The following is a 53,605-nucleotide window of genomic DNA, read 5'->3' as shown; positions in this document are numbered from 1 at the left end:
CCGCCGGCCAGGCCGGGTCCTTCCACCACTCATAGAGCCCGGCAAAAACCAGGCCGCCGCCCTCCCCCGGATGCACGTAATAGGGCTGCTTCCCTTTCCCGGGACCCTGCTTCCATTCGTAGTAGCCATCTGCGGGCACAGCGCACCGGCGTGACTGGACGGCCTTCCGGAACGCGGGCTTTTCCAGCACTGATTCGCTCCGGGCGTTGATCATCCGGGAACCGATACCCGGGTCCTTGGCCCAGGAAGGGACCAGTCCCCACCGCGCCACGTGCAGCTGGCGCACCTGCTTGCGCTCCGGGCCGTCATCGATCAGCCGCTCCAGGACGATGGGAACGTCATCAGTCGGTGCAACATTCCACGACGGCGGGATCGCCACCTCCTCCTCTAGCTCGGCGTCGAACTCAGCCAGGAGGTCCCCCACGGCACGTGCCATCACATAGCGTCCACACATGGCTCCAGCATGCCATCGGCGGCAGGAGCTGTCATCCGGGGGCGGCCACGGAGCGCAGTTGCTGGGAATAGCGGGCTGCACGCTACCGTTGTCAGGAATGAACCCGTCAGCGACACGTAGGAGAAATCCGTGGACTTCACCCCCGAGACCGGCACCATCACCATGTTTTCCACCACCTGGTGCGGCTACTGCAACCGGCTGAAGAAGCAGCTGGACGCGCAGGGCATCGGCTACACCGAGATCAACATCGAGGAAGTGGACGGCACCGCAGAACTGGTGGAGCAGCTCAACGGCGGCAACCGCACCGTGCCCACGGTCCTGTTCCCGGACGGCACCGCGGCTACCAACCCTTCAGCTGCCGAGGTCAAGACCCGCCTCGCAGCGTAGCCAGCAAGCCAGGCCGGGCCCCGCCCAAGCGCCCGCCCTCTGCGGCTTATGTCAGTCACAACGGGACCAGCACTCCGGTGCTGGTCCCGTTTCCGTATGTGCCCCTAGACCACCGGACGGTCAAGCCCCCAGGCTGCTGAAGGCAGCGCTCGTGAGTCTGGCGTGGCCCGCATACGTGGCCAGCAGCGCATCCTCCACGGCCGCCACGTCCACGCCCGGCACAAGATCGTCAACGGCTCCCGCCGTCGCTGGGTCCCACTCCAGGCCCAGGGCTGCGTAACTGTCCGTGAGGACCTTGCGGATGGGGGCGGAGTTTTCCACCACGATGACGGAGCTGAAAAGCCAGCCTCCGGCAACCACACGCTGGGCGGTGCCCACCAGCTTGATACGGGAACCGGCCGCCGGATCCGTGCCGTGCACGCTGTATTCCCCCGGGCAGTACTCACCCGGGATCTCCCCCACGGCAGCCTGCACTCCTACGCTGTGCAGCGTTTCGGCGAACAGCTCACCAAAGTATCCGAACCGGCTTTTCGATCCTGCAATGGCATCTGCGTCCGGTTCAATGTGGTCCACCACGAGGGTTCCCTGGTGGTAGGCCGCGGCGCGCCCTCCCGCCCTGCGGACCAGCGGCTCAAAACCGTTGTCGCGGCAGGCTTGTGCCGCTGCTTCGAAACCCGGCAGCCGGGTGTCCCGCTGGCCGAACGCCACCGTGGGGGCGGGGCGGTACAGCCGAAGCGTGGGGCCGATATCCCCCGCCCTTGCCTTGGCCAGGAGCTCCAGGCCAAACTCCAGGTCCCGGGCTGCGCCGAGCGATGCCTCCTGCCGCACTACCGTAAGCGTGCGGGGTCCCGGTCCGGCCTGGTGCATGTTGCTAAGCTCCCCTATGGTCATCTTGCAATTCCTTGTTGTTGCCGCCGCGTTCGCAGTCATTGACGCCGTTTGGCTCAAGCTGATGAACCCGTTCTACCGGAGCCACATCGGTGATCTGCTGGCGGACAAGCCACACCTAGGGTACGCGGTTGCCTTCTACGTCATTTACATCGCCGGAATTGTCTTCTTTGCCCTCCGGCCCGCGCTCGACGGCGGCAGCTGGCTCACGGCGCTGGGCTACGGCGCGGCACTGGGCGCCTTCGCGTACGCTACCTATGACCTGACCAATGCGGCCACGCTTAAGATGTGGCCGTTGCAGCTGATTGTGGTGGACATGCTCTGGGGCGCCGCGCTGACGGGGTTGTCCACCCTCGCCGGATGGCTTGTCTTCCAAGGCCGGAGCTGACCCGGCCCGGGCCGGAATAACGTCCCCCTGGAGTCACGCCGGTGCCGCCTTATGTCCTGCGCACGGTCAGGATCTGCTCCGCCCGGCCGAAGGGGCCCTTGAGGTCGTGCAGCACCGTTGAGGTGAGGCCGATGCCGTCCAGGCCGAACGAGACGGCGTTGTCCAGCCCCAGCCATTCCCCTTCGGGGCGGCGGTACATATGGATCTGCAGATCCAGGTTGGGGAATGCGTAGCTGTCCTTGCCAGGGGGTACCCGGGCAGCGATGCCGTTGGCGGTGTCCACCAGCCCCATCAGCCGCGCGAGGTCGCCGCTGTCTTCGCGGTCTGTGAGGGGATGGTCAGTGCGCAGCCATACCTTGCCGGCTCCCGGCCGGTGCCCTTCCGCGACGCGCATTTCAAGGGAGCGGATATAGCCGCCCGGCCATACTGACGCTCCGTCGTAGGGCTTGCATTCGTCGGGCCCGGGAATGGCGGCGTCTTCCACCGCGGCCACCTCGGAAGTATCACTGGTGACCAGCCGCCAGGCGGTGGCACGGATCGCTGTGCGCCCGGCTGCAACCAGTTCGGCCTGGAGCAGTTCGATGGTCCTGCCCGGCCGCAGCATGGTGGTCTCAATGTGGAATTCGCCGCCGGGGATCAGGCCCAGGATCTCGAAGCTGAGCCGGGCCATCCGCATGTCCGGCCGCGGCTGGTGCCGTTCGAGGCTGTCGGCCATCAGCCCGGAGGCCGGCGCCATGTGCTGCTCGTGCACGTTCCAGGCGCCCTGGGCGTGGATGGTGGAGCGGAAACGGCCATCACCCAGAGACCGGTAATAGAAGTTTCCCTCAGCCAGTTCAGGCAGATCAACAGTCAACGGGTGCCCTTCGAAGGAGAAGTCAGTGAATTGCCAATAACTCTATCGTTTTGCTCCTGGACCGCCGCCAGGAGCCGCCATCCGACGCGGAGAAATGTTGAAGCCTGGGGGCTGTCCTCTGGGTAGACTCAGGAACTGGTCCTGTCAGCAACCCTCGGAAGAGGTGTTCCATGCGCGTCATCAGTTACAACCTCCGCAAGCACAAGGCAAGCGGCGAACTCCTTGCCCTGGCCCGGAACCACGATATTGATGCGCTCTGCCTCCAGGAGGTAGATTCCAGCGACCTCCCGGAGACCCTTGGCCCGCTGCACCTCGCGGACGTCACCAAGGGAAACCGGCTCGGGCTCGCCATCTACTACCGCACCAGCCGGTTCACCGCCCTGGACACCCAGTCCTTCGCGTTGAAGAAGTCGATGCATGACCGCGTGCTGGCACCGGCTCACGAACGGCTCATCGGGACCCGCGTGATGGACAACGAGACCCAGCACGAACTGGTGATCGGTTCCTTCCACGCCGCCCCCCTGACGGCCTCCAACTCACTGCGGCGGAAGCAGATCCACGCCGCCCACGCGGAGCTCCTGAGCATGGGCAAGGGACTGATGACGCTGATGGTGGGAGATTTCAACTACCCGTTTTTCACCAAGAACCTGCACGTCCACATGAAGAACTCGGGCTATGCGCTCTCGCTGAGCAACCGGCGCACGTATACCCGCTACAAGGTCTTCAAGGGCCACTTCGATTTCGCCACGTCACTGGGGCTGGACATCACCAGCGTGGAGACCCTCCCGCGCGGCAACTCGGACCACCTGCCCATCCTGGTCCACGCCGAATACGGCCCCGACTACTGACGGGCGTCCCGGCTAAGTGCCGGAAACGAGCCGCTCCCGCAGGTCCGGCCACGCGGACGCGAACCCGGGGTGCAGCTCCTTGCTTTCCACGTCCGCCAGCGGAATCCACAGCAGTTCAATGCTCTCCGGATCGCTGATCACCGGATCAAACGGCTCCTTCACCAGCACCACCACCGTGGTGTAGGACCAGTAGTCCAGGTCCAGTACCGAGGTGAACAGCACGGCAACGCTCTCCGGGGGCACCGCGGCCTCCTCGTAGGCCTCACGCAGCGCGCCAACAACGGCATCCTCGCCTTTGTGGAGCGCCCCGCCGGGCAGTCCCCAGGTTCCGCCGTTATGGCTCCAGATGGCACGGTGCTGCAGGAGCACACCCTTGCCGGGGTCGTAGGCGAGCACCCCGGCCGCGCCGAACCTGCCCCAGTACCGTCCATGTTCCCCATCAACCCAGGCGTCACCGGGATCGCGCGGGCCGGTACGGACAGGCGGGGTGGAAGACGGTGTGGAAGTCAGTGAGTGATCCATCGCTCCAGTTTGACAGGTGGACCGGAAACGGTGCATCACTGGCTGCGGCGCTAGTGCGCGTTGCCGCGTTCGACGGCGAAATCACCGCCGGGGTACATGATGGTTTCGTGGCCGTCGTCAAAGCGGACCAGGTACGGTGGCGTTCCGCCCTGGCCGCGGACTTCGAGAATCACCCCGTGCCGGTCCGTGGACCCGACGGTCCTTCCGTGAACGATGATCCTGTCACCCTGTGCAGCCTCCATGGCTATCACCTCCAGCCCCAGATTACGACTGCCCGCCATGAGGAACAATGCCAAAGGAAAGGACCTTCGTGGCCGGGCGGCATGGCAGGATTTTCCCATGCCGCTGAACCTTCTCCTGCTCGCTGATACCCATGTGCCCAAGCGCGCCAAGGCACTTCCGGCGCAACTGTGGGCCGCCGTCGAAAGCGCCGATGTGGTGTTCCATGCCGGCGACTGGGTGACGGCGGAACTGCTGGACCAGCTAGAGCGCCGCAGCCGCCGCCTGATTGGTGTCTACGGCAACAACGACGGCCCCGACCTGCGCGGTCGGCTGCCCGAAACGGCCACCGCCACACTTGAGGGTGTCCGCTTCGCCATGGTGCACGAAACCGGCCAGGCGAAAGGCCGGGAAGCCCGGTGCGAGGCACGTTATCCGGACGCCGATGTGCTGGTCTTCGGGCACAGCCACATTCCGTGGGATACCACGTCGCCAGGGGGGCTGCGGCTGCTCAACCCCGGCTCCCCCACCGACCGGCGGCGCCAGCCTGCCTGCACGTACATCACGGCGGTGGTGGACTCGGGAAGCCTGCGGGATGTCAGGCTGGTGGAGGTCCGCCGGGACTCGGAACTTGGCTGAAGCAGTAGTGCACTGCGGGTTGGCAGGGACGGGCCGGAGTGCCTAGGCTTGGAACGGTAAGCATGCTTAGTTTTGCCGTGTTCCACCCCTACCCAACAGGAGGACCACCATGACGGACCAGTACACTTTCCGCGATCCCGTAACCGCCTACGGAAAAATCTCTCCACCGGAGCAGCACCAGCCAGAGCCGGGGCTGGACGCTGAGCTCGAGCCCAAAGCGGACCTCGGCGAGAACACGTACCGCGGGACCGGCCGGCTGGACGGCAGGAAGGCTATCGTGACCGGCGCCGACTCCGGAATCGGGGCGGCCACTGCCATCGCCTTCGCCCGCGAGGGGGCCGACGTCGTCCTGTCCTACCTGCCGGAGGAGGAAGAGGACGCAGCCCGCATCGCGGGACTTGTCGAGGCCGCCGGCCGCAAGGCTGTCAAGGTCCCCGGGGACCTGAAGGACCCGAACGTCTGCCGCGAAGTGGTTGACACCGCAGTGGCCGTGCTCGGCGGGGTGGACATCCTGGTCAACAATGCCGGCAAGCAGGTGGCGCAGGAGGAACTGACCGCGATCACGGACGAGCAGTTCGACCACACCCTGAAGACCAACGTGTACGCGATGTTCTGGCTGACCAAGGCTGCCCTCCCGCACATGCCGGCAGGGTCAACTATCATCAACACCACGTCCATCCAGGCCTACAACCCGTCCCCCACGCTGCTGGACTACGCCACCACCAAGGGAAGCATCAACAACTTCACCAAGGGACTCGCCCAGCAGCTCGCGCCGAAGGGCATCCGCGTCAACGCCGTAGCTCCGGGGCCCATCTGGACGCCGCTGCAGGTCAGCAGCGGCCAGCCCAAGGAGGAACTGCCGGAGTTCGGCCAATCCACCCCCCTGGGCCGGGCCGGCCAGCCGGCAGAGCTCGCCCCGGCGTATGTCTTCCTGGCATCACCTGAGTCCAGCTACGTCATCGGGGAAACGCTGAACGTCAACGGCGGCAGCCCCTCACCGTAGCAGGCAACAAACGGGCCCCGACGGCGGCGCCTTGCGCAATTGCGCAGGGCGCCGCCGTCCGTGCTTGAGTTGGCCTACTGTTCGTCCTTGCCGGCCAGCAGCTCATCGGTAGCGGCATCGGGCTGACCATCGAAGAACCGGGCCAGCACGGTTTTGAAGACGGTTTCCCCGGGAGCTGCGCGGAGGAAAAGGGTCATGGACGAATGCAGCTTCCGGGCGTCGATACTGCCGAGAATGTCCTCCGCAGGGCGGCCTGCATGGTTGGTGACGGCTAGGGCGCAGTCGAGCAGCCGCGGGCCCAGCACCGGATGGTCCAGGTACTCCCGGGCCTCGGCAACGGAGCTGATGGCATACCGGCGGGACATCTCGCTGTGGCCCAGGCCCGCGATCTGCGGAAAGATGAACCACATCCAGTGGCCGGATTTGCTGCCCAGCTGCAGTTCCGCCAGGGCCTGATCGTATGCTCCGCCGCTGTCCTGCCCGGCGACAAACCGGTCCAGGTTATAGGGATCGTTCATGCGTGTCTCCTTGTGGTGGGGGTTCGGGGGTGGATTGCTGCCCGATGAAGGCGGCGGCACTGCGCAGCCCGCCGTCGGGGTCCGTCCGCCAGCGGGCGAGGACAACATGTGCGCGCTGCCGGTCACGCCCGCCGAGCCGTGCCAGGAACGGCACCACAACGTCAGCCAGCAGGGGCTCCGTCAGTTCGCCCGTACCGGCAGACCGCAGGAAGCCTTCGATCCGGGTCAGGTCCGAATGGCGCAGGAGCGGCACCTTGGACTGGAGGAGCACCACGGCGGCGAGCCGGCGCTCAAAGACCGGCCTGGAGCCGGGCCGGGGCTGGCCCCACAGGGCGGATGCCAGCTGTACCACGGCGTCGTGGTCAAAGTTCTTGTACTTCCGCAGGGCGTCGCGGACGGTTCCGCGCACAGCACCCACGGAGGAGCCGTAGGAGGCAAGCTGCCCGCCCAGCCGGCTCTCGACGTCGTCCGCCCGATACCAGGACCCCTCGTTCTGCAGCGTCCGGTCAATGAATCCTGCAGCAGCCGCTATCTGCTCCACGCCGTTGCTCACCGGCTGCGGCCTGCCGATGCGTGCCGGATGCAGAACGGGGTCCATGGCCGTGCCTCGAGCCTGCCTTCGGCGATGGCTTCCCCGCAGACGGCGCAGGTCCCGTAGGTGCCGTCGGCGATTCGAGCCAAAGCGGCGTCCACCTGGTCAAGCCCTGCGCTGCTTTGCTTCAGCAGGGCGGACGCCTGGGACAGCTCGAAGGCGATGGTGGAGCCCTCCGGGTCATGTTCGTCGTCCACGTTCGAGTCCTGGCGCGCTGAATTTGCGGCGGCGATGTCTGCACGGAGGGCCGGCAGGAGCGCCACTTTCCGCTCCCGCTCCTCCTCGAGCAGGATCCGGAACCGTTCAAAGTCGGGCATGGCAAAAGCCTACGCGGCGTCAGGACCAGTTCCTCGCCACCGGGCGGTTTGGGGCGGCGCACGGCGAGCCGTCAATGAAAACCGGCGTTTCTCGTTATGGAGCGGAGAAACATCCGCCTTCCGCACGCCAGCCGCGCATGCCGCTCCTAGAGGTGGCGGCCGAACCACGCCAGGGTGTCGTTCCATGCCGCCGGAGCCTGGGTTTCGTTATAGCGGTCGCCGGTATCGGTGTGGAAGGCGTGTCGGCCCGGGTAGACCGTGAGCTGATGGACTACGTCAGTGGCTGCCAGCGCGTCCTTCAGGGCAGGCATCGCGCCAGTGATGCGTTGATCGCGTTCAGCGTAGACCCCGAAAACGGCGGCCTTGATGTCCGGCACTTTGCCCGTGTCAGGGGCGGGCCCATAGAACGCCGCGGTGGCTTTCAACCCGTCCAACTCGGTGGCCGCATACCAGGTGACGCCGCCAACAGGCCGTTTTCAGGGCGCCTTTATGACTTTGTGACAAAGAACACCGCAGTCTGCGCGGCGCGCCTATTTCGCGTGGTCAGGCGGGCATGGGAGATGAATCTAGTCGATGGCTAAATACGATAGGCGCACCTCGTATGTTACCCAAACGTGACAATGTGTCCGGAATCAGGCTATGGTCTTCAGGTGTCCCTCTCAGACGGGACATTCCCGTCAGTATGCCGAGCCCTGCCACTGAACCGGGATTCAATCGTTTCCAGCTGGCAGGGACGGGGGAACCAAGTTTCCGCGGCCTCATACGAGGCCTTGGGGTTAAGTCGATAGTGCTTCCGTTTTTTCGGAGTTACTTCCGGCCGGGTATCTCCAACCCGAACCCGACAGCTCACCCCGCAGGCATGGGAGAGGCGATCAACCGTGTCAAAAAATTCCACCACCGCCCGTCACCGCGCGACTCCGGCCCGCTCCATCGCGCTCCAGGGCCTGGCTGTCTCAGCCAAGTCGCTTGGCCGCCCGGCGCTCGCCGTAGCCGCAGCTTCCGGCATTGCCTTCGGTGTTGGCGCCCCTGCCCACGCAGGCGTCACCGGTCCGGACACCACTGAGACCACCAACACGCAGGCTTATGCAGCACCGGCTGCTGCAGTGGCTGCCCCCGCAGCAGCTGCAGCCAACGTGCACACCGTAGTCTCCGGCGACACCCTGGGCGCCATCTCGGCCGCCAACGGTGTAGCCCTGAATGATGTTCTGTCCGCCAACGGGCTGTCGATCGACACCATCATCTACCCCGGCGACCAGATCCAGATCCCCGGCGCTGGCTTCGTGGCAGCCGCTCCGGCCGCTGCTCCGGCTCCCGCCAAGGCTGCTGCTGCTCCTGCAAACACCGGCATGAACCTGTCCTACGCCTCCACGGCGGCGCCTGCTCCGGCAGCACCTGCTCCGGCAGCTCCCGCAGTCACCGGCACCGGCACCGGCGCAGCCATCCTGGCGAACGCTTACGGCCAGCTGGGCGTCCAGCAGGACTGCACCGCCATGGTGGAGAAGGCTCTCCGCGCCGTGGGCAAGAGCGTTGGCGACCTCGCCCCGGGCCAGTTCTACCAGTACGGCACCACCGTGGGCACCCCTGCTCCCGGTGACCTGGTGATCACCGCGGGCCACGTCGGCGTCTTCGCCGGCAACGGCCAGGTTGTCAGCGGTGGCGTGGACGGTTTCAAGACCGAAGTCCACTCCATTAGCTGGCTCAGCGGCGCTTCCTTCGTCCGCGTAGCGTAGTCACACCACCCGAACAGGGGCGGCAGACGGGATTTCCCGACTGCCGCCCCTGTTTTGTTGTTGCCGTCTTGGCGCCCGGTTCTCCTGGCTGTAGGCCAGCAGATGCCGGGCGTGCTCAGGTGCCGCAGAAGGTCTGGTAGCTGCCAAAGTCCTCCGGTGCTCCCTCGGCGTAACGTTCGCGCCCCGGCTGCTCGTGGAAGGGGTCGCGGACCACGTCGAGGAGTTGGTTGAAGGGCTCGAGGTCTCCCTCCGTTGCTGCGGCGAGCGCTTCCTCCACCAGGTGGTTCCGGGGTATGTAGGCGGGGTTGACGCGGTCCATCAAGGCCGCGTCGGGCTGCTGGGCACGCCACCGCTCCGCCCATGAATCGAAGGCAGCAAGGTCAAGGACCATGCCGCGGGCCGGGCGTTCATTTCCCCTTGCCGCATGAGCCAGGTTCCGGAAAAACGACGTGTAATCCACCGGCCCATCCTTCAGGAGTGCCACCAGCCCGTCCACCACCTCCGAGGCTTCTTCAGCCTCAGGGGTTCCCGCTGGGGCCTCTGCCAATCCAAGCTTGGTTTTCATGCCGGCGAACCAGGCATCGCTGTACTGGCGGCGGAACTTCCCCAGTGCCTCCACGGCAGGGGCCACGGCCTGTTCCTGGTCCTCGTTGAAGAGGGGCAGCATTGCCTCGGCCAGGCGGGCGAGGTTCCATTCGGCGATGACGGGCTGGTTGGCGTACGCATAGCGCCCGCCGACGTCGATGGAGCTGTAGACCGCGGCCGGATTGAAGGCGTCCATAAAGGCGCAGGGCCCGTAGTCGATGGTTTCTCCGGAAATGGTCATATTGTCCGTGTTCATGACGCCGTGGACGAAGCCCACCAGCATCCACTGCGCCACCAGCGACGCCTGGGCGGCCACCACCCGTTCGAAGAGTTCGAGGTAGGGGTTTTCCGCCTTGACGGCATCCGGGTAGTGGCGGCGGATCGCATGGTCCCCCAATCGGCGCAGGAGGTCCATGTTTTCGGTGGCCCTTGCGTACTGGAAGCTGCCCACACGGAGATGGCTGCTGGCGACCCTTGTGAGCACTGCCCCGGGAAGCATGGTGTCGCGGCGGACGGGGCGGCCGGTGCCAACGACGGCAAGGGATCGCGTTGAGGGGATGCCCAGGGCGTGCATCGCCTCGCTGATGACGTACTCCCGGAGCATGGGTCCGACGACGGCGCGGCCGTCCCCGGCGCGGGCGAACGGCGTGCGGCCGGAACCTTTCAGGTGCACGTCCCGTAGCCTGCCCTCCTTGTCGGTCACCTCGCCGAGAAGAAGGGCACGCCCGTCGCCCAGCAGTGGCGAGTAGCCGCCGAACTGGTGGCCGGCGTACGCCTGGGCTACCGGCGTCGATCCCTCCGGAACGTGGTTCCCCAGGAGGAGCCGTACGCCTTCCGGGGACCGGAGGTATTCCGGATCGAGCCCCAACTCCCTTGCCAGTGCGTCGTTGAGGATGAGCAGCTTCGGCTCGGGGGCTTCCTCTGCCTGCCAAGGAACAGCGAGCTCGGACAGTTCCCTGGCAAAGCGTCCGTCAAAGGTGACAGTTGATTCTGCGGCAGCTGTCATTGGTTAGGCCTTTCCTGTTGGTTGGTTTTCCGGTTGATCAGCCATGTGACGAACCAGAGCACCACGCCGATGGCCATGAGCCCACCGGCAATCTGGTACTGAATGACGTTCCGGCCAACCCACGGACCGGCAAGGAAGGCGCACAACAGGGCGGCCACCAGCGGCAGTTGCCCCGGCGAGGTGAAGAACACCTTCCGGTTGGGGTCCCGTTTGCGGCGCAGCACCACGCACGCCACGTTCACTACCGTGAAGACACACAGCAGCAGGAAGGCGGTGGTGCCGGAGAGGTTGGCCACGATGTTGCTTTCCGGATCGCTGGTCACGTACAGGATGAGCCCCAGTGCCAGGACGGTTGAGAAGAGGATGCCTGCCCACGGCGTGCGGCGGACCAGCAGGACTTTCCCGAGGGCACGTGGCAGGACGCGCTGGCGTGCCATGCCGTAAATGAGGCGGCTTGCCATCAGCATGTTGATCAGCGCCGTATTGGCCACGGCAAAGACCGCCAGGAACGGGAAGATCCTGTCGATCGGGAAATCGGGTGAGCCTTTATGCACCACTTCCAGCAGGGCAGCGCCCTCGGCTTCCCTGATACCTTCAAGTTCCGTCGGCGACAGGACGCTCACCACTGAGACCGCCACTAGCATGTACAGCAGCACCGCAATACCCAGGCCCGTAAGCATGGTTCGGGGAAAGATCTTCTCAGGGTTTTGCGTCTCCTCCACCATGTTGACCGAGTCCTCGAAGCCCACCATGGCGAAGAATGCGATGGAGGTGGCTGCGGTAACGGCCAGGAACATTCCCTTGTCCTGGTAGTCGTTGAAGACGAAGATCTCGCCCGGGTTCCCCGTCCCTTGGGACATCACAAAGAAGCCGACGCCGATCACGATGCACAGCGCGACCATCTCCACCAGCGTGAGCACCACATTGAACTTGACGCTCTCCCCTACACCGCGGAGGTTGATGGCGGCGAGGAGCAGCATAAAGCCCATCGCAACTGCGGTGATGACACCCTGCCCGGGAACCCCCATCCATCCGTTGATCTCGAACCCGCCGAACAGGTTTTGGGCCAGGACGTTGGCCGAAGTGGAGGCGCTGGTGATGCCGGAACACACCACGGCGAAGGCAACCAGGAAAGTGACGAAGTGGATGCCGAATGCCTTGTGTGTATAAAGGGCGGCACCGGCGGCCTGCGGATACTGAGTGACCAGCTCCAGGTAGGAAAAGGCTGTCAGGGTGGCCACCACGAAGGCCAGGAGGAACGGCAGCCACACGATGCCGCCCACCGTTCCTGCCATGGTTCCTGTGACTGCGTATACGCCTGCGCCGAGGATGTCGCCAACAATGAAGAGCAGGAGGAGCTTGGGGCCAAGGACCCGTTTAAGTTCGGGTTCCTTTCCTTCAGGAGTAGCGTCGAAGACTTCTTCGGAAGTTTTGCTCATTGTCGACCTCCACAACACGTGGGCGGGTGCGCCCGGGGTGCATACCGGATAATTCACTCTCTACCTGATGGTTGGGTTTGGCAATAATCAGCTCCGGCCCTCTCCACCCGTCAGGATGGGGTGTTGCTGCCAACGCCGCCGCTTGGGAAAGGCAATCCGTTGCAGGTCGTGCGGGGTGATGACCTTTGCCCGGGCGGCACGGGCGCCGGCCTGGACACCCAACCCGCTGACGTCGTCGTACCTTGCCGAAAAGTGCGTCAGGACCAAAGTCCCGACATTGCCGCCGCCGGCCAGCGCTCCAGCCTGCCCTGCGGTGAGGTGGCGGTACTGGTCGGCGAGCGCGGCGTCCTCGTCGCTGAAGGTGGACTCCGCAACGAGGAGGTCGACGCCGTCCGCCAGGTCCTCCGCGCCCGTACAGGGGGCAGTGTCCATAATGAAGGCGAAGCGCTGGCCCGGCCGGGGAACGCTCACATCGTCAACGTGGACGCCGGCCAGGGTGGTTTCACGCTGGAGGCGTCCGACGTCGGTCCCTGTGATCCCTGCTGCGGCAAGGCGCTCGGGCAGCAGGGTGCGGCCATCCGGTTCCACCAGCCTGTAGCCGTAGGTCTCGATGCGGTGCTTTAGCGGCCGGACCTCCAGGCCTTCTGCAACAGTCCCGCTCGTGCCGTGCGGGTGTAGCCGCAGGTCTATCCCGGGCGAGCTGATGGACACCAGGGAACGGACCACGTCCTCGCCGGAGGCCGGGTAGTGCAGGTGCACGGGGTGGGCCACACCGTCCAGCGCCATGCGGGACAGCACGCCGGGAAGGCCGAAACAGTGGTCACCATGGACGTGGGTGAGGCAGATGCGCGTGATCTGGGTTGCAGAGACGCCTGCATGGATCATCTGGCGCTGCGTTCCCTCGCCAGGGTCGAAGAGCAACCCCTGGCCATCCCAGCGAAGCAGGTAGCCGTTATGGTTGCGGGTCCGGGTGGGGACCTGGGAGGCGGTGCCCAGGACGACAAGTTCTCGCATAATTCCAGGGACCAAAAAGCAGGTTCCGGAATCATCCGGGACCTGCTTCGTGGTTCAGAGTGAAGGGTCAGCGCCGCTTCAGCATGCCCATGATTTTGCTGGCCATGCCTCCCGTGCCCGCTCGGCCGCCCATGGCGCCTGTGGTGTTGGGCGTCCGCCCTGCGGCATTCATTCCGGTGCCGCGGACTGTTCCGCCGGTGCCGGACCTGCCTGCGAAGCGTCCAGCGGCATTCCTGATCATGCTTCCCAAGTTCATGTGAAACTCCTTCAGTCTTGATCCTGCCAACCGATATTCATCAGCCTGCTTATTATTTTAGCGTAGTTTCGATTTCCGGCTAGGGCTGGAGCCGAATCATGTTGCAGGCTTGGCGTTGGTGCTAGCGCTCCATGTCGTCGGGGTCGAACTCGCTGAGGGGTGACCCGCCGAAGTTTTCCTGGTCGTCGCTGGCATCGGCCTCCACCCCGGTGGGGTCCTCGCCGAAGTCCACATCGGCAACCGCCTCACCCAGCGTCGGCGTGCTTGCCGGCAGTTCATCACCGGCCCCGTCGCGGGTCGCCTTCATGTCATCGCGCAGGGTCTGGTCGCTGAGGAAATCCTCCTCCTCGCCGGAAACTTCGTCCTGGAGCAGCGGATCCTCCTGCCAGCGGTCGGGGTTGTTCTCGGCAGCGCCGGGGTAGCTGTCAGGCTGTCCGCTTGTTACGGGGTCCAGTTCAAGGGATGAAGCCGCGCCGGGGGTCTCATCCAGGAGCACGTCATTCTCTTCGACAATCTCAAGTTCGTCGTCAGGCAGGTTCTGTTCCGTCATGATGATGCCTTTCTCTTCAGCGGCTTTACCGATAATAGTAAGCATACTGACGAACCGCTTGTGGTGTGAACCTCCAGACGGCGCTTAAGGCAAAAGCCACGATCCGTCCTGCGGCGGCTCGGGCTTCCGGCGCAGTTTGCGGATCAATATAAGAAAAGGCCATGCCAGAAGTTGCAGCAGGCCGGCAGTGAGCAGCAACCCCACCGCAAGGACAAGCACAGGCGAGTACAGCAGGAAAACAGCTACTCCGGTTGCAATGTAGCCGGCAATGAGCGCCAAAACGGCCCCAGGGTCCATGGGGATTCCTTTTTTGTTTTTGGTCATGCATTGATGCCGCGATGAGACCTGCGCGGCTGGGTGGTGGGGATGGGCAGGAAGTCTTGCCCCTTACGGGTGGCGGGCGCTCCAGTGAGGGGCGGCCTGCGCAAAAATATGGAGAGTCCGAGAAGTTCAAGCAGCCGCTAAGCATCACTCCGGAACGCTGGGGAGATCCACACCCAGTCTGCAATGGTGGCCGCATGCTTCCTAACGGTGGTCCAAGACTACTCTCCCATCGGCAGGCGAGGTAGAGGCGGCATCGCCGGGGCCGCATCGCGGCTCAACGCAACGAATTTCCGCGCGGTTTCGGCGCAAATTAGGTATCGACAAGCCGTGCCATCCGGCGCACACTATCCATACGCTGGGCGGGCCACCCACGAACTCCCAGCAGTTCGCGGGCATCACAGTAAACAGGCGCCGCTATGGCTGGACATCCCGCAAGGAGGCGGACCCGGCAGTTTCCAGCGGCCGGCAACAGGGGCACCCCGATGAAAAAACTACTGACTTTGCTGGCCTCCATGCTTTTGGTCCTGACCCTCGGCGGTTTTGCCAGAGTTGACGGATTTGATCGCGGACTGATCAGCGTTACCTTCGACGACGGCTGGACGAGCCAACATGAAAACGCACTGCCGATCCTGGACAAGTACGGGATTCCGGCCACCATGTACATCATCGCGGGAGCCATCAACGATCAGCCCGCCTATATGACGCAGGAGCAGATTCAGGACTTCGCTGACCGGGGCCATGAAATCGCGTCACACACGGTCACGCACCCGCACCTCCGCGAGCTTTCCCCCGGCCAGCTCGCTTCCGAGCTCACGGAAAGCCAGGCCACGCTGCGGCAGATGTTCGGCCCGTCGGCCGCCACCAGTTTTGCTTCCCCCTACGCCGAATACAACAGTGCCACCCTGGCGGCGATCCGGCAGGTGTACTCCAACCACCGCGCCTACGACGACGACGGAACTGACAGCTCCGGTTTCAACACGCGGACCAGCTACAACGCCTACAACCTGAAGGTGAAATTCGTGGAATCCACCACCAGCACGGCCACCGTCCAGGGCTGGATCGATACGGCCAAAGCCACGAACACCTGGCTGATCCTGTCCTACCACGAGGTAGGCGCGAACATCGGCGGCGGCGCCTACACCACGGACACAGCCGTACTCGATGCCGACATGAAAGCTGTCAGGGACAGTGGCCTTGGGGTGGTCACGGTAGCCCAAGGTGCAGCCGAAGTGCTGTCACAAACAGCAGGGCGCTAGCAGGGACTTCGGACCGCATACGCCCGAGACACAGGCGGCATAGCATCATGAAAAAAACAGCTTCAGTAATAATGCTCATCCTGGGGATCCTCATCTCGCTCCTTGGCTTGACGGTACTGGCCGGAGGAGCCGCGGCGTCCCTGGTGGGGTCCGCCCAGGGGGACGGATACCTGACGTCAGGGACTGCCCGCCTTTCCGTAGGGTCACACGCACTGACCACGCCCCGGCTGGATGCCGTCGGCGAGGGCGTTCCGCCAAGGCTGCCCTTCGACGTCGGTACGCTCAGGCTGCGTGCCTCCTCGGCGGAGGCCGGCAAGGACATCTTCATCGGCATCGGTGCGCAGGCCGACGTCGAGCGGTACCTGGCAGGGGTCCATCACTCCGAGCTGCTTGAAGTGGACAGCCGGCCGTTCCGCGCGGAATACCGCGATATTCCGGGCACCACTGTGCCGTCCCCGCCGGAAGAACAAACCTTCTGGACCGCCTCCGCCTCGGGTTCCGGAGAACAGGAGCTCACCTGGGATCTTGCCGCGGGCAGCTGGGCTATCGTGATCATGAACGCCGATGCGAGCCTCGGCGTAGACTCCCAGGTGCAGGCCGGGTTCCGATCCGACCTGATTCTGCCGGCAGCCACGGGCCTGCTCATAGGAGGCGCTGTTGCACTGGTGATCGGCATTCCCTTGCTCATTCTGGGAGCCGTCGGACTAGGCCGGCATGCGGGACCGCCGTCCCGGGGACCAGGCGGGGCCTTGCCCGACACCGCAGCAGGAGCGCCGGTTGCACCGGGATCAGTGCAGCTTGCCCAGCCCCACCCCGCCGAACCCGTCGATCTTGCTCCCTACCCGGCGCGGCTCGCCGGCGAACTCGACCCGGCCCTGTCGCGATGGATGTGGCTGGTGAAATGGTTTTTGGCCATTCCACATGTCATCGTGCTCGTCTTCCTCTGGTTCGCGTTCCTCGTGACCACGATCGTTGCAGGGTTCGCCATCCTGTTTACCGGCCGCTACCCGCGGCGACTGTTCAACTTCAATGTCGGAGTCCTGCGGTGGAACTGGAGGGTCGCCTTCTACGCCTACGCCGCCGCCGGCACCGACGCCTACCCGCCCTTCACCCTCGCGCGCACAAACTATCCTGCCGACTTCGAAGTGGATTACCCCGAACGGCTCTCCCGCGGGCTGGTCCTGGTCAAATGGTGGCTCCTGGCAATCCCGCATCTGCTCATCGTTGCCGCGCTCGCGGGCACCACGTGGACCTGGCAGGCGGAGGTTGATGACCTGGGGACCACCTATGAACGTGGAACAGGGATCTCCCTGCTGGGGTTGCTTGTCCTGATTGCCGTGGTGGCCTTGCTCTTCACCGGCCGGTACCTGCGCCCGCTGTTCGACCTGGTCATCGGGATCAACCGCTGGATCTACCGGGTCCTCGCCTACACCTCGCTGATGCGTGATGAGTACCCGCCGTTCCGGCTGGATCAGGGGCCCGGCGAAGTTCCCCGGCCCGTCCCGTCCCCGCCACCTGACGCGGCGCCGCTTCCCGGCGACGACTTCCCGGGCACGGCGGGGCAATAAGCCCGCTTCCAGTTCCAGGCTGTAGCGTGGGTCACATCGTGCAACCGGGGGCATTGCCGCAACGTCGCGGCGACTGAGAGGAAGTCAACATGGCAAAATTCACCGGCAAAGTCGCCCTTGTCACCGGAGGCGGCTCCGGCATTGGCGAAGCAATCAGCAAGGAGTTAGCCGCGAAAGGGGCCAGCGTCGTCGTCAGTGATATCAACCTAGAGGCGGCGCAGCGTGTTGGCCAGGAAATATCCGACGCCGGCGGACTTGCCTCGGCGGTAAGGCAGGACACTGCCAGCAAGGAGGACGCCGAAATGGTCGTCCGCCACGCCTTGGATACATATGGCGCATTGCACTTGGCGGTGAACAACGCCGGCATTGGCGGCAAGCAGGCACCGGCGGGTGAAACGGACCTCGACGAATGGGACAAGGTTATCGGCATCAATCTCAATGGCGTCCTCTACGGGATGCGTTACCAGATCCCCCAGATGCTTGAGGCCGGCGCAGCGGGATGTTCGATTGTGAACATGGCCTCCATCCACGGCACCGTGGCTGCCCTCGGCAACGGCGCCTACACCGCTGCCAAACACGGCGTCGTGGGGATCACCAAGAATGCTGCGGCCGAGTACGGCCCCCAGGGACTGCGGATCAATTCCGTTGGCCCCGGCTACATCCGGACGCCGCTCGTCGAAAGCAGTCTCAGCCCGGAGGTCCTGCAGGTCCTGGAGGGCAAACACGCCCTCAATCGCTTAGGTACCGCAGAGGAAGTCTCCCACCTCGTTTGCTTCCTGCTGTCAGAAGAAGCCTCCTTCATGACAGGCGGCTACTACCTGGTCGACGGAGGTTACACCGCCGTCTGACGGATCCTGTCTGCTCCCGGCAGCACGCAGCGCGGCCTCGGCACGGAAGTCCTGTTCGTGGACCCAGGTGGCAACATGGGCGAGAATGGAACGACCAATGAGGGCAAGGCTAAGTGCCAGGTTGCACGTCACGCTTGATCAGGACGGGTGAGTGGTGGCTGCAGTAATTCTGGGATGGAACCCCAACCGATGGAACGGCTGGGACTACCGTGCCGTCGTCGAGCAGGTTGCTGAGGCAGGCCGGTTCCTGGAGCGGTGGAGCGTGGGCCACAACCGCGACATCATGACGGGGACCGAGGTTTGGCTCCTGCTACAGGGACGCAATGACGCATGCGCCGGCCTGATCGGCCATGGGGTGGTGGCGTCCGAACCGTCTGAGACCGCAGGCTCCGGGGGTGTTGACGCCGCTGAATGGTACGCCAGCGTCGCTTTCGACGCACTTCTCCCCCTTGGTGAACAGATACGGCCCGACGCCCTCAGCGCAGCCGTTCCTGCAGTCCCCTGGCGCGACGAAAAAAGTTGCACAGGCCTGGCTGTTCCACCTGGGGCGGAACCGGATCTTCGCCGGCTGTGGCGGGACCACGGACCGGCGGAGACGGGGCCCCTGCACCTGGTTGCGGGAGCCTATCCCCCGCACGCCGTCAGCACTATTGATGTGAACCGCTACGAGCGGAACCCTGACGCACGCCGGTTGTGCCTGGCCTTCCACGGGACCTCTTGCGCTGCCTGCGGCTTCTCCTTCGAGGCCTCCTACGGCGGGATCGGCACGGGGTTCATCGACGTGCACCACGTAGTGCCCCCAGTATTGCTCGGCGACGGGTACCAACTTGACCCTATTGCTGACCTCGTTCCGCTGTGCCCCAACTGCCACGCCATGGCACACCTCGGTGTCACCTCGCCGCGCACAGTTTCGGAGCTCCGGAGCATCCTTTCCGGCTCCGGATCCATGAGGGGTGAAGTGGTCAGCGAACTTGCCCTGGAAGCCCAGGAGGACGCGCGGCGGATCCTTGAAGGGCGTCAGGACTGAAAATGCCGGCAGGAGCGAAAAGCCGGCAACGCTAATTACTGTCCAGCCGGTGTTGTCCCGAACATCAGGGTTCGTCGCCGTACGTCGTAATAGACAGTCGCCGAACGGTTCAAGAGGTTCTGGAGGACCTCCGCATCCTCGGCGTCCAGGGTCAGCACTTCTTCCCAGGCGCCTTGGTCAAGGACCAGCTGGAGGGTCCAGGTGCCGGGCTGGCCGGCGTCGCCCGCCACCCAGCTGAATTGATAATGGTTGACTTGGCGGACTTGGATGCTGTCATCCGTTATGGGTTGTTTCGGGTTGGGGCTCATGGTCCCCTCCTGGTGTAGTGGTGCGTGGGCCTGCTGCATAAGCCAAGAACCAATGTAGACCTGGCGCCCATCATGATCCAGACCCTGTGCGGGCTGGAAGCAGGGTCTCCCGTGGCTTCCGCAGGCACCCGAACCGGGACTACGATTTTCAGCACGGTGACCGGCACGGGTGGGCGCTGAAGCAGAGTGAGGAATGCTGTGACCGAAGGCACGAGGTATAGCGGACCGCACTGGCGGCGGGTGGTGGCTACCCTGGCCAACAGCGATGCCCGGACTGCCTACGCAGAAATTGTGCTGGGCGCCAAACTCCCCGACGTCCTTGCCGGTGTGAAGGACCAGCGGCGAAACCGGGCCATCGCCGCCCTGCTCGAGTCGGGGCTCATCGAACAGAATGCCGCCGACGAACTAGTGGCTCCGGAATCAATTTTCCGTGACCTCCTCACCCAGCTGCCCCGGCGACAGCCGCAGAGCGGAGTGGACCGCTTTCTGCGGCTGGGCAGAATCGAGAGGTATCCAGCCAACATGGCGGAACGGCGCGAGCTGCTTGCCTGGATCGTGAACCAAACCATAGAGCCCGGCGAAATCCTGACGGAGAAGCAGGTCAACGAACGGCTCCTGAATTTCACGGATGATGTGGTGCTGCTGCGCCGCTACGTAGTGGACTTTGGACTCTTGGAACGGACCGCCTCCGGTTCGTCCTACTCCCGTAAACTGCGCTAGCCGGCCTCAGCGGACGTATGTCTCCGCGGCTGCCGCTATGGCATCCAATGCGGAGTATTGGCTCATCTCCGTGCTCAAACTGCGTGCTGCAGAGCCAAGGCTATTGCATCCAATCACAGGATGGCAGGAAAACGGCCACAACATCGCCTCATTGAGGTTGGACAGGGCTACTTCGTCGAGCCCTGGCATCCAAGGTAGGGCTTCCGGAACAGGTTTGCCACTATGCGCGGTCCCACAAGATTGAATCAAAAGTGCATCGGGACACTCACATCGCACCCGGCGGGGTTATCCTCAAAATGCGTATCCGGTTGTGGGGGCATCCGGGCGGGGGGCTAGGCGCACCCGCGGTGTGACTGCCGCGGGCCAGTTTCATTATTGCGTTCACACCGGAGAAACCCGGGCGGATCAAAGGAAACGAGCATGGGCCGTCGACGCGCAGCAACTGACCCCAGGTATCCACGCTGGGTCTGGGTCGCCGCGGCGGCCACCGTGGCACTTCTCATTGTTGGCGGCGCATTCATGCTGCGGACGTTGATCTTCCCTGCAGGGGAAGGACAGGGCGGGCCGTCAGCAGGCAATAGCAGTACGCCTCCAGCAGGCGACCCCTTGGCGCAGGACAGTCCTGCCGCCGTCGCCGGGACCGCTCCGTGTATTTCTCTGAACATCCTTACTTCGCTGGAAAACGCCGAGGCGGTCCGGGCGCTGGCCGCCGAGTACACTGCGAAACCCCGGAGTGTGGACGGCAGATGCGTAACCCCGGCTGTGTCCCAGGAAAAATCGGGAGTCGCCGCCGGCAAGGTCGCCGCCCGGTTCCCCGGCGTCGCTGCCGGTGACAGGCCCTCTCTCTGGGTGCCGGACTCCTCCGCCTGGTTGCGAATCGCAGGAAAAGGTGCCGACGGCAGCCCTGTGCCGCAAGAGGGAACCAGCCTCGCCCGGAGCGCCATCGTCGTGGCCATGCCGGAGACCATGGTGAGCGCCCTCGGCTGGGACAGTACACCGCCGTCGTGGTCTGAGATCTTTAAAATGGCTGGGGAGCAGGACGTCTGGGAGCGTCTGGGCCACGGCGAGTGGGGCAAGTTCAAGTTCGGTAAGGCCAGTCCCCTCGTCTCAACGTCGGGCCTGATGGCCCTTGCTGCTTCCTACGGTGCCGCCGGCGGCAGTGTAGGCGGTTTAGACGGCATGGACCTGGACGCACCATCCCTGGTGGAGAAGGTGCGAGGGGTGGAGCTGGGTACAAGCCACTACATGGCCACTCCCGAGCATTTCCTGTGGCATGCCAGGGAGGCTGACGACGCCGGGAACGTCTCGGAATTCCTCTCCGCCGTGATCGTGGATGAAAAGTCCGTCTGGGACTACAACCGGGGAGTGGTCAGTGAGGACGGAAAAACAAAGCAGCCCGGTCCCGCCCCCAAGGAACCCCTTAGGGCCATTTATCCGAACGACGGCGTGCACGTGGCAGACAACCCGGCGGTAATCCTCGACGGAGATTGGGTGGGAAGCCAGCAGCGCCTGGCAGCCCAGGATTTCCTCGCGTTCGCAGTCACGGAACAGGGCCAAAACGTTGTGAAAACGTCCGGGTACCGGAGCATCCAGGGCAAGCTGGATTCTGGCGTTGCGGGAACCGGCCGGTACGCCGAAACGCTTCAGCCGCTGCCGCTGGCCAAAGCGGAGGCGCTGGTTGCCATGCAGGACAGTTTCCCTGACGTCCGCAAGCGGGCCAGGGCCTTGTTCCTGCTGGATATCTCGGAGTCCATGGTGCAGGAGCCCGGTGTAACCAAGCTGCAACGGGCCAAGGACGCCGTCCGCAAGGCGCTGGACCACTTCACAGGTGACGATGAGATTGGGCTGGCCGCCTTCTCCCAGGTAGGCGACGGCCCCCTGCTGCCGGGCATCGTGAGCCAGGTGGCCCCGTTCAAGACCAATAAGGAAGACCTCATCGCCAAGCTCAACGACCTCAAGGCCGTCGACGCTACGCCCCTTTTCGAGGCGGTCAGCCGCTTCGCCGGCGAACAGGCCAAGGACTACAAAGACACTTTCATCAACACCATCGTGCTTTTGAGTGACGGCAAAAACGACACCACCCACCCTGGAGACCTGGGCGGGCTCTCCCAACAGTTGGGCCATCAGAACCACTCGACGCCGGTGCTCGTCTTCACACTCGCGTACGGGCCCGATGCCGACGTCCCCACGCTGCTGGAAATCGCCAGGGCCAGCGGTGCCCACTACTATGACGCCACCGATCCGAACAGGCTGGAAGAGGTGCTCGGAGAACTGGTGACCAGTTTCTAGGCTCTCCCTCCGGCCGGCCTAGGAGTCCTCGACAGCCAAAGTACGGTTATACCCCGCGCAGGAAAGCCAGCCCCCTGGCAGCCAGCTCATCCTGGCTGGGCGCCAGCGGCCGCCAAATGGAGGCCGCGACGGCAATCGCCGCATTGTCCGCAGTGAAACTTTCAATGTTCAACGGTCCGCGGTAGCCCACCTCATCCAGGGCCTGCAGGAAGCCTTCCCAGTCTGTCTGGTCCCCGCCGGGTGCGCCGCGGTCGTTCCCGGACACCTGAACGTGGACCACGTGTTCGCCGGCCGCCCGGACCGCGGCGGCCAGCGACCGCTCCTCGATGTGAAGGTGGTAGCTGTCCAGGGCAAGGCCCACGCCGTTGCCCAGCAACGGCTCCAGCGCCTCAAGCGCCTGGTCTACCGTGTTGATCAGCGACGTTTCATACCGGTTTAGCGGTTCGATGCCCAGCACTACGCCCGCTTCCATGGCCCGGGCCGCCACCGGCTGCAGGTTCCGGCGCAGCTCGGCGTAGGCCTCCCGCCGCTGCCCAGGCGACATCCGCCAGACCCGGCCTGTCTGTGCATAGAAGGGACCGCACACAGTGGGCGAACCGATGCTGGCGGCCATGCTGACGCAGTCCATGAGGTAGGCCTGCGTCCTCTCCACGGACGCCGGGGCCGCGGACACGAGGTCCCGCCCCGGCGCCATGGCACCGACAATAAACGGTCTCAGCCCTGTGGACTCCAGGGATTCGCGCGCCGTAGCGGCGGTGAAGTCGCCAGGGTTTTCCAGCGGGAGTTCGACGGCGTCAAACCCCATGGCCGCGATCCTCGCCAACAGTCCGCTCAGGTTGGCATCGGTCAGGGGAGACTCCCAGACCCAGGTGCTGATCCCGATGGAACGCGTCACGCCGCTTCCTCCAACGGCACTATCTTCCACGCTGCGCGAAGATCAGGGTCAGGGTATCTGCCGCTGCTGCCAGACCTGCGGGTAGCCGGGGAGGTCTTCTCCGCCGAACTTGGCGTAGTGGCCGCCCGGCATCCCCTGGTTGCGCTCCAGCCAGGAATCCAGCTCGTCCGCAAGGATGGGCTTCTGCGGGAGGATCCATTCGGCCGGGACTTGCTCACCCTTGAAGATCTTTTCCACAGCCAGCAGCGGGGTCCGCCACTGGAAGTTGGAGTAGACAGGGGCCATGGCATCGATGCCGGTTTCCTTCCACTTTGTCAGGAAGCTCATCTCGTCCTCACCCGTCATCACCGGAAGGTCCTTGCCGGCATCCTCGAAAGCCTCGAGGGCAGCCACCGCACCGTCTCCGGCGTCCATCCACACACCCCGGACGTCGCCGGTGGCCAGTTCATCGGAAATGATTTTCTTGATCTCGGTGGGGTCCGCTCCGGTGAAGTAGTCTTTGGCCTGGATTCCCTTCTCCTCAAAAATCTTCTTCGCCGCCGCCCAGCGGTGTTCCAGTACGTCCACGCCGGGAAGGATCCGGAGGGCCACCACCTTGTCACCGGACTGCAGCTTGTCAGTCAGGAACGTGGCCGTGTCAATGCCCCAGGCAAAGCCGCCGATCGGGTGAATAAACGTGGTGGCGCATTCGGTTTCCACGCCGCGGTCAAAGACCACTACCGGCTTGCCCGTCTCGCAGGCACGTTCCACGGCCTGGGTCAGGGCCGCTGTGGAGTTCGGCGAGATGACGAACGCATCGCAGTTGCCCTCGGCGATGAAGTAGTCGATGTCCGCGATCTGCGTGTTGTCGTTGTCCTTGGCGTCCCGGGTTTCCATCTCAGAAATGGCCCCCGAGTCCTGCAGGACCTTGAGCTGCTGGTTCATGGTGATCCAGCCGGTCTGGCGCCACGGGTTCGAGATGGACGCATTGGCGAAGCAGACCTTCTTCGCCCCCGTTGAGGCGAACTTCGCAGTGTCCGTCATGTCACCGGCAATGTACTGCAGGTACGGCTGCTCCGTGTTCCCTTCGAAGGTTGCTGAGCGTTGCTCAAACTGGTCATCGTACAGCTTCTGGTCAAACCAGTCCTGGCTCGCAGGAGTAGTTGCTGCAGGTGAGCCGGTACCGGGTGCCGTCGTTTCGGTAACCGACGGATCCGTGGTGGTACAGGCAGTCAGCACCACCAGTGGCAACGCTGCCCCAAGCGCGACAGCGCGGATAGAGTGTTTGCGCATCAGACTCGATCTCCTCCTTGTTCGGTGCCCTCGCGGGGCATGGGTGCTGCGCTTAGCTGGTGCCGTTCGTCATGGGCAGCGGAAGTGGCTCCCTTGCGTTTCCGCTGCCATGACTTGGACGCTGCTGCCACAGCGATAATGATGATGACCCCCTGGACCGTGTCCCGCCACGTGGCCTGGACGCCCATGAAGTTCAGGAGGGTGAACAGCGCCTCGAGGGCGAACGCGCCGGCCGCCGCGGACAGCACCCAGCCGCGTCCGCCTCCCAGCACCACGCCACCGAGCACGACGGCGGTAATCGCCGTGAACTCGTATCCCCGCCCCACGGACGGATGGACTCCGGCATAACCCACCAGCAGGATGCCGGCCACGGTTGCCGACAGTGACGAGATGATGAACGCCCGCGTCCGCACCCACCAGACGCGGGAACCGGACAGTTCAGCAGTCCTCGGGTTGTCACCGACGGCGATGAGCATGCGGCCAAAGGGGCGGCGCATCAGGACAACCGCCAGGATGGCCACCGCCGTCAGGATGATGACCGGGTACGGAATGACGTCCAGGACCGGGACGTCCTGGATCCCGCCACGCCCGATCTGGCGGAAGCTGTCCGCCGGGTTTCCCTGGGCCGCGCCGCCGGTCCAGTAGAGGACCAGTCCGAGCAAGGCCAGCATCATGCCCAGCGTCACAATGAAGCTGGGCACCTTCAGCAGCGTTGTGATCAGTCCGTTCACCAGTCCGATGAAGGCACCGAGCACAAACATGAGGATCAGGACTGGAATCACCTTGGAATCGTCCTGCCGGATCAGGTTGCCGGCAACGATGACCTGTATGGTCACCACCGATCCCATGGACAAGTCGAATTCGCCGCCGACAATAACGAAGTACTGGCCAACGGCGGCGATGGCGATAGGCGCTGTCCTGCCGATGAACCGGATGAAGGAGCCCGGCTCCCCGAAGGAGGGGTTCATCGCGATGATGGCGGCCAGGAGGCCGATCAAAAGGATGAAAACGGCGCCGCCGGGGGTGCGCAAAGCCCGCAGTAGCCGCTGGGAGCGGCTGGCACGGTTCTGCCGGAGGACTGCGCTGCGCGCGGAGGGCAACGCCGTGCTCATGGTCCCTCCGCCGATGCAGCCAGTGCGGCAGGCGTGGCAGGCGCTTCCGCCGAGCCCTTCGAATTGAACCGCTCCGGTCTGTTGACGATCCTGCGGCGGGCGTACACGGCGACGGCGACGACGATCACCACGCCCCTGACCACGTCCTTGAGGAAGGGGTTGATCTGCATGACGGACATGATGTTGTCCAGCATGGCGAAGATGAGGACGCCGCCAAGGGTGCCGGTGATGGTCCCTTTGCCGCCGGCCAGCAGGGTGCCGCCGAGGACCACCGCGGCGATGGAGAGCAGGTCGTAACCGCCCTGGGAGCCCACCGTCGGGCTGCCCACGCCCAGCCGGCTGGCGAGGAGCAGTCCCGCCATTCCTGCCAGGAGCGAACAGATCACATGAGCCGTGATGACCGGCAAGTCGATGCGGATTCCCGAGGTACGGGCCACGGAAATGTCGCCGCCGACCGCGTAGAGGTGGTGGCCCATCCGGGTGCGGTGGAGCAGCAGCATGGCCAGGCCAGCGCAGGCCAGCATAATGATGGTCGAGATGGGAACAGGCCCCAGGCCGGTGGCCCCGATCAGCCGGAACGAGAGCGGGGTCTGTCCGAAGCTGCCCTTGAAATTGGTCGCGAGGTAGCCGCTGATGATCAGGCCCATGCCCAGCGTGGCGATGAACCCGTGCACATTGAGGCGGGCCACGATCAGCCCGTTGGCCAGGCCGATGATGGCCGCGGCACCCAACGTGAGCAGGACGCCAGGCAGGACGTTGCCCGGGTCGTTGGCCATCACCCCTGCGGCAATAAGGCTGGCAAGGCTGGCGACATAGGGAACCGAGAGGTCCAGGCTTCCGGCCAGGATGACCAGCGTCTGTCCGATCGCGATGAAACCCAGGACACTGGTTCCGGTCAGGATGCTGGAGATATTGCCCTGGCTAAAGAAATTCCGCCCGATCGTGCCCACGAGAACGGCACCGACAATCAGGGTCAGCAACGCCACCAGGTAGACGATTTGTGTGGAGGACAGGCGGTCGATGAAGCTGCCCCGTTGTTTCATGTTCCTCCTCCAGCTGCGGTCCTGGCGCCCGTTCCCAGCTGCAGGACGGCTTCCTCGGACGTTCCGGCCGGAAGCTCGCCGGTGAGGCGCCCGTCGCGCATGACCAGGATCCGGTCCGACATGCCGATGACCTCAGGCAATTCGCTGGAGACCATCAGGATGGCTTTGCCTTCGGCTGCCAGCTTGCGCATGAGCCGGTACACCGCCACTTTGGCTCCCACGTCGATGCCGCGGGTGGGTTCATCCAGCAGGACCAGGCGGGGCCGAATGGCCAGCCACTTTGCAAGGACCACTTTCTGCTGGTTCCCGCCGGAGAGGTACTGCACCTCCTGGTCCAGGTCCCGGGCCACAACCTCCAGGGAGGAAAACACGCCGGGGATCTCGGTTCGGGCCGCCCCGGTGCGGCGCGGAAAAACCGATCTGATGACGGTCAGCGCGTTGTTCAGGATGGACTGGTTCAGGCTCAGGCCTTCAGCCTTGCGGTCTTCAGTGATGAGGGCCATCCGCGCCCGGACGCCCTCCCGAGGCGACTTTGGCAGGACTTCCCGGCCCTCAACCTTCATGGTTCCGCGGGTGAAGGGGGCGGCGCCGAAAATGGCATGCAGCAGTTCCGTCCGTCCGGAGCCTTGGAGACCGGCCAGCCCCACAATCTCACCCGGCTGGACGGTGAAGCTGATCCCGTCCAACTGGCCGTTTCCGGCATCGTGCAGTTCGAGGATCGGCTTTTCAGGGACGTCGGTGTCGCTGTCCGTCCGGGCCAGCTTGTCCGGGAAGAAGGCTGAAATGGGCCGGCCCACCATCAGCCGGACCAGCTTTGTATCGTCGAGTTCCGAGGCGGGGCCCGTGCTGACCACGCGGCCGTCCTTCAGGACGGTGATGACGTCGCACAGATCAAAGAGCTCCCGAAGCCGGTGGGAAAGAGGATGGCCGTTCCACGTTCCCGGAGGCGGGTCACGATCTGGTAGAGGAGCTCAACTTCGGCCCCGGCCAGGGCGGCGGTGGGCTCGTCCATGGAAACGATCCGGGCGTCATAGCTGACCGCCTTCGCAATCTCCACTACCTGCTGCTCAGCTACGGTGAGAGTCCGCACCTGCGCGGTGGGCCGGATGGCGGTGATCCCGAGCGACTCAAGCAGTTCCGCCGTTTTCGCGTTCATCAGCGCCTTGTTGACCAGGATTCCGCGGCGGGGCTCCCGGCCCAGGTAGATGTTCTCGGCCACCGTCCTGTCGGGCAGCAAATTGAACTCCTGAAATACGGACGAGAGCCCGGCTTCGTGTGCCTTCGTAGGGTGGCCGAAACTGACTTCCCGGCCGTCCAGAAGCACCGTCCCTGCGTCCGGCTGGTAGACCCCCGCGAGCACTTTCATCAGGGTGGATTTCCCAGCGCCGTTTTCGCCCACCAGCCCGTGAACCTGGCTCCGGTGAAGGGTAAGGTGCGCGTCTTCCAGCACGGGAATCCCGAAGAAACTCTTGGTCAGTCCACGGACTTCCAAAAGTGGCGGCGTGGCCGCGGATTCTTGAGCGAGCCCACCGGGGATTGACGCCTCGCCCGTCCGTCCGTGGTTCTCCATCGATCCGCCCACGACTAACTGTTACAGGGGCCGTTCCGTTCCGTCAAGGAAAAACGATTGCTTACTACTACAGGACGGGATCCATCAGTTGTAATGAACAGCAGGGTTGGCCACCATTGAAGGGTGGGAATCAAGGACAGGCGGCACCTGCTTGCTCCTGCCCTGTGCCTGCTGGTCGCACTTGGCGCCATGGCGGGATGCGCCTATGCCTACCCCGAGCCGGAACCTGTGATCACCACAACCGCTGCCCCTGCCCCTGCCCCTGCCCCTGCAACAATGTCCCTTCGGCCGTACAGCAATGCGCAGATCCTGGAGCAGGAAGCCGACAACTACGCTGAGCTGGAGAGGCTCCTTTGGACTTCACGGGGTCCCGTCGTCCTTGCCGATGCCGGACCCCTGGATGGCCCCCTGAGGGGCTTTGGCAGATTCGAGAAGGTGCCGATGGCCGGCCAGTACACCGTCACCGCAGCCTGTGTTGGAGCAACAGGCGCGAAGATCTTCGTTGGGCAGGAGTATCCCGGTGCCAGCTTTCAGCCGGTGGAGCTCACGTTCGATTGCGCCGGGACCACGTCACAGGTCATCGCACTTCAGCAAGGGTACGTTTTCGCGCATCTGTTCCTGTCCGGCCCGGGCGATACCCCGTGGACCGGGGCGGTTGGCGGTGTGCGGATCACCGGCACCGGTTGAGGCGCCCCACGCCTAGGGACCGCCAATGAAAGTAACCTGCGGGAAGGGGTAAGACGGTAGTGGGTGGTGCTTTTGTCAGGCCCGGGTGCGACCGATGGACCTGCGGATACCTACGATCCTGACGGCGACTCCGGTCAGGACAAGGCCGATTCCCAGCGCCATGAGGACCCAGACAGGGACCGATGCGGAATCGATGTCCCGGTAACACTCCGCCGCCAGTCCGGTAGTCCGCAGCTGCACATCCGCCATTTCGGCTGCACGGCTTTGCGGGAGCAGCGGGCTGCCGCACAGCGGCCCCACTGTCTTCAGCCCGATAACGATACTGAGGATCTGGACGGCGAATCCCACTGCGATCGTCAAGATCCAGCCACGGCGCTGGCCAAGGTCCTGATCGATGGCCTTGGTCGTATTTCCTGGAGAATCTTGAACCGCCATGCTTAGAGCTTAGTTGGACTTCGCAGTTCCCCGCGCAGGAGCATTGCCGGGCGCAGCAGGTCTTCGCCCGCCAGGTGTTGGGTGTTCCGTGCCGGACCAGTTCGGAGGATCCATGCCATTGTGGGTAGGTCGCTTAGGTCATTTCGGCCCGCGCGCTACCGGCGACCGCGGTAGTGCGAGGGCCCAGCCGCCCGCCACTCCAATGGCAAGCAGTACGGCTACGAAGCCGATCGCCGGTGTGCTCGGCCAGGTCAGGGCGTCGCCATACCGCAACAGGGCGAGGGCCTGCAGAATGACGAAGGCAACGGAGGTCAGGGCCACGGGGCGGACGGTGCGAAGGTCGCCGCTCATCTGGCCCTGCGCGGCCGCCCACCCAAGACCAACCAGCCACGCTCCGATCGCCCTCGCTGTGAGCTCGGTCAGTGGCCACGGCCACCACGCCGCGGCAGGTATTGGTAGTGCCAGCAGTGCCACGCCGTCTAACAGCAGAACCGCAGCTATTCCCGTCAGGAGCAGCCGCAGAGCAGGGGGCAGCACCGATCCCCCAGCTATGACGGAATTTGGGGCCGGACGCCGGGAGCGGATCTGCATCCAGCTGATGACGAGCATTGCCACGGGCACGATGGCATAGATTGCCAGCCATGCCCAGGTGGCTACTTGGGCAAGGATGGCAGCGTCCGGAGACAGGTGGAAACGATCGAGATGAAGCAGGGTGACTCCGAGTGTCAATGTCGTGAAGACGAACACGGGCCAGACAGCCAGCCTCGCCGAATCCCAACTGGCTGAGCGGGCGCCGGTCACCTCCAGGCCGGCGGCGGACCAGTAGGCCGCCCCAAGGAAGACGGCGGTCATGGGCGGATTGACTGTCCACGCGAACCATTCCGCAGTCCGGAGCGGAAACACAAACAGCACCAGCCCGGCAAGAAACACGAGGGCTGCAGCCACGTAGAGCAGCCACCGCATCGGCCGAATCAACCGGGTGGCCTCAGTTGAAACTGACATCGCCGGGCAGCTCCTCGGGTGCGGCTGCCTCACCAGAGTCAGACGGCGCCAGAGGCAAGGGGTTCTCGGCCAGATAGGTGTGAAGCATGGAGACCACGGTGGCGCCGTCCCCCACCGCAGTAGCTACTCGTTTGATCGAACCGGCCCGCACGTCCCCGATCGCGAAAATGCCGGGCATGCTGGTTTCCAGCGCCAACGGCGATCTGTCCGTCCTGACAGGCCCGGCGTCACTGACTTCCCGGCTTTCGCCCGTGCGCAGGAAACCGGCTGGGTCACGCTTTACGCTATTGGGCAGCCAAGAGGTGCGCGGCACCGAGCCGATCAGCACAAACAAGCCTCCTGCCTCGATCTCCTCGCTCGGGGTTGCGCCGGCGGGGCCCGATGCTGCCACCGTGATGGCGGCAAGGAATCCGTCCTGGTCGCGGGCCCCCACGATCGTGGTGCTATAGCGGACCGCAATATTCCGGGTGGCATCAAGTTGGGAGATGAGGTACTCCGACATACTGACTGACAGAGTGGGCCCCCGCACCAGCAGCGTCACCTTTTTCGCGTACTTCGCAAGGTGAAGAACCGCCTGTCCGGCCGAGTTGCCGCCACCCACGACAATGACGTGCTTTCCGGCCATCGACGGCGCCTCGGAGACTGTGGCACCGTAGAAGACACCTCTGCCCACCAGATCCTCCAGCTGAGGAATGCCGAGGCGGCGGTATTCCACGCCGGTGGCCACCACGACAGAACGGCACCGTACAACAGTGCCATCTGAAATCGACACAGCGTACGCTGTTCCGTCCACGCCGAGCCCCTCCACCTTCCGCAGGAACAGGAAGTCGGTGCCCAAAGTCCAGGCCTGGTGAAAGGAGCGGTAGGCCAGATGGGCGCCACTCACGCCGCGGGAGAAGCCCGGGTAGTTGCGGATCAACGAGCTGGTGCCCGCTTGGCCTCCCACAGCTTCTCCCTCCACCACCATGGTGGACAGGCCCTCGGAGGAGGCATAGACGGCGGTCGCGAGACCTGAAGGACCGGCCCCCACAACTACCACATCGAAGATCTTGTCCGCCGGTGGCGGTCGAGTCACCCCCATCGCTTCGGCAATTTCCAAATCGGTGGGGTTCTCGAGGACAACGGGTGGAGCCGTGAACTCAAGTATCAAGACCGGCAGCACGGGGTCGCGCAGGCTCAAGCTCTCCAGCGTCCGTTCCGCCATGTCGGAGCCGGCAGGGTGGAAACCTACCGGGATGTGGTTGCGGCTCAAGGAGTCCCGCAACGTATGAGTTCTTTCGGCGCCTACCTCCCCGATCAGCCGCACCGCCTCGAAACCAAGCCCTTGGGCCAGGTGCCAGTCGTCGAGGGCGTCAGTAATCGCACCATGAAATTCTTCGTCGCGCGACCGTTCGGGACGTATGATCACCAATTCGGCGTAGCCCTGCCCGATCGCCCGAAATACAGTGGGGGCGCTGGCGAAGTCACCCCATGTCACCACAACACCGCGCTTGGCGGCCGGGTGAAAGGAATAGGCACGCCGCAGGAAATCGAGCCCACCGCGGTCAGCCGGTCCGTAGCAGCCGAGGATGAGAGCGACCGGGCGATTCCAGCGCCGGAGCCCCTCAAGTACTGCCCGGCCGTGGGCATGGTCGGCGCAGGCCACCACCTCGTAGTCGACACCGTAGCGACGACGTAACTCGTCTTCAAGAATGCGCCGAGAGGCTGAGTCTCTGGTAGCAATCAGCATGATCGGAACCGAGTGATCCATGGCCGCCGCCGTCTCTCCGGTTCATTGGTTCGGTGGCGCTCACGATACTCGCGCCGGGACAGTGTGGACAAGTGCATTCCTAGGGCGCGGAGATTCTGCCAGAATAGCTTCCGACGGTGGGCCGGGGATGACCTGAACCGCACCGGAGCGATGCAAATGGAGGAGACCGTGGAGGATCGCCCTGCCCCGGGAATAAGTCTCGCTGCCATACCCAGTGGGACAGGGTGTCTGGAGTGCCTCAGCGGTGATGGACCAGGGTGGTGGCTGCATCTACGCCGCTGCGCGCAATGCGGCCACATCGGCTGCTGCGACTCATCACCTTCCCAGCATGCCAGTGCCCACGCACGCACCGTCGGTCACCCCGTTATCAGGTCCTTTGAACCTGGGGAAGACTGGTTCTACGAACACCGCACAAACAAGTTTTTCCGCGGCCCGCGGCTGCCCGATCCTCAGTCCAGACCACCGGAGCAGCCGGCACCTGCGCCGGCAGACAAGGTACCGGCGGACTGGGAAGCGCGCCTGCACCGGTAGCCGCAGAGCCAGACCCAACCGCCGCGTCGACGGGGAGTCGGTGAAGGATGCTGGTTAGGCTGTATGGATGGCGACAGTTATTCTCGTGCGGCACGGCCGCACCACAGCCAATGCCACCGGACTGCTGGCTGGCCGGGCCGCCGGTGTCAGCCTCGACCAGATCGGGCGCGAGCAGGCAGCGTTGACCGGAGAGCGGCTAGCGGCAGTGCCCGTGGTTGGGGTGGTATCGAGCCCTCTCAAGCGTTGTCAGCAGACCGCCCAGCTCATCCTCGATCGCCAGTCTGGCACTCCGTACGCGCCGTTGGAACCCGATCTTACCGAGTGCGATTACGGCCAGTGGCAGGGGCGCATGCTCAGTGATCTCGCAACCGAAGATCTCTGGTCGGCTGTGCAATCGCAACCTTCCGCCGTTATCTTTCCCGGCGGTGAATCCATGGCCGCGATGCAGGCTCGGGCGGTAGCAGCCATCCGACGACACGATGCAGCCTTCGAAGCCGAGTATGGCCCAGGAGCCGTTTGGGTGGCGGTTAGTCACGGTGACATCATCAAATCGATCCTCGCTGACGCGTTAGGGATGCACCTCGACCTGTTCCAGCGCATTAACGTGAGCCCTGCCTCCGTGTCAATAGTGCGGTACAGTGCCAGCCGGCCCAGCGTCTACGCGACCAACACCGACGCCGGGGATCTCTCGTGGCTATCGAACGGCATCAGCTCGGGCGATGCGCCGGTGGGCGGCGGTGCAGGGCAACAGGCACCTTGAAGCGCCTGTGCCTAAAATGCTCTTATGCCTACACGTGTTCATGAGTTTGACTGGCCTGATCGGGTTGTCGTTGGAACCATCGGTGTTCCGGGGTCGCGTACGTTCTACCTGCAGGTGCAGGCAGGGACTCAGATCGTGAGCATCGCCATGGAGAAGCAGCAGTCGGCGCTGCTCGCAGAGAAAATCGACGAGATTCTCGACCAGCTTCTCAACCTCGAGGGGAACCCGCACAGTGTTCCCACCAGTACTCCGATTGAACTTGTCGACAATGACCAGCTCGAGACAGTTCAGGAGCAGTTTCGGACCGGCGCCATGAGCCTGGGTTGGGACCCGACGACGGCGCAGGTGGTGATCGAGGCATACCCGCTCGCCGATGTTGACGCTGAAGACGACGGGTCACCTGAGGAGGACGGCGCTGAAGTGCCCGAAATGCTGCTGGTGCGGATGCCGGTTGGTACCGCCCGTGCCTTCGCCAAGCGCACGCGTGAGGTGGTGGGTGCCGGGCGTCCGGCGTGCCCGCTCTGCGGTTACCCCGTGGACCCAGACGGACACGTCTGCACTCTTCCTGAGGCCTGATGCCTGCGTACGATCTGCTGACTGCCGAGCTGACGCTCACGGGCCGCATCACGACGGCGTCGAACGCCACCTTCCTGGGCAGCATCGGCGACACCGCGGTCGTATATAAGCCGATAGCCGGGGAGAAACCGCTGTGGGACTTTCCCGACGGCTTTCTTGCCCACCGGGAGGTTGCCGCCTACCTGGTCTCGGAGGTCCTTGGCTGGAACGTGGTGCCACACACTTGGCTCCGCGACGGTCCGTTCGGCATAGGAATGGTGCAGCTCTGGCAGGAGACGGACCCCGACCAGAACGCGGTGGACCTCGTCGCAGCGGACGACCTCCCGGAGAGCGGCTGGAAACACGTCCTCGAGGGTCAGGATGAGGAAGGACGGATGGTCGCCCTCGTCCACGAGGACACGCCGGCACTGAGACGCATGGCGGTGTTCGACGTCGTCGTGAACAACGCCGACCGCAAAGGCGGGCACATCCTTGCCATGACGGACGGGCACCGGCACGGTGTGGACCATGGGCTCACCTTTCACCGTGACCACAAGCTGCGCACGGTGCTGTGGGGGTGGCTGGGAGACGCCCTGACCGTCGAGGAACTTGAGGGCATCGACCGTGTCAGCGAAGGGCTGGATGGTGCGCTGGGCCGAAACCTGGCGGACCTGCTCAGCGCCGAAGAGATCGCCGTGCTCGCCCGGCGCTGCTCCCGGTTGCGCTTGGCAGGTCGGTTTCCTGCTCCCAGCGGCGAGATGTCGGCGGTGCCCTGGCCGCTGTTCTGAGCAGTCACGGCCGCGGGGCTTTGCAGGCGGCGGCAGTGTGCGAGCCAAACACCTATGCCGGAACGCAAAAGAGGCGGTCAACTTAGTTGATCGTGTGAGATGACAACCTGCATGGCGAAAGACAAGATAGTTGTCCCGCTTGGACTAGCGGTTCTCTACATGACCACCCAAGATACTTTTGCCAGCCTAGTTGGCATCTTTTCCCGAAATCGGAGTGGTGAAGTAGTCGCTGGGTCTCCTCCCTAGCTCCCAGCCGATGATGTCCATGGCCCGTAGCGAACTGATTTGAGGTCCGGGAGCCAACTTCGCGAAGTCCTTCCAGGTCTCTTCTCCCTTTACCAGGTCCTCTTGAACAACCTTTACCCAAGCTTTGATGAATTCGCGGGACTCGCTCGATTTGAACTGGGCCAGCGGCGGAGGATCGCCCCTGTAGACGTAGCATCGCCTGATGTTCTGATCGAAGAGAGGCAACAGGTGAGGTCTCTTGCGGTGGAGGACCTTTGTGAGGGTGGTGAGCTTGACGTAAGGTACCCGGCACTCATTCACGATGTTGTAAAGATCGACTACCGCCTCGATAGTCTCCCCACCCGCGTTCGGCAGTCCCCCTTGAGCGCCGGGTGGGCTAAACGCTCATTGATTTTTGGAACCAGTTTCTTGAGACCGTAGTACGAAGGAACTGGCTGACGTCCTGAATTGAGGAGAACGATGGCTAGCAGATCTGCATCGCTGACTTCAGGAGTCGTGCCGCCCCGGTAGTCGTCGTAGGCGGGGTAGGAGCAAGTCCCTTCTTTCGGATTATCGCTCAAATGGTCGTTAAGGTAGCAATACGCGTGATCTCGGGCTTCTCCGTAGCCGCAGCTGGACCCGCCAATGTGAACGTCATCTGGCATGGAACAGACAATACTGCCAGAGGGGCCCAGTCTTACTAGGCGCAGTCTTTGCGCGGTTTTTCGATCCTGCCCAACGCGACTTCACTAAGTCACGCGATCCTGGTTAAACAAACGTCAGACGTGAAGGACTTCGGCGCGGGTAATCAAACCCATGGGTGCCTCTCGTCTTTGGGCTCTGATACCAGCGGGAGATCCGCTCACGAGCATCCCCTTAGTAGGCCTCGTTGAACCAGTTGCTGGAACCCACCAAAAGGAACTGGCACCACCACCCGCAAGGGGGTACAGACGTCGGGCAACTAGCCTAAATTGGCGTCGGTTCAACACACGCCCTTAGGGGTCGACTGCGGATTTTTCAGTTTTCGATATTGAGGGCGCGTCGGCTTGGAGAGCACTTTGCGCAGCCCCCGGCCTGGATCCTGTTCGGCACGGTCCCGAATTTTTCGTGGCCGGCAAAACACTTCCACCATCGTTTGCCTGGAAGTACGTCGCTGGCCGCCAATGGCTTATTCATTTCAGGGTGCCAGTCTCGCGCGAGTTCTGAGTATCTCGTCTCCAAATCGTTGAATCCGCGTAAGACTTTACTGTTGGAACAATATTGGCAGCCGGAGCCGGCGGCCCTCCTGTTAATAGGTTTGGTGTACTCGTGTCCCAGCGTACAGATCCAATGTGCCGTCCAGTTACTTCCGGCAATCACGCTTTCCGGGGTGCGGTTCTTGTTGCCCTCGTAGTCCCATTCACTCGCGACATGTGGATGCGTCATGCGCAGATCGTTGAAGCCGGCTATCACCTGACGCCCAGCACAAGCGGGACAGCCCCTTCCGCTCGTTGGACTATGGACCTGTGCAACGTAATCGTGCCCGGCTAGGCAGCGCCAGTAGAATTTTTTGCCGGATCCGGCGACGACGGTTTCGGGTGCGACAGTGCCGTTCAAGCTCGGATGCCACTGCTCTGCGATGTGCGGGTGGGAGGTGGCTAAATCATTGAATCCCACCAGTACGCTCAGATTGGCACAGACCGGGCATCCACTGCCCTTAGCTCCAGTGCGGGAATCCGGTGCGGCCGCGTACTCGTGCCCGTAAGGACATATCCATTCAACGACGGCATCGCTGCCGGCTGGAATCATCGATGGCAATATGTCGACATTCAGCCGGTGGTTCCACTCCGCCGCTATGTTCGGACGGGTAACATCCAGGCTGTTGACGCCCGGGATGCTTCTCCGCTTGGAACAATGTGGGCATCCTTTGCCTTTAGCCCTGTTATTGGGCGTGGCTTGCCATTTGTGGCTAGACCGGCAGCTCCACCAGTACGAAGATGAGTTGCCGGCTCCCGTAGGTAACGCCGCTGATGGTCTCCGTCCCCGGGCTCACAGTGTGGGTCGGAAGGGTAAGTTCGTCCGGGACCGCGTCGCCCGTTGCAGCAAGCTCATCTGCGACCGACTGCAGGGCGTAGACCGGTGCGTCAAACTCGGCAGATCCAAAGAAGTGGTCGGGGTGCGCGTGGGTGACGTAGACGCCGCTGATCGGCTTCCCGAGGGTGGGTGCGTAGTTGGCGGCCTCCGTGGCGAACGGGATCGCGTACTGGGTGTCGACGACCAGGATCTGGTCGTCGAGCCCAACGAGCTGGGTGGCGACTTCGGTCCCGGCCGGCGGTGCGGTATAGGTGTGGATGGTTACGGACCTGCCGATGGTCCTCGTGATGGTGCCGAGCATCTGGACTCCGATCTGAGCTTTTGCTGGCGGAGATTCGACTTCTCAGGAAGCCAGTGCGGCCAGAACTCGCGCCCCGGTGCGTACACCGTCGGCCTGCCGGATCCGGCGGCTTACCCCGGATGCGGCAGTGCGGAAGTTCGGCGAGTCCACCACGGTCTTTACTGCCTGGGCGATCTCTTCCGGCGACGACGACGCTTTGATCAGCACCCCCGCCCCGGCGTCCTGCACCGCCTTGCCCACCATCCGCTGATCCAGCAAGGGATGCATCGGCGCGATCACCAGCGGGAGCCCGTGGGCCAGCGCCAGCATGGTGGTGGCATGGCCGCCGTGGCCGATTACCGCGCTGCACTCCGGCATCACGTCCCCGTGGGGAAGATAGCGGTGCACAATCGTGTTCGGCGGCGCCGTCAGGCTCGCCGGATCAACGGCGGGACCAGTGGTCACCACTACATCGAGCGGCAGATCGGCCACCGCCTCCAACGCCTTGTTTAGGAATGCCTCCTGCCCCGGGAACGCCATGGTGCTCAGGCTCACCAGCACACGGGGCTTTAACCCCGGCGGAACAGGAGTTGCCGGATGCGCCACGTCCGCCACCGCACCGGTCCACAGCACCTTGCCCTTACCGTTCTTGCCGCCGGCCGGATCCAAGACCGGATCGGAGCACACCATGATCCGGTCGGCACGCTTCATCACGCGTCGCGGTCCGAGGCCCCGCGCTGCGAGCACGGCCGCGATGGGGCTCCGCCGGAACGGGCCGTCGAAAAATGCGTAGAAGGAATGGACCAGCACAACGGTCCGGAGCCCTGCTCGGGCTGCGGCGTCGATGGCACTGAGCAGCAGGCAGTCCAGGATTACCACGTCCGGCGGATCGCGCCGCGCTTCCTCCACGACGTCCTGTGCGATGCCGGCATCGCTGAACACAGACACCATCATGGAAATCTGTTGCAGGGCCGACATGTGGTCCGCCGGCATCGGGAACGAATGGTTAAAAGCGTGGAATTCGACACCCGCGGGCTCTATCTGGCCCGCCTGCTGCGGCTCGCCCAGGAAGCGGACGCGGTGGCCGCCCCGGACCAGGTCACCGGCGATGCCGAGCGCCGGCGGCACGTTTCCGCCGGCATCGAGCGTTGCGAAGAGAAAATTCGTCACTGCAACCTCCCGGCGGTCAAGTAAGCCGGCGGTCAACACCGGTGGGCAGAAGCGTAGTCCCGTTGCCGTGTCCCGAACAGAGGCCGACGAGACTCATCATGCGTGGTTTCTGCCAGCTAGAGGTGTCCGATATTGAGCCTGCACAGCAGGCGCGAGGAGAGGCTTGAGGCCCTGCTCTCGCAGGGCCTCCGGACTCGGCCTGGCTTGAACAGGCTGCCACCTTCTCCGTTATGGGTGCGGTCATCCGGAGCCAGCGCACCTTGAGTGAGGACGGAACCATTGACGCACACTTTAAAGCGGAGATACCAGCGGGCAGTCGCTAGTCTGCTGGGTGCTCGCCCGACAATTCCAGTACTGCGCGTCCCGATGGGCTTGCGGATATGATGCTAAGCATGCTTATCATGGCTGCAGTCGGATGGGGATTTGACTGCGAGGGGTAATCGAGAAGGGTGCGCTCAGCGAACGGGGCGCACCTTTTTCGTGCCCGGACGACGCCGAGCGGAATGAGGACGTCGCATGCCGGTAGAGTGCGGTCCATGACATTGGGGGATGCCGAGGTGGCAACAGATCCGCGGGCGCCAGCCTTCGGCTACGCGCAGCGGCGGACGTGGGTTTTCTTCGCCTGGTGGTACGGGGCTGTGATCGCGATCCCGGGCACTGTGGACGCTGCGCTGTCCGGCCAGGACCCTGAGCGGGGTATCGTCACGATGGCCCTGGGTGCAGCCATCTCCGCCCTGGGATGGCTCGTGACGCTGGGCGTGCGATTCACTCGAAAGCCTCCGAAGCCTGCCTCCGACATTCCGCGGGTAGAACAAGCCATCCGGATCAATCCACGAGTGGTGAAATTCGCCGTGATCGGTTCATTCGTCATCGCCGCTGGCCTTCTCCTGCTCACACCCAACGGCAGGTCTCCAGACACGATCCCTATCACTGGCGTCGTCGCGGCAGCCCAGCTAAGTATCGCCGGGGGCGTCGCATACTCGGGCTGGCTCCTGAAGAACAGCGGCGAGCTCTACTCACGGTGGCTGGAGCGCCGGAAGTGAACACTGAAAAGATCGCAATGGAGTCATCCATGCGGTCGAAGCGATCAGTCCTGCATAAGCACCGAAAGGGACACATGAAAAGCGGCCTTGTTGCAGCCTTCTGCGCACTGGTCTTGGCACCAACGTTGATCTCCTGTGTGCCACTGCAACGTACCGACCAGACCGAAACGCTGAGGGAGCTCAAACCAATGATCCGCTCCGCGGTGGATGACATCGAGGCAATGTTTCCGGAAGCATCCGTCCGTACCTCAGATGACCCTGACGAGCTATCCAGCTGCGCGAGTCCCAAGGACAACCGTCACGACGGGGAGTGGCGGTTGAGCGAGACGAGGTGGATCGACCTCAGCGGCGGGCGGAACCCGGCTCAACTTCTTGACGACATCAAGAACCACATGGCAGCCGAGGGATGGGCACCTGGCGATAATGACTTCACCAACGGTGTTGATCGACTTGAACTTGCCCATGCGGACGGTGGGTATATCTTCCTGTCCTTTGACGAGTGGACACCAAGCGCGCTGAGGGTAAACGCCATGTCGGACTGCTATTACCTCCCGGACTACAGCTATAAGTCCGACTTTCTGTAATTGCTGAAGGATCCTAATTCATCCACTGCAGGTCGGGGGCCGGCTGTTTTGCTGCGGCGATGCAAGCGCAAGACATGTTGATGTAGTCGAGGTAGCCGGTGATGCCATCCTCCTTGTGGCTCAATCGCTACCGCAACGCTGTCCGCAGCCGTTCCCTCAGGTCTTCAAGGGATTCGCGCCATTCGGGTTCGTCGGCGTCGTCCCAGAGCTCGGCCAGCTCGGATTCCTCCGGCGACGTTCTCAGGCAGGTGACCGGACGGGTTGCCCTGGCAGGCTGCAGTGACGTCGGCGGCCGCTACAGCAATGCTGCCCTCCGGAGCGTCGACGTAGCCGCCATCCACCTTGGCCAGGGCCTTGCGCACGACGTCGGGCACCGCCACCTTCGAGTTCGTCCAGCCAGTCCAGCGCGTCGTCGTTCTCGAACGGCAGGTAGCCCCATGCGCCCATCTGTCAGCCCTTTCGGTTGCCGGATCTTGCTGGCACCAATATGGCAGACCTGCCTTTGTTGGTCGAGATTTGAAGCTCTGTGTCGGGCCGACTACCCCGGAAGGATGAAGAAGCTCTTCGGATCGTCGGCGCCCAATAGGTCGTGGTGGAAGGCGATGGCGTCCACGGGCCGTGTGTCCACGAAGAGGACCGCGACCTCCCGGGAATGGACCACCTTGTAGCGGGTGAGGCCTTCCACCCAGGAATGGATCCCGGTGTACTCCTCGACGAACAACCCGTCACCGAGCAGGCCCCGCTGCTCGAGCAGGTCATAGACAACATTCCAGGCGAGATCCATCAACTCGTGGATCGCCGCCTCAACAGTTGGAGCCGTCATAGCTCCATGGTGCTCCCGGGCACTGACAGTCTCGTGGAGGCGGCGGGCGTGTCCTCAAGCTGGGGCCAGCCGGAGTTAGACTTAGCCAGGTAAGGACGGATTGGGGGATCCACGGCGGCTCGTACCGCTGCTCCGCTGGTCGGTCGCTGCCAGCGAATCAAGGATGACCGTGACCTTCTTTCAAGACCTGCCCGTACCCGAAGAACCACGCCGCGGCAGGACCATCAGGTACGTTCCCCCGGCTTGGGCTGGTGCGCCGGCCCACGAACTGCCTGCAGTTGTTCAGATCGGACAATTCCTGCACCGCAGCCGGACCTTCATCATGGCCGTCGAACTCGCGAAGGTCTATTCGACCGGTTGCTCCCTCGACCTGACGTGGACGCTCCGACGGGCGGAGGAAGACGATCAAGCCTGGGCTGAGCTGAATGGGGCGTTCTTCGGTCACCCGCACAGCATGCAGGCCGTCGAACGGGGTCCCTTCGCAGCCCTCCTCCTCGGTGTCCAACTCGCCGACGGGACCAAGGCCCGGGCGGACTCTGCGCTGCACTCCCGCTATCCTCCGGGGACTGCGAAGCAGCCCGACCCACCCGTCCTCATCCTGCAAGGCAACGGTGGCAACGGCGGAGATGACGAAATGGCCGGCAAGGGCAGCTTGTGGCTTTGGCCGTTACCGCCGGGCGGGGACCTTCGCCTGGTCGCCCAATGGGCAGAGCTCGGAATGCCCGAAGCTTCCATCACCATCGACGGCGGCCAGCTCCGAGCGGCCGCGTCAAGCGCCCAGCCGTTCTGGCCCGAGGCGGAGCGCCAGCATGGCTGACTTCAGCATCCTTGTCCTGGCCATACTCTTCTCGGCGATCTTCTTCTACGTCCTCTACGGTGTTATTCGCGCCGCCGTCCGTGACGGCATTATCCAGGCCGACGAACGGCGGCAGCAGGCCGGGGTTGGGGTCAATAGCAGCGGAGATGGAGAATGAGCGCCCGCGGCTGGCTCGTGGCCGTGATCGGGACAGTCCTCGTTGTTTTTGTGCTCCCATACGTTCTGGCGATGTTCGGCTTGGCCCCAACGGCACCGAAACCCTGCTTCTCGTCGTCCCGCTTCGGGCAGGCAGCTGGGTCTTTGCCGGCGAGCCGCAGAACGGCGCGAGTCCACCATTCATACAGGCCGGCGAAACCCAACAACGGTTCATGCTCCGAGTACAGATAGTCCGGGATATTCTTCCCGTCCTCAGTCTTCTGGGACGATTGCACGGCGTTTCACAGCCGCCTTCCGGAACGACGGCTTCTCCAGAATCGACTCGCTGCGAGCATTTATCAGCTTGGAGCCGATCTTGATGTCCTTCGCCCAGGACGGCACCAGACCCCAACGGGCGACCAGTAAGTGCCGGTCAATGGTGCCCTCATCCAGGCGTTCGGCCACGATCGGCACACTTTGGGTCGGTGCCACGTTCCAGCTCCCCGGCGGTGGGGTGCCCTCGACCTCCTTGGCCTCAAAGTGGCTTAGAAGGTCACCCGTGGCTTTGGACATTACGTATCTGCCGCACATGCAGCCCATTTCTGCCGCCGAGCTGCATGGACTACTTCCCGTGCGGATGCTTCCAGGCACGGAGCAACCGCACAGCGTTGCGGTTTGCCCGCTTATTCAGTACGAGCACGAGCACGAGCAGGAACAGGACGACGAGACCGAACGGCACCGCGAACGCGAACCGGTTGCTGGCGATGAACAAGATGATGGTGGAAAAGAGGGGCGTAGCGTTCCATGCTTTTGAGGCGTGCGAATACCGGTTTACCGCCGGCTTCTTTTGGGATCAGCACCGCGACACGCCCAGGTCACTGTGGGCGGCCCCGGTTGCGCACACCTCTATGCGCGCCGGCTTTCCACGGCGGGCGGGGTATGGAAAAACTGACGGACATCCGGCAGTTTCGGTGTCTCATCTATGGATCGGTGATCAGGTCGTGGGGTGCCGTGTGCGGCGCGAACCGCTCTGGGATCATAAGAAGGGGTGAGAAAGTTGACGGTGCGATGGATCATGCCGCTCGCGACCGTGTTTGTCGTCGTCGGGCTCCTGATTGGCATGGCGTGGATCTTCCAACGCTCGCTCATTTATTTTCCCGACCGCGGTCAGCCACGCCCGGCCGCCGAGCTGTTGCCCGGAGCCCAGGACGTCACGCTCACGACGAGTGACGGCCTCGAGCTCGGTGCCTGGTACGTGCCAGCCGCCGGCTGCCGTGCGACCGTGCTCGTCGCACCGGGCAACGGCGGCAACAGGGCTTATCGGGCAGGGCTGGGACGAGCGATCAGCGAGCTCGGGTTCGGCGTGCTGCTCTTCGACTATCGCGGTTACGCGGCGAATCCCGGGTACCCGTCCGAGAACGGTCTCGCGCGCGATGTCCGCGCCGCTCGCGAGTTCCTGACCGATGCGGCAGGAGTACCGGCGGGCTCGCTCGTCTATTTCGGGGAGAGCATCGGCGCCGGGGTGGTTACTGAGCTCACCACCGAGCACCCTCCAGCCGCGATGCTGCTGCGCTCACCTTTTACCTCGCTCGCCGACGTCGGCCGGGCAGCGTACGGCGTGCCGGTGGGCTGGATGCTTCGCGATCACTACCCGGTACGCGAGAACGTGGTGCGAGCGGACATCCCGATCGCCGTGGTCTACGGGAGCGCGGACACCATCGTGCCCGCACAGCAAAGCCGGGACGTGGCCCAGGCGGCCCGGAACGCCGGAAACTATGTCATCGAGGTGGAGGTAGCGGCGGCGAACCACAACGATGCAGCACTGATCCTGGGTCCCGAACTCGTCGGGGCCCTCGTCGACGTGGCTGGCCGCGGCGGGGCGGGGTGCCCGTGACTGCTCAGGACGCCGAGTACACGCGAGTTTCACCGGTGCTGTCCTGATCGCACCCCAGGGCAGCATTCAAACCGCAGTCGCCGGCCTCAGGAACGATGGCTGACCGGGCAGTTGTCGTGAGCAAAATATTAGCGGTTCGCTCACGGTCAGCGGCGGCGGGCGGCAGTGGTTACGTCTTGGAAGAGATTGTTCGTCACGTACGCCATGGGCCCTTGGAGGTAGCTCGCCAGGACCCGCTCACCGGAGGCGGTTAGCTCGTATATCTTGCGCTTGGCGCCGGTGCCCGCCACAGATTCCTGGCTATGAGTTATGAGGTTCAAGCCTTCCACCCGCCGTAGGGCCCGGTGCAGGCTCTGCTCGTCCACTGCCAGAGAGGCGCCGCCTAGCGCGGTGATGAAGTCACGGATTTGTCCGGACCAGGAGTCCGGCGCCCCACAGTACGCTCATCGACACCAAAGGCCCCGTCCACCCCTCCTGCAGCGTCTCATCGCGTCCGCCAATCATCAGGATCCATGCGTGCGCCCAAAAGCTGCCGTTGATCGACGGATCACGGGCGCCAGCGGAACCCTTCCCCTAAGCCAAGCACTGCCCTGCCGCAAGTACGATCAGCCGGTGGGTTCGAGCATCAGCTCATCAAGCGCGTAGCCGAGAGCTTCCATATCGAACCACGTAGCGGGCAACAGCCCATGAATGATGGCGTCGAACTCAAAAGGATGATAGCGGCCGCCATTGTTCCAGTACAGGATCCAAATGTCGATCAAAGCCACAGTTTTCCGTTGCAGAAGAATCCTCGCTGCACTTTGCAAGTCCCTCATGAACAATCCTTGCTTCTGCTCCCCGCACCCGGCAAGACCAAGGGAACCGGAGCTCGAGGCTTTCAAGGCAGGGGCACAGCACACAATCCACAAGAATTACCCCCGGCATGCGTGCCGGGAGGAGACGTCATTCTGCGACCCGGCACGCACACTCTCATTCTGCCCCGGCTTCCAGTTAACAGACCCGTTGCTGGCCCTAGTTCTGGCTACCGCCGCGGTGGCCAAAGAGAACAAGTATGCTTCCCCGGGCCCATGCTGTCCCGGTCCCAACAAAGGATGGGCTAGCGAATACTTACTCGTCGATGGTTAGTACTGACCGGCAGGCAACTGCCGAATGTGGTTGCCTGCCGGTGGCCACCGGTGCGTTGTCCTTAACTGTTGATGCGCCAATGAGTAGGACTGTCGAGCTCGGAGGGCAGGAGTGTGTGTGCATCGCCTTGAGCGGCGTTGAGTTGGGCCTGTGTCAGATAGAGGGTTTTGGAAAGATCGGCTCCTTCGAGACGGGCGTCTCTGAGGTCAGAGCCGAGGAGGTCAGCGCCTGAAAGGTCGCAGCCCCGCAGGTCCGTAGCAATGAGATAGGCGCCTCGAAGGTCCGCCCCACGCAATGACCTGGACTTCATTTTCTTACCCATGAGGTCCGCTCCCGGGACAAACGCCACATCTAGATGATCGTCACCAGTGGCGAGAAATGAGGATCGCACTTCTTCGCTGACGTCCATCAGTACGGAGCGAACCCGGGCGTGCATGTCGCCAAGGTTCAGGGAGAGGACCTGCTGAGTATCGCCCATTACATCTTCGATGCTCATTCTGAGCTCGTTAACGTGGTGCGAAGTGTCCGGGTCGAAGGTCCGGTTCGTGGCTTCTGTCAGGTACCAGAGCATTTCGTGGAGTTGCCGAACGACCTTGAACGCCGGGAACATGTCTTTCGCTGTTCCTGGGTCCGCTTTCCAGCTGATGCCTTGGAAGAGGTTTTGGGAGACGTTTTGGCCGGCCCCGAAGCAGTCGAAGACGGTGCATCCTCGGAAGCCTCGTGGTCGGAGGCTGTCGTGGATGGTGCAGGAGAATTCGGAGTCGAGGTTCTGGCAGGCAGTTTCTGCTGGTTTGTCGATGGCGAAGTCCATGGTGCGGGAAAAGCCTAGGGCTGTGCAGCAGAGCGCGAAGCAGTTGCCGCAATCAGGGCGCAATGATTCCCGGTTAAGAGCAGGTGAGGAGGGCGCAGTGGAGTCGCTCGATGTGAAGGGCATGTGATCTTCTCTGGATGAGTTCTGTTAAGGACCGTGGCCATGGGGACTCGCGAGGGAGTCCCCATCGAGGGCACGCGAAATCACCGCTTCCGAGGGAAGCGAACGGGAACCGCTGCATCGACTCTGGGTCACAGAAAAAATAAGAATGTCACTGCGGTCAAACGTAGCATCACCTCCTACCCGCCCGTTAGCCGGTCGCTCTCAACGTGCCCAGGAAACACGCCACCCCGTCCCGTGCAGTTTGTAGAGTTTGCCGATAAATGGCGGCGTTTTGTGATCGCTCTTTGTCGCACCACTGCGGGCAGGCTGTCTTGAATCTCTAGGGTTTCGAGGCGCGGAGGTTTCGAGAGACGTTGAGTCGGGTTACGCGCAGCTTCGGTGCCCGTAAGGGAATGGTCATCTGGGGCTGCTTTCTTCGATTCTGTGGGAAGAGGGCGGGAGATCGGTCAGTCCGTCTCGAGGGTCAGGGCGTAAGTGTTGTCGATGCAATCGAAGACCCGGAGCGGAGCGTGCGCTCCTCTCATATGGGCACGGCCGATCTCGACAGCGGCAGCGGCACAGACCGCGAGAACCAAACTGATCGGCTGGTTTCGGTGCTTCGTCTCGAGGGTCGCCAGGACCTCGCGCCAAGTTTCGATCAAGCTAGCGAGGTCCTCGGGACTGCGAAGGACCGGGGGGCTGAGTTTCACGCCTTCAACGCGGATGTCGTAACGAGGCTTGTCCTGCAGCTCTTCCGGGAGTGCTGCGAAGTCAACCGGCCCGCTGACGCTGAATGTGACCACCGGGTCGCCCTCACCCGGCAACTCGGTGACGACGAAACGGAAGTCCTCAGTTCGGCCCTTGGCATACCATCCCCATCCTCGGCCGCTTCCACGGCGGCGGTTGTGAACGGTCACGTTGGTGACGTCGTCGAGCAAGGCGCCCAGCTGGACGAGGATCGGGATGCGCGCCAGCGCGAAGACCGAGATGTGGTCGATCTCCTTAGTCTTCAGGTGGTTTTTTAGTGGGCTCAGCCGCCGTTTGAGGGTAAGCGCGGTCGCCTGCCAGTAGATGGGGGTGGCTGTCGTCCTCGCCGTCATGGGCACGGAGGTCGATCCAGCAGTTCTGGCTTTCGTCATGAAGGCTGAAATCGGGGAAACCGCTGATCCTCCAACAGAGCACGGATCACTGCCCGCTTGCTGAAGTCCACTGCCTGGCCGCGGATCTCACAGACACGCGGACGACGGTGATCTTGGGCTTTCGCATCAGGCCTGTCAGCTCGCGGACATCCCGCTCGTGCTGCATAACGTCCAGTGTTGGAAGGTGTCAATGACCTTATGCTCGCCAGCACATAACAGCATCAGATTCTCTGGCTGCGCCCGTTCCCTGAGCGTCTTGGAACTCTGCCCACGTGGCGACCCCTTTTCGGGGGTAGCACCCACGATGTGAGCCAGTTGTCCTGTATACACAGCCTGACCCGTGGTCTCGTCCTCCGCGAGGAACTCCTTGCAGAAGGTGCAGCGTCCACCTGCGGCAACCCATACCCGTCTGGCGGCGAGATCGCTTACGGCAACGCGCCCTCCCCCACGGTCGACGGCGGGAATCAACTTTGGCTGGCCGCCGGAGGCGGAGGCCGCCGAGCCGCCCCTGGATGCTTTGGACATGGCTTGGGTTCCTCGGTTTGAACTGCTCCCCGGAAGTTGGACTGAGAAATTCAGTTCCGACTTCCGGGGAGCAGTTTTATGCGTGCAAGTAGTTCATTATCTGAGGCGCAGCGTGAGGCGGCTGTAGCGTTGTTTGAGAGGGGTATCGGGTATCGGGCGGTGGCTCGGTTGCTGGATGCGCCTTGGGTGCCGGTCAGGGCACTGTATGGGCGGTGGAGGATTCATGGGCAAGGAGTGCTGGTGAGCAGGCCGGTGAAGTCATACTCTTTCGAGTTCAAGCTGGCCTTGGTGCAGCGGTTCCTCGCGGGCGAGCCCGGTCCGGATCTGGCAGTGGAGGCTGGTTTGGCCTCCCGTGAGCTGCTGCAAAAGTGGGTCCGGGCGTATCGTCTGGAGGGTGAGGACGGGTTGCGGCCAAAGCCCAAAGGCAGACCGCGGAAACCTGATGCCCTGCCGCCAGCGGAACTGCCCGAGCTTGAGCGGTTGCGGCGGGAGAACGAGCGGCTGCGCGCCCAGGTGGCGTACCTGGGAAAACTGCGGGCCTTGAGGGAACAGGGACGACGGTAAAGGTTCAGGCCGTCGTTGCCCTCAAGGCTGACTATCCGCTTGGTGTCCTGTTGGACGTCGCCGGGCTGGCCCGATCCACGTTCTTCTATCACCAGCTCCGGCTCCATGGGCCCGATCCGAAAGAGAAGCTCAAAGCGGCGGTCACGGAGATCTTCGAAATGAACCATGGCCGGTACGGGCATCGGCGGGTCCATACGGAGCTACTCAAGCAAGGGTGGACGGTCGCGAAGAAGACCGTGCTGAAGCTGATGCAGGCACTCGGGTTGGCCTGCAAGGTCCGGCGCAGGAAGCGCTACAACTCCTACCAGGGCGACCAGGGCGCGGTAGCGCCCAACGTGCTGAAGCGGGAATTCGAGGCTGATGCACCGAACCAGAAGTGGGTAACCGACGTGACGGAGTTTCGCGTCGGTGACCGGAAGCTTTACCTCTCACCGGTCATGGACCTCTTCGACCGGCAGATCATTTCTTACTCGCTGGGCTTGTCCCCGAACCTGGCGCTCACCAACGATTCACTGCGTGAGGCCCTGACCTGCCTGCAGCCGGGTCAGCAGCCGCTGGTGCACTCGGACCAAGGTTTCCAATACCGCCATGCCTCCTGGCGCACCCTCATCGAGAACGCCGGCGGGGTCCAATCCATGTCCCGCAAGGGCAATTGCTACGACAACGCCGTCATGGAGAACTTCTTCGGCCACCTGAAGGAAGAACTCTTCCACCGCGTCCGATTCCTCAACACCGATGCACTGGCAGCTGCAATAGAGGAATACATCCACTGGTACAACAACAAAAGAATCTCCACAAAGCTCAAGGGCCTGAGCCCGGCGCAATACCGGGCCCAGACCCTTGCAGCCTAGAATCCCATTTAGCCAGTCCAACTAACGGGGACCAGTTCAGTTCGTGAGAGCGCTGCGATTCGTGGGAGAGCAGAGCAATGGGCGAACATAGGTTCGGCTAGGTCAGGAGAAGTAGCCCCCAGCCGTACCCCTGCCACTTTGGTTGACGAGGACATCCCCGGCCACCTCCTTGGAAGTCTTCCAATGAGGTGGCCTATCACTTCCAACAGGTAGGGCGTCTCACCCATTTGGCCAACTGTATGAACAGCTTGCCAGCTACTGTGAAACGTGGTCATCTAACTTGGAAAATGACCAAGTTCTCTGAAACCTCACACTTCTTAGCCCGCCGCCGAGCCTAGAAGTCCCAGTCCTCGTCTTCGGTGTTGACTGCCTTGCCGATCACATAGGAAGAGCCCGAGCCGGAGAAGAAGTCGTGGTTCTCGTCAGCGTTCGGGGACAGTGCCGAGAGGATAGCCGGGTTCACGTCGGTGACGGAAGACGGGAACATGGCCTCATAGCCCAGGTTCATCAGCGCCTTGTTGGCGTTATAGTGCAGGAACTTCTTGACGTCCTCGGCCAAGCCAACGCCGTCGTAGAGGTCATGCGTGTACTGAACTTCGTTTTCGTACAGCTCGAACAGCAGCTCGAACGTGTAGTCCTTGATCTCCTGCTTGCGTTCCTCGGACAGGCCTTCCAGGCCCTTCTGGAACTTGTAGCCGATGTAGTAGCCGTGCACTGCCTCATCGCGGATGATCAGGCGGATCAGGTCAGCCGTGTTCGTCAGCTTGGCGCGTGAGGACCAGTACATGGGCAGGTAGAAGCCCGAGTAGAACAGGAAGCTCTCCAGCAGGGTGGAGGCAACTTTGCGCTTCAGGGGATCATCGCCCTGGTAGTAGTCCATAACGATCTGCGCCTTCTTCTGAAGGTTCGCGTTCTCGGTGGACCAGCGGAACGCCTCGTCGATCTCCTTGGTGGAGGCCAGGGTGGAGAAGATGGAGGAGTAGCTCTTGGCGTGCACGGACTCCATGAAGGCGATGTTGGTGTACACGGCTTCTTCATGCGGAGTCAGGGCATCCGGAATCAGGGAGACTGCGCCGACGGTGCCCTGGATGGTGTCCAGCAGAGTCAGACCGGTGAATACACGCATGGTGAGCTGCTGTTCGGCCGGCGTCAACGTGTTCCACGACTGGACGTCGTTGGACAGCGGCACCTTCTCCGGCAACCAGAAGTTGTTGACCAGACGGTTCCAGACGTCCACGTCCTTATCGTCCTGGATGCGGTTCCAGTTGATGGCCTCGACGTGGCTAAGCAGCTTGACCTTCTCGGTCATGTCATCCCCTATGCGTTGGGTGGTTTCTCTAAGTAAAAGCGTACGACGGCGGGCGGGCACCCGCCGTCGTACTGTCAGGATTGAGTTGAAGCTACAACTACAGCATGCAGGAAACGCAGCCCTCAACCTCAGTCCCTTCCAGCGCGAGCTGGCGGAGACGGATGTAGTAGATGGTCTTGATGCCCTTCTTCCAGGCGTAGATCTGGGCCTTGTTGATGTCGCGCGTGGTGGCGGTGTCCTTGAAGAACAGCGTCAGGGACAGGCCCTGGTCCACGTGCTGGGTGGCAGCGGCGTAGGTGTCGATGACCTTCTCGTAGCCGATCTCGTACGCATCCTGGTAGTACTCCAGGTTGTCGTTCGTCAGGTACGGCGCCGGGTAGTACACGCGGCCCAGCTTGCCTTCCTTGCGGATCTCGATCTTGGACGCCACCGGGTGGATCGAGGAGGTGGAGTTGTTGATGTAGGAGATCGAGCCCGTGGGCGGAACAGCCTGCAGGTTCTGGTTGTAGATGCCGTGCTCCATGACCGAAGCCTTCAGCGCCAGCCAGTCCGCCTGCGTGGGGATGTGCACGTTCTTGAACAGCTCGCGGACCTTCTCGGTCTGCGGCAGCCATTCCTGCTCCGTGTACTTGTCGAAGAACTCACCGGACGCGTACTTGGACTTCTCGAAGCCGCCGAAGGTCTGGCCGGTTTCGATGGCCAGCAGGTTGGAGGCGCGGACCGCGTGGTACACCACCGAGTAGAAGTAGATGTTGGTGAAGTCCAAGCCCTCTTCGGACCCGTAGTGGACCCGCTCGCGGGCAAGGTAGCCGTGCAGGTTCATCTGGCCCAGGCCGATGGCGTGGCTCTGGTCGTTGCCCTTGGCGATGGACGGCACCGAGGTGATGTTGGACATGTCAGACACGGCCGAGAGTGACCGGATGGCCGTCTCGATGGTCAGGCCGAAGTCCGGCGAGTCCATGGTCTTGGCGATGTTCAGCGAGCCCAGGTTGCAGGAAATGTCCTTGCCGGTATCCGCGTAGGACAGGTCATCGTTGTACGTGGTGGGCTGGGAAACCTGGAGGATCTCCGAGCACAGGTTGGACATGATGATCTTGCCGTCAATCGGATTGGCCCGGTTCACAGTGTCCTCGAACATGATGTACGGGTAGCCGGATTCGAACTGGATCTCGGCGAGGGTCTGGAAGAACTCGCGGGCCTTGATCTTGGTCTTCTTGATCCGGGAATCGTCCACCATTTCGTAGTACTTCTCGGTGACCGAGACGTCGGAGAACGGCATGCCGTAGACGCGTTCCACGTCGTACGGGGAGAACAGGTACATGTCCTCGTCGCGCTTGGCCAGCTCAAAGGTGATGTCCGGGATGACAACGCCCAGCGAGAGGGTCTTGATGCGGATCTTTTCGTCCGCATTCTCGCGCTTGGTGTCCAGGAACCGGTAGATGTCCGGGTGGTGCGCATGCAGGTACACCGCACCGGCGCCCTGGCGGGCACCGAGCTGGTTGGCGTAGGAGAAGCTGTCTTCGAGGAGCTTCATCACGGGGATGACGCCGGAGGACTGGTTCTCGATCTGCTTGATGGGCGCGCCCACTTCGCGGATGTTGGTCAGTGCGAAGGCCACGCCGCCGCCGCGCTTGGACAGCTGCAGCGCGGAGTTGATGGACCGGCCGATCGATTCCATGTTGTCTTCGATGCGGAGCAGGAAGCAGGAAACCAGCTCGCCGCGCTGCTTTTTGCCGGCGTTCAGGAAGGTGGGCGTGGCCGGCTGGAAGCGGCCCTCGATGATTTCGTCCACCATCTGCAGGGCAAGCTGCTCGTTGCCGCGGGCCAGGTGCAGCGCAACCATGCACACGCGGTCCTCGTAGCGCTCCAGAAAGCGCTTGCCGTCGAACGTCTTCAGTGTGTAGGACGTGTAGAACTTGAACGCGCCCAGGAAGGTCTCGAAGCGGAACTTCTTTTTGTAGGCGCGGTTGAACAGGTCACGGATAAAGTTCATCGTGTACTGGTCAAGCGTCTCGCGCTCGTAGTAGTCGTTCTTGACCAGGTATTCGAGCTTCTCTTCCAGGTCGTGGAAGAACACGGTGTTGTTGTTCACGTGCTGCAGGAAGTACTGGTGCGCGGCCTCGCGGTCCGCTTCGAACTGGATCTCGCCGCTGGGGCCGTACAGGTTCAGCATCGCGTTCAGCTCGTGATAACCCAGGCCCTTATAGGCGGCGGGCATCTCGGGCTTCTGGGCCCTGGTTACTTCTGTGTCTGCGACAGTCGTGTCCAAAACGTGTCCAATCCATTGTTTACGCGGGCCACGTCTTCTGGCGTGCCCATTAATTCGAAGCGGTAGAGGTGCGGTACTCCGCACTTGGCGGCGATGATGTCCCCCGCCAGGCAGTAGTTGTCCCCGAAGTTTGTGTTGCCGGCGCCGATCACCCCACGGAGCAGCTGCCTGTTCTGCGGAATGTTCAGGAACCGGATGACCTGCTTGGGGACGGACCCCTCTCCCCCGGTGCCGCCGTAGGTGGGCACCACCAGCACGAACGGCCGGGTGGCGAGGAGGGGTGCGTCCTTGGCGAACAACGGAATCCGGGCCACCTCGCGGCCGAGCTTCGAGACAAAGCGGGTGGTGTTCTCGGATGCCGAGGAAAAAAAGATGAGCTGGCTACTGGTAACAACCGGCGGAACGGCACCGGGATCCCCCACGCGCTGAGCCGCGTGAACATCCTGGGAAGTGCGGGATTCCTGTGCTGTGTCGAAGTCCTGGGCTGCTGGTGCTGCCGTGGGAGTCACCTCAGCTGGTTGTTGGTTGCCGGCAGAAAAAGTGTGACCCCTAGGCCACGGAGGAAACTGCGGAAAGCGCCAGTTCCTCGATCTTGTCCGGGCGGAAGCCTGACCAGTGGTCCTGGTCGGTGACCACAACAGGAGCCTGCATGTAGCCCAGTGCCTTCAGGCGCTCGAGGGCCTCGGCGTCTTGGGAGATGTCAACGCTCTGGTAGGTGATGCCCTTTTTGTCGAGCGCCCGGTAGGTGGCGTTGCACTGAACACAAGCAGGCTTTGTGTAAACCGTTACGGTCATGGTTCCTGTCCCCTTTACTGAAAACTTACTCGTCCGGTGTTCCCGCCCAAGCTGTACCTAGATACTACATCTAGTGCAGACGCCTCTTTGGAACCCCAAGATGATGTATTACAAGTATGTCAT

Annotated in this window: 64 protein-coding genes, 2 pseudogenes and 1 riboswitch (1 of these 67 only partly in view); of the genes and pseudogenes, 25 read left to right on the top strand and 41 right to left on the bottom strand. The window is 63.2% G+C overall.

Going from position 1 to position 53,605, the window contains the following annotated elements:
• Window positions 1-436 carry the 5' portion of an SOS response-associated peptidase gene (locus tag M1D32_RS09260; RefSeq protein WP_458782147.1) on the bottom strand. 308 nt of this gene lie to the left of the window's left edge, so the window shows 436 of its 744 coding nt (coding positions 1-436); it begins with the start codon at window positions 434-436; the stop codon falls past the left edge of the window.
• 147 nt (window positions 437-583) lie between these two features.
• On the opposite strand from M1D32_RS09260, the gene M1D32_RS09255 reads away from it, so the two are divergent.
• Entirely contained in the window at window positions 584-841 is a 258-nt protein-coding gene (locus tag M1D32_RS09255; RefSeq protein ID WP_458781917.1) for a mycoredoxin, read from the top strand.
• Between the two features lie 120 nt (window positions 842-961).
• Here M1D32_RS09255 and M1D32_RS09250 read toward each other — a convergent pair whose 3' ends face one another.
• A complete protein-coding gene (locus M1D32_RS09250) occupies window positions 962-1,708 on the bottom strand; it encodes a lipoate--protein ligase family protein (protein WP_458782146.1) in 747 nt (248 codons plus the stop codon).
• Window positions 1,709-1,724: 16 nt separating this feature from the next.
• On the opposite strand from M1D32_RS09250, the gene M1D32_RS09245 reads away from it, so the two are divergent.
• Entirely contained in the window at window positions 1,725-2,117 is a 393-nt protein-coding gene (locus M1D32_RS09245) for a DUF2177 family protein (RefSeq protein ID WP_458781916.1), read from the top strand.
• A gap of 49 nt (window positions 2,118-2,166) precedes the next feature.
• Here the strand turns inward: M1D32_RS09245 and M1D32_RS09240 are convergent, their stop codons facing one another.
• On the bottom strand, window positions 2,167-2,970 hold the full coding sequence (locus tag M1D32_RS09240; protein WP_458781915.1) for a thioesterase family protein: 804 nt from the start codon (window positions 2,968-2,970) through the stop codon (window positions 2,167-2,169).
• A gap of 170 nt (window positions 2,971-3,140) precedes the next feature.
• On the opposite strand from M1D32_RS09240, the gene M1D32_RS09235 reads away from it, so the two are divergent.
• Window positions 3,141-3,818 (top strand): endonuclease/exonuclease/phosphatase family protein, encoded by a 678-nt coding sequence (locus tag M1D32_RS09235; RefSeq protein WP_458781914.1) that lies wholly within the window; start codon window positions 3,141-3,143, stop codon window positions 3,816-3,818.
• Window positions 3,819-3,830: 12 nt separating this feature from the next.
• On the opposite strand, the gene M1D32_RS09230 is transcribed toward M1D32_RS09235, so the two are convergent.
• Together M1D32_RS09230 and M1D32_RS09225 are read right to left on the bottom strand one after the other, a co-directional pair.
• Window positions 3,831-4,340, bottom strand: coding sequence for an NUDIX domain-containing protein (locus tag M1D32_RS09230; protein ID WP_458781913.1), 510 nt, complete (start codon window positions 4,338-4,340; stop codon window positions 3,831-3,833).
• 50 nt (window positions 4,341-4,390) lie between these two features.
• Window positions 4,391-4,582: a DUF1918 domain-containing protein gene (locus tag M1D32_RS09225; protein ID WP_458781912.1), complete on the bottom strand. Its 192-nt coding sequence runs from the start codon at window positions 4,580-4,582 to the stop codon at window positions 4,391-4,393.
• A 97-nt stretch (window positions 4,583-4,679) separates the two neighbouring features.
• Between M1D32_RS09225 and M1D32_RS09220 the strand changes: the two genes are divergently transcribed.
• Together M1D32_RS09220 and M1D32_RS09215 are read left to right on the top strand one after the other, a co-directional pair.
• Entirely contained in the window at window positions 4,680-5,198 is a 519-nt protein-coding gene (locus tag M1D32_RS09220; RefSeq protein WP_458781911.1) for a metallophosphoesterase family protein, read from the top strand.
• A gap of 109 nt (window positions 5,199-5,307) precedes the next feature.
• Window positions 5,308-6,201 (top strand): glucose 1-dehydrogenase, encoded by an 894-nt coding sequence (locus M1D32_RS09215; RefSeq protein WP_458781910.1) that lies wholly within the window; start codon window positions 5,308-5,310, stop codon window positions 6,199-6,201.
• A gap of 74 nt (window positions 6,202-6,275) precedes the next feature.
• Here M1D32_RS09215 and M1D32_RS09210 read toward each other — a convergent pair whose 3' ends face one another.
• From M1D32_RS09210 to M1D32_RS09195, 4 genes are all read right to left on the bottom strand, one after another.
• Complete coding sequence (locus M1D32_RS09210; protein WP_458781909.1) at window positions 6,276-6,719, bottom strand: DUF1810 domain-containing protein; 444 nt, start codon at window positions 6,717-6,719, stop codon at window positions 6,276-6,278.
• Complete coding sequence (locus M1D32_RS09205; RefSeq protein ID WP_458781908.1) at window positions 6,703-7,317, bottom strand: DNA alkylation repair protein; 615 nt, start codon at window positions 7,315-7,317, stop codon at window positions 6,703-6,705. The genes M1D32_RS09210 and M1D32_RS09205 overlap by 17 nt, the downstream gene beginning before the upstream one ends.
• Entirely contained in the window at window positions 7,269-7,628 is a 360-nt protein-coding gene (locus M1D32_RS09200) for a TraR/DksA family transcriptional regulator (RefSeq protein ID WP_458781907.1), read from the bottom strand. The genes M1D32_RS09205 and M1D32_RS09200 overlap by 49 nt, the downstream gene beginning before the upstream one ends.
• 146 nt (window positions 7,629-7,774) lie before the next feature.
• Window positions 7,775-8,053 (bottom strand): dienelactone hydrolase family protein, encoded by a 279-nt coding sequence (locus M1D32_RS09195; protein ID WP_458781906.1) that lies wholly within the window; start codon window positions 8,051-8,053, stop codon window positions 7,775-7,777.
• A gap of 287 nt (window positions 8,054-8,340) precedes the next feature.
• A riboswitch (cyclic di-AMP (ydaO/yuaA leader) is annotated at window positions 8,341-8,503 on the top strand.
• A 3-nt stretch (window positions 8,504-8,506) separates the two neighbouring features.
• On the opposite strand from M1D32_RS09195, the gene M1D32_RS09190 reads away from it, so the two are divergent.
• Window positions 8,507-9,358 carry a C40 family peptidase gene (locus M1D32_RS09190; RefSeq protein ID WP_458781905.1) on the top strand — a complete coding sequence of 284 codons (852 nt, stop codon included), beginning with the start codon at window positions 8,507-8,509 and terminating at the stop codon, window positions 9,356-9,358.
• 115 nt (window positions 9,359-9,473) lie between these two features.
• Here M1D32_RS09190 and M1D32_RS09185 read toward each other — a convergent pair whose 3' ends face one another.
• From M1D32_RS09185 to M1D32_RS09160, 6 genes are all read right to left on the bottom strand, one after another.
• Window positions 9,474-10,949, bottom strand: a complete 1,476-nt coding sequence (locus M1D32_RS09185; RefSeq protein WP_458781904.1) for a protein adenylyltransferase SelO — start codon at window positions 10,947-10,949, stop codon at window positions 9,474-9,476.
• A complete protein-coding gene (locus M1D32_RS09180) occupies window positions 10,946-12,388 on the bottom strand; it encodes an APC family permease (RefSeq protein WP_458781903.1) in 1,443 nt (480 codons plus the stop codon). The genes M1D32_RS09185 and M1D32_RS09180 overlap by 4 nt, the downstream gene beginning before the upstream one ends.
• A gap of 87 nt (window positions 12,389-12,475) precedes the next feature.
• On the bottom strand, window positions 12,476-13,402 hold the full coding sequence (locus M1D32_RS09175) for a ribonuclease Z (protein WP_458781902.1): 927 nt from the start codon (window positions 13,400-13,402) through the stop codon (window positions 12,476-12,478).
• A 67-nt stretch (window positions 13,403-13,469) separates the two neighbouring features.
• Window positions 13,470-13,658 (bottom strand): hypothetical protein, encoded by a 189-nt coding sequence (locus tag M1D32_RS09170; RefSeq protein WP_458781901.1) that lies wholly within the window; start codon window positions 13,656-13,658, stop codon window positions 13,470-13,472.
• Window positions 13,659-13,779: 121 nt separating this feature from the next.
• The gene (locus M1D32_RS09165) at window positions 13,780-14,208 is read right to left on the bottom strand and encodes a hypothetical protein (protein ID WP_458781900.1); all 429 of its coding nucleotides are present in this window, start codon (window positions 14,206-14,208) and stop codon (window positions 13,780-13,782) included.
• An 84-nt stretch (window positions 14,209-14,292) separates the two neighbouring features.
• Window positions 14,293-14,505 carry a hypothetical protein gene (locus tag M1D32_RS09160; protein WP_458781899.1) on the bottom strand — a complete coding sequence of 71 codons (213 nt, stop codon included), beginning with the start codon at window positions 14,503-14,505 and terminating at the stop codon, window positions 14,293-14,295.
• Window positions 14,506-15,014: 509 nt separating this feature from the next.
• Between M1D32_RS09160 and M1D32_RS09155 the strand changes: the two genes are divergently transcribed.
• The 4 genes from M1D32_RS09155 (at window position 15,015) to M1D32_RS09140 (ending at window position 19,231) form a co-directional block, all read left to right on the top strand.
• Window positions 15,015-15,788 carry a polysaccharide deacetylase family protein gene (locus M1D32_RS09155; RefSeq protein WP_458781898.1) on the top strand — a complete coding sequence of 258 codons (774 nt, stop codon included), beginning with the start codon at window positions 15,015-15,017 and terminating at the stop codon, window positions 15,786-15,788.
• Window positions 15,789-15,835: 47 nt separating this feature from the next.
• Window positions 15,836-17,356: a DUF4389 domain-containing protein gene (locus tag M1D32_RS09150; RefSeq protein ID WP_458781897.1), complete on the top strand. Its 1,521-nt coding sequence runs from the start codon at window positions 15,836-15,838 to the stop codon at window positions 17,354-17,356.
• 89 nt (window positions 17,357-17,445) lie between these two features.
• Window positions 17,446-18,204 (top strand): SDR family NAD(P)-dependent oxidoreductase, encoded by a 759-nt coding sequence (locus M1D32_RS09145; protein WP_458781896.1) that lies wholly within the window; start codon window positions 17,446-17,448, stop codon window positions 18,202-18,204.
• A gap of 154 nt (window positions 18,205-18,358) precedes the next feature.
• Window positions 18,359-19,231 carry an HNH endonuclease gene (locus M1D32_RS09140; RefSeq protein WP_458781895.1) on the top strand — a complete coding sequence of 291 codons (873 nt, stop codon included), beginning with the start codon at window positions 18,359-18,361 and terminating at the stop codon, window positions 19,229-19,231.
• A 35-nt stretch (window positions 19,232-19,266) separates the two neighbouring features.
• Here the strand turns inward: M1D32_RS09140 and M1D32_RS09135 are convergent, their stop codons facing one another.
• Entirely contained in the window at window positions 19,267-19,539 is a 273-nt protein-coding gene (locus M1D32_RS09135) for a hypothetical protein (RefSeq protein ID WP_458781894.1), read from the bottom strand.
• Between the two features lie 198 nt (window positions 19,540-19,737).
• Between M1D32_RS09135 and M1D32_RS09130 the strand changes: the two genes are divergently transcribed.
• A complete protein-coding gene (locus tag M1D32_RS09130; protein ID WP_458781893.1) occupies window positions 19,738-20,259 on the top strand; it encodes a DUF2087 domain-containing protein in 522 nt (173 codons plus the stop codon).
• Between the two features lie 420 nt (window positions 20,260-20,679).
• Window positions 20,680-22,548, top strand: a complete 1,869-nt coding sequence (locus M1D32_RS09125) for a vWA domain-containing protein (RefSeq protein WP_458781892.1) — start codon at window positions 20,680-20,682, stop codon at window positions 22,546-22,548.
• A gap of 46 nt (window positions 22,549-22,594) precedes the next feature.
• On the opposite strand, the gene M1D32_RS09120 is transcribed toward M1D32_RS09125, so the two are convergent.
• The 5 genes and pseudogenes from M1D32_RS09120 to M1D32_RS09100 all read right to left on the bottom strand — a co-directional run bounded on the left by M1D32_RS09120 (window position 22,595) and on the right by M1D32_RS09100 (window position 28,440).
• Window positions 22,595-23,443, bottom strand: a complete 849-nt coding sequence (locus M1D32_RS09120) for a sugar phosphate isomerase/epimerase family protein (RefSeq protein ID WP_458781891.1) — start codon at window positions 23,441-23,443, stop codon at window positions 22,595-22,597.
• A 48-nt stretch (window positions 23,444-23,491) separates the two neighbouring features.
• A complete protein-coding gene (locus M1D32_RS09115; protein ID WP_458781890.1) occupies window positions 23,492-24,715 on the bottom strand; it encodes a substrate-binding domain-containing protein in 1,224 nt (407 codons plus the stop codon).
• Complete coding sequence (locus M1D32_RS09110) at window positions 24,715-25,827, bottom strand: ABC transporter permease (protein WP_458781889.1); 1,113 nt, start codon at window positions 25,825-25,827, stop codon at window positions 24,715-24,717. Before M1D32_RS09110 ends, M1D32_RS09115 begins: the two co-directional genes overlap by 1 nt.
• Window positions 25,824-26,870 carry an ABC transporter permease gene (locus M1D32_RS09105; protein WP_458781888.1) on the bottom strand — a complete coding sequence of 349 codons (1,047 nt, stop codon included), beginning with the start codon at window positions 26,868-26,870 and terminating at the stop codon, window positions 25,824-25,826. Before M1D32_RS09105 ends, M1D32_RS09110 begins: the two co-directional genes overlap by 4 nt.
• A pseudogene (locus tag M1D32_RS09100) lies at window positions 26,867-28,440 on the bottom strand (sugar ABC transporter ATP-binding protein). Before M1D32_RS09100 ends, M1D32_RS09105 begins: the two are co-directional and overlap by 4 nt.
• Window positions 28,441-28,563: 123 nt before the next feature.
• Between M1D32_RS09100 and M1D32_RS09095 the strand changes: the two are divergent.
• On the top strand, window positions 28,564-29,127 hold the full coding sequence (locus M1D32_RS09095; protein WP_458781887.1) for a hypothetical protein: 564 nt from the start codon (window positions 28,564-28,566) through the stop codon (window positions 29,125-29,127).
• A gap of 75 nt (window positions 29,128-29,202) precedes the next feature.
• Here the strand turns inward: M1D32_RS09095 and M1D32_RS09090 are convergent, their stop codons facing one another.
• The 3 genes from M1D32_RS09090 to M1D32_RS09080 form a co-directional block, all read right to left on the bottom strand.
• Window positions 29,203-29,562: a hypothetical protein gene (locus M1D32_RS09090; protein ID WP_458781886.1), complete on the bottom strand. Its 360-nt coding sequence runs from the start codon at window positions 29,560-29,562 to the stop codon at window positions 29,203-29,205.
• Window positions 29,563-29,700: 138 nt separating this feature from the next.
• Complete coding sequence (locus M1D32_RS09085) at window positions 29,701-30,564, bottom strand: hypothetical protein (protein ID WP_458781885.1); 864 nt, start codon at window positions 30,562-30,564, stop codon at window positions 29,701-29,703.
• Window positions 30,548-32,293: an NAD(P)/FAD-dependent oxidoreductase gene (locus M1D32_RS09080; protein ID WP_458781884.1), complete on the bottom strand. Its 1,746-nt coding sequence runs from the start codon at window positions 32,291-32,293 to the stop codon at window positions 30,548-30,550. The genes M1D32_RS09085 and M1D32_RS09080 overlap by 17 nt, the downstream gene beginning before the upstream one ends.
• Before the next feature lie 171 nt (window positions 32,294-32,464).
• On the opposite strand from M1D32_RS09080, the gene M1D32_RS09075 reads away from it, so the two are divergent.
• The 4 genes from M1D32_RS09075 (at window position 32,465) to M1D32_RS09060 (ending at window position 34,948) form a co-directional block, all read left to right on the top strand.
• Window positions 32,465-32,845: a UBP-type zinc finger domain-containing protein gene (locus tag M1D32_RS09075; protein WP_458781883.1), complete on the top strand. Its 381-nt coding sequence runs from the start codon at window positions 32,465-32,467 to the stop codon at window positions 32,843-32,845.
• 67 nt (window positions 32,846-32,912) lie between these two features.
• A complete protein-coding gene (locus M1D32_RS09070) occupies window positions 32,913-33,605 on the top strand; it encodes an MSMEG_4193 family putative phosphomutase (protein ID WP_458781882.1) in 693 nt (230 codons plus the stop codon).
• Window positions 33,606-33,629: 24 nt separating this feature from the next.
• A complete protein-coding gene (locus M1D32_RS09065; RefSeq protein ID WP_458781881.1) occupies window positions 33,630-34,181 on the top strand; it encodes a DUF3090 domain-containing protein in 552 nt (183 codons plus the stop codon).
• Window positions 34,181-34,948, top strand: a complete 768-nt coding sequence (locus M1D32_RS09060; protein ID WP_458781880.1) for an SCO1664 family protein — start codon at window positions 34,181-34,183, stop codon at window positions 34,946-34,948. Before M1D32_RS09065 ends, M1D32_RS09060 begins: the two co-directional genes overlap by 1 nt.
• A gap of 186 nt (window positions 34,949-35,134) precedes the next feature.
• Here the strand turns inward: M1D32_RS09060 and M1D32_RS09055 are convergent, their stop codons facing one another.
• The 5 genes from M1D32_RS09055 to M1D32_RS09035 all read right to left on the bottom strand — a co-directional run bounded on the left by M1D32_RS09055 (window position 35,135) and on the right by M1D32_RS09035 (window position 38,696).
• Complete coding sequence (locus M1D32_RS09055) at window positions 35,135-35,494, bottom strand: DUF6308 family protein (protein ID WP_458781879.1); 360 nt, start codon at window positions 35,492-35,494, stop codon at window positions 35,135-35,137.
• A 17-nt stretch (window positions 35,495-35,511) separates the two neighbouring features.
• Window positions 35,512-35,838, bottom strand: a complete 327-nt coding sequence (locus M1D32_RS09050) for a DUF6308 family protein (RefSeq protein ID WP_458781878.1) — start codon at window positions 35,836-35,838, stop codon at window positions 35,512-35,514.
• 352 nt (window positions 35,839-36,190) lie between these two features.
• Window positions 36,191-36,961, bottom strand: a complete 771-nt coding sequence (locus M1D32_RS09045) for a zinc-ribbon domain-containing protein (protein ID WP_458781877.1) — start codon at window positions 36,959-36,961, stop codon at window positions 36,191-36,193.
• Window positions 36,962-37,121: 160 nt separating this feature from the next.
• Window positions 37,122-37,547: an MBL fold metallo-hydrolase gene (locus M1D32_RS09040; RefSeq protein WP_458781876.1), complete on the bottom strand. Its 426-nt coding sequence runs from the start codon at window positions 37,545-37,547 to the stop codon at window positions 37,122-37,124.
• 42 nt (window positions 37,548-37,589) lie between these two features.
• Complete coding sequence (locus M1D32_RS09035) at window positions 37,590-38,696, bottom strand: glycosyltransferase (protein ID WP_458781875.1); 1,107 nt, start codon at window positions 38,694-38,696, stop codon at window positions 37,590-37,592.
• Window positions 38,697-39,232: 536 nt separating this feature from the next.
• On the opposite strand from M1D32_RS09035, the gene M1D32_RS09030 reads away from it, so the two are divergent.
• Entirely contained in the window at window positions 39,233-39,739 is a 507-nt protein-coding gene (locus tag M1D32_RS09030; RefSeq protein ID WP_458781874.1) for a hypothetical protein, read from the top strand.
• Entirely contained in the window at window positions 39,736-40,323 is a 588-nt protein-coding gene (locus tag M1D32_RS09025; protein WP_458781873.1) for a hypothetical protein, read from the top strand. Before M1D32_RS09030 ends, M1D32_RS09025 begins: the two co-directional genes overlap by 4 nt.
• A 164-nt stretch (window positions 40,324-40,487) precedes the next feature.
• Here M1D32_RS09025 and M1D32_RS09020 read toward each other — a convergent pair whose 3' ends face one another.
• From M1D32_RS09020 to M1D32_RS09010, 3 genes and pseudogenes are all read right to left on the bottom strand, one after another.
• A complete protein-coding gene (locus M1D32_RS09020) occupies window positions 40,488-40,697 on the bottom strand; it encodes a hypothetical protein (protein WP_458782273.1) in 210 nt (69 codons plus the stop codon).
• A 25-nt stretch (window positions 40,698-40,722) separates the two neighbouring features.
• Window positions 40,723-40,770, bottom strand: a pseudogene (locus M1D32_RS09015) (hypothetical protein); the annotation flags it as partial.
• Window positions 40,771-40,861: 91 nt separating this feature from the next.
• Window positions 40,862-41,146, bottom strand: a complete 285-nt coding sequence (locus tag M1D32_RS09010) for a hypothetical protein (RefSeq protein ID WP_458781872.1) — start codon at window positions 41,144-41,146, stop codon at window positions 40,862-40,864.
• Between the two features lie 169 nt (window positions 41,147-41,315).
• On the opposite strand from M1D32_RS09010, the gene M1D32_RS09005 reads away from it, so the two are divergent.
• A complete protein-coding gene (locus tag M1D32_RS09005; RefSeq protein ID WP_458781871.1) occupies window positions 41,316-41,963 on the top strand; it encodes a hypothetical protein in 648 nt (215 codons plus the stop codon).
• Window positions 41,956-42,120 carry a hypothetical protein gene (locus tag M1D32_RS09000; RefSeq protein WP_458781870.1) on the top strand — a complete coding sequence of 55 codons (165 nt, stop codon included), beginning with the start codon at window positions 41,956-41,958 and terminating at the stop codon, window positions 42,118-42,120. The genes M1D32_RS09005 and M1D32_RS09000 overlap by 8 nt, the downstream gene beginning before the upstream one ends.
• 251 nt (window positions 42,121-42,371) lie before the next feature.
• On the opposite strand, the gene M1D32_RS08995 is transcribed toward M1D32_RS09000, so the two are convergent.
• Complete coding sequence (locus M1D32_RS08995) at window positions 42,372-42,671, bottom strand: SOS response-associated peptidase family protein (protein ID WP_458781869.1); 300 nt, start codon at window positions 42,669-42,671, stop codon at window positions 42,372-42,374.
• On the opposite strand from M1D32_RS08995, the gene M1D32_RS08990 reads away from it, so the two are divergent.
• Window positions 42,658-42,912, top strand: a complete 255-nt coding sequence (locus tag M1D32_RS08990; protein ID WP_458781868.1) for a hypothetical protein — start codon at window positions 42,658-42,660, stop codon at window positions 42,910-42,912. The genes M1D32_RS08995 and M1D32_RS08990 overlap by 14 nt on opposite strands.
• A gap of 468 nt (window positions 42,913-43,380) precedes the next feature.
• Entirely contained in the window at window positions 43,381-43,992 is a 612-nt protein-coding gene (locus tag M1D32_RS08985) for an alpha/beta hydrolase (RefSeq protein WP_458781867.1), read from the top strand.
• A gap of 146 nt (window positions 43,993-44,138) precedes the next feature.
• Here the strand turns inward: M1D32_RS08985 and M1D32_RS08980 are convergent, their stop codons facing one another.
• From M1D32_RS08980 to M1D32_RS08965, 4 genes are all read right to left on the bottom strand, one after another.
• The gene (locus M1D32_RS08980) at window positions 44,139-44,357 is read right to left on the bottom strand and encodes a helix-turn-helix transcriptional regulator (RefSeq protein WP_458781866.1); all 219 of its coding nucleotides are present in this window, start codon (window positions 44,355-44,357) and stop codon (window positions 44,139-44,141) included.
• A gap of 240 nt (window positions 44,358-44,597) precedes the next feature.
• Window positions 44,598-44,807 carry a hypothetical protein gene (locus M1D32_RS08975; RefSeq protein WP_458781865.1) on the bottom strand — a complete coding sequence of 70 codons (210 nt, stop codon included), beginning with the start codon at window positions 44,805-44,807 and terminating at the stop codon, window positions 44,598-44,600.
• A gap of 371 nt (window positions 44,808-45,178) precedes the next feature.
• Window positions 45,179-45,928 carry a pentapeptide repeat-containing protein gene (locus tag M1D32_RS08970; RefSeq protein WP_458781864.1) on the bottom strand — a complete coding sequence of 250 codons (750 nt, stop codon included), beginning with the start codon at window positions 45,926-45,928 and terminating at the stop codon, window positions 45,179-45,181.
• Between the two features lie 569 nt (window positions 45,929-46,497).
• The gene (locus M1D32_RS08965; protein ID WP_458781863.1) at window positions 46,498-47,169 is read right to left on the bottom strand and encodes an SAVED domain-containing protein; all 672 of its coding nucleotides are present in this window, start codon (window positions 47,167-47,169) and stop codon (window positions 46,498-46,500) included.
• Between the two features lie 765 nt (window positions 47,170-47,934).
• Here M1D32_RS08965 and M1D32_RS08960 point away from each other — a divergent pair.
• Both M1D32_RS08960 and M1D32_RS08955 read left to right on the top strand, forming a co-directional pair.
• Window positions 47,935-48,258 carry a helix-turn-helix domain-containing protein gene (locus tag M1D32_RS08960; protein ID WP_458780209.1) on the top strand — a complete coding sequence of 108 codons (324 nt, stop codon included), beginning with the start codon at window positions 47,935-47,937 and terminating at the stop codon, window positions 48,256-48,258.
• Window positions 48,259-48,308: 50 nt separating this feature from the next.
• The gene (locus M1D32_RS08955; protein WP_458780208.1) at window positions 48,309-49,109 is read left to right on the top strand and encodes an IS3 family transposase; all 801 of its coding nucleotides are present in this window, start codon (window positions 48,309-48,311) and stop codon (window positions 49,107-49,109) included.
• Between the two features lie 334 nt (window positions 49,110-49,443).
• Here M1D32_RS08955 and nrdF read toward each other — a convergent pair whose 3' ends face one another.
• The 4 genes from nrdF to nrdH all read right to left on the bottom strand — a co-directional run bounded on the left by nrdF (window position 49,444) and on the right by nrdH (window position 53,482).
• The gene (gene nrdF, locus M1D32_RS08950; RefSeq protein ID WP_163164049.1) at window positions 49,444-50,418 is read right to left on the bottom strand and encodes a class 1b ribonucleoside-diphosphate reductase subunit beta; all 975 of its coding nucleotides are present in this window, start codon (window positions 50,416-50,418) and stop codon (window positions 49,444-49,446) included.
• A 97-nt stretch (window positions 50,419-50,515) separates the two neighbouring features.
• Complete coding sequence (nrdE, locus tag M1D32_RS08945; protein WP_163164162.1) at window positions 50,516-52,636, bottom strand: class 1b ribonucleoside-diphosphate reductase subunit alpha; 2,121 nt, start codon at window positions 52,634-52,636, stop codon at window positions 50,516-50,518.
• A 20-nt stretch (window positions 52,637-52,656) separates the two neighbouring features.
• Window positions 52,657-53,109, bottom strand: coding sequence for a class Ib ribonucleoside-diphosphate reductase assembly flavoprotein NrdI (nrdI, locus tag M1D32_RS08940; protein WP_163164163.1), 453 nt, complete (start codon window positions 53,107-53,109; stop codon window positions 52,657-52,659).
• Between the two features lie 127 nt (window positions 53,110-53,236).
• A complete protein-coding gene (nrdH, locus tag M1D32_RS08935; RefSeq protein ID WP_013601222.1) occupies window positions 53,237-53,482 on the bottom strand; it encodes a glutaredoxin-like protein NrdH in 246 nt (81 codons plus the stop codon).
• Between the last annotated feature and the right edge of the window lie 123 nt (window positions 53,483-53,605).

Source organism: Arthrobacter sp. D3-16 (genome assembly GCF_054408515.1).
Note: the sequence above shows the minus strand (reverse complement) of the source record. Positions and strands in the feature narration are given on the sequence as shown.

Bases quoted from the DNA above. Each gene is read 5' to 3' on its own strand.
- M1D32_RS09175 (WP_458781902.1), bottom strand. From the start codon at position 13,402: ATGCGAGAACTTGTCGTCCTGGGCACCGCCTCCCAGGTCCCCACCCGG.
- M1D32_RS09250 (WP_458782146.1), bottom strand. From the start codon at position 1,708: ATGCACCAGGCCGGACCGGGACCCCGCACGCTTACGGTAGTGCGGCAG.
- M1D32_RS09135 (WP_458781894.1), bottom strand. From the start codon at position 19,539: ATGAGCCCCAACCCGAAACAACCCATAACGGATGACAGCATCCAAGTC.
- M1D32_RS09185 (WP_458781904.1), bottom strand. From the start codon at position 10,949: ATGACAGCTGCCGCAGAATCAACTGTCACCTTTGACGGACGCTTTGCC.
- M1D32_RS09115 (WP_458781890.1), bottom strand. From the start codon at position 24,715: ATGCGCAAACACTCTATCCGCGCTGTCGCGCTTGGGGCAGCGTTGCCA.
- M1D32_RS09090 (WP_458781886.1), bottom strand. From the start codon at position 29,562: ATGGCGGTTCAAGATTCTCCAGGAAATACGACCAAGGCCATCGATCAG.
- M1D32_RS09170 (WP_458781901.1), bottom strand. From the start codon at position 13,658: ATGAACTTGGGAAGCATGATCAGGAATGCCGCTGGACGCTTCGCAGGC.
- M1D32_RS08965 (WP_458781863.1), bottom strand. From the start codon at position 47,169: ATGACGAAAGCCAGAACTGCTGGATCGACCTCCGTGCCCATGACGGCG.
- M1D32_RS08975 (WP_458781865.1), bottom strand. From the start codon at position 44,807: ATGAGGGACTTGCAAAGTGCAGCGAGGATTCTTCTGCAACGGAAAACT.
- M1D32_RS09060 (WP_458781880.1), top strand. From the start codon at position 34,181: ATGCCTGCGTACGATCTGCTGACTGCCGAGCTGACGCTCACGGGCCGC.
- M1D32_RS08970 (WP_458781864.1), bottom strand. From the start codon at position 45,928: ATGGACTTCGCCATCGACAAACCAGCAGAAACTGCCTGCCAGAACCTC.
- M1D32_RS09230 (WP_458781913.1), bottom strand. From the start codon at position 4,340: ATGGATCACTCACTGACTTCCACACCGTCTTCCACCCCGCCTGTCCGT.
- M1D32_RS09220 (WP_458781911.1), top strand. From the start codon at position 4,680: ATGCCGCTGAACCTTCTCCTGCTCGCTGATACCCATGTGCCCAAGCGC.
- M1D32_RS09080 (WP_458781884.1), bottom strand. From the start codon at position 32,293: ATGCTGATTGCTACCAGAGACTCAGCCTCTCGGCGCATTCTTGAAGAC.
- M1D32_RS09200 (WP_458781907.1), bottom strand. From the start codon at position 7,628: ATGCCCGACTTTGAACGGTTCCGGATCCTGCTCGAGGAGGAGCGGGAG.
- M1D32_RS09245 (WP_458781916.1), top strand. From the start codon at position 1,725: ATGGTCATCTTGCAATTCCTTGTTGTTGCCGCCGCGTTCGCAGTCATT.
- M1D32_RS09085 (WP_458781885.1), bottom strand. From the start codon at position 30,564: ATGTCAGTTTCAACTGAGGCCACCCGGTTGATTCGGCCGATGCGGTGG.
- M1D32_RS09225 (WP_458781912.1), bottom strand. From the start codon at position 4,582: ATGGAGGCTGCACAGGGTGACAGGATCATCGTTCACGGAAGGACCGTC.
- nrdF (WP_163164049.1), bottom strand. From the start codon at position 50,418: ATGACCGAGAAGGTCAAGCTGCTTAGCCACGTCGAGGCCATCAACTGG.
- M1D32_RS09050 (WP_458781878.1), bottom strand. From the start codon at position 35,838: ATGCCAGATGACGTTCACATTGGCGGGTCCAGCTGCGGCTACGGAGAA.
- M1D32_RS09075 (WP_458781883.1), top strand. From the start codon at position 32,465: ATGCAAATGGAGGAGACCGTGGAGGATCGCCCTGCCCCGGGAATAAGT.
- nrdE (WP_163164162.1), bottom strand. From the start codon at position 52,636: ATGCCCGCCGCCTATAAGGGCCTGGGTTATCACGAGCTGAACGCGATG.
- M1D32_RS09235 (WP_458781914.1), top strand. From the start codon at position 3,141: ATGCGCGTCATCAGTTACAACCTCCGCAAGCACAAGGCAAGCGGCGAA.
- M1D32_RS09045 (WP_458781877.1), bottom strand. From the start codon at position 36,961: ATGATTCCAGCCGGCAGCGATGCCGTCGTTGAATGGATATGTCCTTAC.
- M1D32_RS09205 (WP_458781908.1), bottom strand. From the start codon at position 7,317: ATGGACCCCGTTCTGCATCCGGCACGCATCGGCAGGCCGCAGCCGGTG.
- M1D32_RS09215 (WP_458781910.1), top strand. From the start codon at position 5,308: ATGACGGACCAGTACACTTTCCGCGATCCCGTAACCGCCTACGGAAAA.
- M1D32_RS09065 (WP_458781881.1), top strand. From the start codon at position 33,630: ATGCCTACACGTGTTCATGAGTTTGACTGGCCTGATCGGGTTGTCGTT.
- M1D32_RS09070 (WP_458781882.1), top strand. From the start codon at position 32,913: ATGGCGACAGTTATTCTCGTGCGGCACGGCCGCACCACAGCCAATGCC.
- M1D32_RS09125 (WP_458781892.1), top strand. From the start codon at position 20,680: ATGGGCCGTCGACGCGCAGCAACTGACCCCAGGTATCCACGCTGGGTC.
- M1D32_RS09150 (WP_458781897.1), top strand. From the start codon at position 15,836: ATGAAAAAAACAGCTTCAGTAATAATGCTCATCCTGGGGATCCTCATC.
- M1D32_RS08995 (WP_458781869.1), bottom strand. From the start codon at position 42,671: ATGTCCAAAGCCACGGGTGACCTTCTAAGCCACTTTGAGGCCAAGGAG.
- M1D32_RS09000 (WP_458781870.1), top strand. From the start codon at position 41,956: ATGGCTGACTTCAGCATCCTTGTCCTGGCCATACTCTTCTCGGCGATC.
- M1D32_RS09105 (WP_458781888.1), bottom strand. From the start codon at position 26,870: ATGAAACAACGGGGCAGCTTCATCGACCGCCTGTCCTCCACACAAATC.
- M1D32_RS09180 (WP_458781903.1), bottom strand. From the start codon at position 12,388: ATGAGCAAAACTTCCGAAGAAGTCTTCGACGCTACTCCTGAAGGAAAG.
- nrdH (WP_013601222.1), bottom strand. From the start codon at position 53,482: ATGACCGTAACGGTTTACACAAAGCCTGCTTGTGTTCAGTGCAACGCC.
- M1D32_RS09155 (WP_458781898.1), top strand. From the start codon at position 15,015: ATGAAAAAACTACTGACTTTGCTGGCCTCCATGCTTTTGGTCCTGACC.
- M1D32_RS09010 (WP_458781872.1), bottom strand. From the start codon at position 41,146: ATGACGGCTCCAACTGTTGAGGCGGCGATCCACGAGTTGATGGATCTC.
- M1D32_RS09145 (WP_458781896.1), top strand. From the start codon at position 17,446: ATGGCAAAATTCACCGGCAAAGTCGCCCTTGTCACCGGAGGCGGCTCC.
- M1D32_RS09165 (WP_458781900.1), bottom strand. From the start codon at position 14,208: ATGACGGAACAGAACCTGCCTGACGACGAACTTGAGATTGTCGAAGAG.
- M1D32_RS09110 (WP_458781889.1), bottom strand. From the start codon at position 25,827: ATGAGCACGGCGTTGCCCTCCGCGCGCAGCGCAGTCCTCCGGCAGAAC.
- M1D32_RS09160 (WP_458781899.1), bottom strand. From the start codon at position 14,505: ATGGACCCTGGGGCCGTTTTGGCGCTCATTGCCGGCTACATTGCAACC.
- M1D32_RS09040 (WP_458781876.1), bottom strand. From the start codon at position 37,547: ATGCTCGGCACCATCACGAGGACCATCGGCAGGTCCGTAACCATCCAC.
- M1D32_RS09210 (WP_458781909.1), bottom strand. From the start codon at position 6,719: ATGAACGATCCCTATAACCTGGACCGGTTTGTCGCCGGGCAGGACAGC.
- M1D32_RS09030 (WP_458781874.1), top strand. From the start codon at position 39,233: ATGACATTGGGGGATGCCGAGGTGGCAACAGATCCGCGGGCGCCAGCC.